Here is a 56,781-nt window from a genome sequence, read left to right on the forward strand (position 1 = left end):
GCACACGCCGATCTCGGTGCCTTTCTCGGCGGCCAGCTGCTTGAGCCGGATCGCCGCCGACAGCCCGGCGGGGCCGCCGCCGACGATCACGACGTCGTATTCCATCGATTCGCGCGGGCCGTATTGCTCGATGAGGCTTGCGGGGGTCATTGGCGTTCCTCTAACCGTTAGAATGCTTTTATTCGGGAGCGTATTGTCTGCGAAACGAAACGCTTGCCGCAACAACATGCGGCTAGATTAGCACGATCGTTCTATTTTTTGTGCTAGGGTAATGCCGTTCGGGCTGTGCCGCCCGGGCCGGCGAAACGACATCGAAAGGGGATGTGCAAATGGGTCGATCGATCAATCTGGAAGGCAAGGTTGCGCTGGTCACGGGCGCGTCGAGCGGCCTCGGGCAGCGCTTTGCACAGGTGCTGTCGCAGGCCGGCGCGAAGGTCGTGCTCGCGAGCCGCCGGGTCGAGCGCCTGAAGGAGCTGCGCGCGGAGATCGAGGCGGCGGGTGGCGCCGCGCACGTCGTGTCGCTCGACGTGACCGACGTCCAGAGCATCAAGGCCGCGATCGCGCATGCGGAGACGGAGGCCGGCACGATCGACATCCTCGTGAACAATTCGGGTGTCTCGACGATGCAGAAGCTCGTCGACGTCACGCCGGCCGATTTCGAGTTCGTGTTCGATACCAACACGCGCGGCGCATTTTTCGTCGCGCAGGAAGTCGCGAAGCGGATGATCATGCGCGCCAACGGCAGCGGCAATGGCAAGCCGCCGTGCCGGATCATCAACATCGCATCGGTGGCCGGGCTGCGCGTGTTCCCGCAGATCGGGCTCTACGCGATGAGCAAGGCCGCGGTCGTGCAGATGACGCGCGCGATGGCGCTCGAGTGGGGGCGCCACGGAATCAACGTCAACGCGATCTGTCCGGGCTATATCGATACCGAAATCAATCATTACCTGTGGGAAACCGAGCAGGGCCAGAAGCTGCAGTCGATGCTGCCGCGCCGGCGCGTCGGCAAGCCTCAGGATCTCGACGGGCTGTTGTTGCTGCTCGCGGCCGACGAGTCGCAGTTCATCAACGGCTCGATTATCTCCGCCGACGACGGCTTCGGCCTCGCCTGAGCGGATGACACCCGGCAACGAAGAAGACTGCAATGAGCGCAACAAGCGATTACTCCCCCGTATTTGAGATGTCGATGCCGATCCGCTGGGGCGACATGGACGCGTTCGGCCATGTGAACAACACGGTCTATTTCCGCTACATGGAGCAGGCGCGGATCTCGTGGTTCGAGGAACTCGGCATTGCCGGCGGCAACGGCGAAGGGCAGGGGCCCGTCATCGTCACGGCGTCGATGGAATTCCTCAAGCAGCTGCACTATCCGGGTGACGTGATCGCGAGGATGTCGGCCGCGAAACCCGGCCGGAGCAGCTTCGACACCGGCTTCGAGCTCACGCGCGCGGACGATCCGCAGCACGTCTATGCACGCGGCAAGGCGCGCTGCGTGTGGGTCGACTATGCGCTCGGCAAGTCGGTGGAACTGCCGCCACTGCTGCGCGACACGATCGAGCGCGCACTCGCGACGAAAATCGACTGAGCGGCGAGTCCGGCGCCGCGCGCCGGCGAGCCGCCATGCCCGTCGTTACCCGAATCGGCCGCCCTGCGCGGCCGATCGTCGTTCGGGCGCCGCCACGCGACAAGCGTTCACTGCCCGAGCAGGCGCTGCACCAGCTCCGGCGTGTTGTTCGTGCCGTATTTGCGCATCAGCCGTGCGCGGTAGATGTCGACCGTGCGCGAACTGATGTCGAGCACGCGCCCGATCTGCTTGCTGGTCTTGCCGGTCGCGAGCTGCGCGGCGATCTCGCGCTCGCGCGGGGTCAGCTCGACGGCGACGCGGCGCGTCGCGCTCAGATCCTCGAAGGTCCAGACGCCGGCCGCGAGCGGCGCGGTGCGGTCGAGCGCGCGGCCCGTCACGTGGCACCAGAACAGCTCGCCGTCCGCGCGCTTCATGATTCTGTCATCCGAGTAGATGCCGTTCGCGGCCATCACGCGCGCGATTCGCTCGCCGATGCGCTGGAATTCGTCCGTCGACGGATAGAGCACCTCGTACGATTTTCCGATGAGATCGGCCCGCGCGCAGCGGAAGATTGACGCAAGCGCATCGTTGCAATCCTCGATCACGCGGTCGCGCGACAGCACGAGGCCGAGCGGCGCGAGGTGGAAGGCAGTCTGGTAATCGAGAGCGGGCATGGCGCAGGCAAGCGGAGGCAAACGCTTATGTATTTTTGCGTATTGTGCCGCATCCGCGCCGCATCGTACCCTTTCAGGCATCTCGCGGCGGCTTGCCGCGACATAAAAACAGCGCGCTTCGACGCAGGCAGGGCCGCGCATGCATAGAATGATGCGGCGGGCTTGCGGCCCAGGTGGGCGCGTGAACCGGTTTTGCTGGTTTCCATAGAGGAAGGGACAACTGATGAACAAAGTCTATCCAAGCGCGGCTGCCGCGCTGGAAGGGATCGTCCGCGACGGACAGACCTTCGCGGTGGGCGGCTTCGGCCTGTGCGGGATTCCGGAGGCGCTGATCGCGGCGTTGCGCGATTCGGCGGTCAAGGGCATCACCTGCATCAGCAACAACGCGGGCGTCGACGGTTTCGGCCTCGGCCTGCTGCTGGAAACGCGCCAGATCAAGAAGATGATCTCGTCGTACGTCGGCGAGAACAAGGAGTTCGAGCGTCAGTACCTGGCCGGCGAACTCGAACTCGAATTCACGCCGCAAGGCACGCTCGCCGAGAAGCTGCGCGCGGGCGGCGCGGGCATTCCCGCCTTCTTCACGAATACCGGCTACGGCACCGTGATCGCGGAAGGCAAGGAAACGCGCCAGTTCGGCGATCGCCACTACGTGCTCGAGCCGTCGCTGACGGCCGACGTCGCGCTCGTGAAGGCGTGGAAGGCCGACAAGTCCGGCAACCTGATCTACCGCCGCACGGCGCGCAACTTCAATCCGATGTGCGCGATGGCCGGCAAGATCACCGTGGCGGAGGTCGAAGAGATCGTCGAAAACGGCGAACTCGATCCGGACCATATCCACACGCCCGGGATTTTCGTGCAGCGCATCGTGCTGAACGCGACGCCGGAAAAACGCATCGAACAACGCGTCGTACGCGCGAAAGGAGACTGACATGGCCTGGAATCGTGACCAGATGGCCGCGCGCGCGGCGAAGGAACTGCAGGACGGCTTCTACGTGAACCTCGGCATCGGCCTGCCGACGCTCGTCGCGAACCACGTGCCGGAAGGCGTCGAGGTGTGGCTGCAGTCGGAAAACGGCCTGCTCGGCATCGGCCCGTCGCCGACCGAGGACGAAGTCGACGCCGATCTCATCAACGCCGGCAAGCAGACCGTCACGACGCTGCCGGGCTCGTCGATCTTCTCGTCGGCCGACTCGTTCGCGATGATCCGCGGCGGCCACATCAATCTCGCGATCCTCGGCGCGATGCAGGTCAGCAAGCAGGGCGACCTCGCGAACTGGATGATCCCCGGCAAGATGATCAAGGGGATGGGCGGCGCGATGGACCTCGTCGCGGGGGTGGGGCGTGTCGTCGTGCTGATGGAGCATGTCGCGAAGGGCGACCAGCACAAGATTCTCGAAGAATGCAACCTGCCGCTGACGGGTGTCGGCGTGGTCGACCTGATCATCACCGATCTGGGCGTGATCGAGGTGACGCCGTCCGGCCTGAAGGTTCTCGAACTCGCCGACGGCGTGAGCGCGGACGAGATCCAGGCGAAGACGGGCGCACCGCTCGACGTCAGCGCGGTGGCCTGAGCGTCGCCTCGTTGCGTCGTCCCCGACGCCCCGCGTTCTCAACGGAACGCGGGGCGTTTTGTCGTGCGCGCTTGCGTCACGCGATGGTGCCGCCGCCGTCGATCAGCACCGTCGAGCCGGTCGCATAAGGCGTCGTCGCCAGATACAGGATGGCATTCGCGACATCCTCCGGCTGGCCGACCCGGCGGGCCGGAAGGCGCTGCGCGGCGCCGGCGTACAGGGCGTCGCGCGCATCGGATGCGAGCTTGTCCCACAGCGGCGTCGCGATCAGGCCGGGCGACACGGTATTCACGCGGACCGGCGCCAGCTCGAGGGCCAGGCCGCGCGCCAGCGCCTCCAGCGCCGCATTGATCGCCCCTTGCAGCACCGACGACGCGCTCGGCCGCGCACTGAGGAAACCCGACACGAACGTCAGCGAACCGCCGGGCGCGATATCGATCGCCCGCGCGACGCGATATGCGCCCCAGAACTTGCTGTCCATCGCAGCCTGCGCGTCGGCCAGCGGCAGTCCGCGAACCGGGCCCGTGGCCGTCCTTGCCGCTGAAATCACGACGTGGTCGAACTGGCCGGCGCGCGCGCAGAAGGCCTCCACGTCCGCGGTATCGGTGATGTCGAGCGTTTCGTATCGCACGTGTGCGCCGGGCCCGGCATCGATCGCGATCCTGCCCGGGTTGCGCGAGGCGATCGTCAGGATCGCGCCGTGTCGCGCGAATGCCGTCGCGGCAGCGGCGCCGATGCCGGAGCTTCCTCCGACGACGAGTACTTTCTTTCCGTGAAGCAGGTCAGTCATGACGATTTTTCCTGGTTGAAAGGGGGGGGGGCGTCCGCTCAGATCGTTTCGGTTTCGCGCAGCGTCGACGGGCCGTGCAGCGCGAAGCGCGCAATGTCGTCCTTGCGCATGAATGCGACACCGGGGTGAGATCGAGCGTAGTGCAGGAAGGCGTCCCATGCGCGGACCATTTGCGGCGTGCCGCTGATCCGGTCATGCGCGCTGATCGACATCAGTCTGCGCCGCTGTCCGGCCTCCGCGTACAACTGGTCGAAATCGAGCTTGATCTGCTCGAGGAACATCGTCGGCGAGTAGTTGCGGCCTTCGATCAGCAGGATGTCGTTGTTGCGCAGCGTGTACGGGACCACCACGAAATCGCGACCGTCGACGCTTTCGATGAAAGGCTCGTCCCGGCTGACGTCGTCGATGTGATACGTGTAGCCGAGTTCCTGCAGCAACGACAGCGTATGGGGGCCGCGCCGCAGCCAGTTGCAGTTGTAGCCGATCGGGCGCTGACCGGTCACCGCTTCGACCATGTCGCGGGCTTCGGTCAGGAAGCGGCGCTCGTCGTCGCGGCTCATCGCGAATTGCGCACGCCAGGTCGGCCCGTGGGCGGCGGCTTCGTGGCCGCGCGCCACGATTTCGCGCGCCAGTTCGGGGTGCCGACGCGCGGCTTCCCCGATCATGTGCGACGTGACTTTCACGCCATGCCGGTCCCACAGGTCGAGCAGGCGAGGAATGCCTTCCCGGTAGCCATAGGCGAACCAGGTGGCCGACGCGAGATCGACCGGCACGGACGGCGGAAACGCGACGGCGGGAAAGGGGCTGTCCGCCCCGCTGGGCGGCTGGCCGCCCGCCTCGAACTGCATCGAGATCGAGATGACCAGGCGCGCGCCGTCCGGCCAGAACGGCGCGGCGTCCGGCGTGGGGCGCGCCGGAATCGGGGCGGCCGTTGCCGGCCGGGACGCGCCGGCCATCACCGCGGCGCCGGCCGCGAGCCCGGCGCCGGTCTGGGCCAGAAATCTGCGGCGCGGCAGGTGCGTCGCATGAGGGTCGTGATCGTGAGTCATTGCGTTCCTCCGTCAAGCGACCAGTCCGAGCTGACGCATCAGCGTCAGGTTGTCCTCGATGTGCCAGTTTTCCGCGATCCGGCCGTGGTCGATCCGGTAGATATCGGTCGCGATGAAGTCGATTGCCTGTCCGCGCCCGGCCGTTCCGTTGAACGTGCCGGTGAAATGCCCGCGAAAGTGCAGGTGGACGACGACGCGGTCGCCCGCGACGATCATCTGTTCGATGTCGCAATGCAGATCCGGAATCGCGCCGCGCATCGTGCGCGAGGCCGCGAGCGGTCCCGGAATGCCCTGTTCCCGGCCGGGCGGCAGCGTCCGGTCGGTGAAGTCGGCGGCGAGCGCGGTGCGGGCGAGATCGGCGTCGCCGGTATCCCAGAAGGTGCCGTAGCGGCGCGCGGCCAGTATCTGCGCCCGGGCCTGCGCAGCCGGCACGCCCTCGGCCACGGTCAGGCTGCGCGGCGCGACGAGGTCTGCCGCACGGGACGCGGCGGGCAACAGTGCCACGACGCAAGCGGCCGCGGCGAGTACCGGCGCGACGGGGCGGGTGATCGAACGAAGGCGGATCGACATGGTTTCGGAGGTCCTGTGAATGGCGTCGTGCGACGACGCGGAACAGGTATGGTAGGTTTCCGTTTTGGATGCAAATACGGGCGAACGGCGAATGGATTATTCGAAAAAAGGAAAGACTGGGATGCGGCGGGCGACCGGATGCTGATCGACGATCTTCCTGCGCTCGATACTTTCGCGAGGATCGTGTCGGCCGGCAGCCTGTCGGCGGCCGCGCGCGAACTCGATTTGTCGTTGTCCGTCGTCAGCAAGCGGCTTGCGCAGCTCGAGTCGCAGCTTGGCGTGCGCTTGCTGCACCGGACGACCCGGCAGCAAACGCTGACCGACGAAGGCGCGCAGTTTCACGCCCAGGTCCTGCGCATCCTGGCCGAAGTCGATCGCGCCGAAACGCTGATGCGCGATCGTCGCGGCACGGTCAGCGGCGTGCTGCGCGTGACGGCGCCCGGCGAGCTCGGCCGTCTGCGGATCGCGCCCGTCGTGGCGGCGTTTCAGCAGCGGCATCCGCAACTGACCGTGCAGTTGCTGCTGACCGACACGGTCGTCGACCTGCTCGCCCATGACATCGACGTCGCCGTGCGGATCGGCAATCTCGCCGATTCGACGATGATCGCGCGCGAGCTGGCGCCGAATCATCGCGTGCTGTGCGCGTCGCCGGGCTATCTCGCGGCGCACGGGGCGCCGGCCCATCCGGCCGAGCTGCGCGAACATCGATGCATCGTGATGGGCGACCAGCCGCGTGCCGAATGGCGGTTCGACGGCGCCCAGGGCGGGGTCGCCGTCGAGGTGGCGGCCGCGCTGCTGACGAACGACGGCGGTGCGGCGCGTACGCTGGCGCTGGAAGGCGCGGGTATTGCGCTGAAGTCGATCTGGGACGTCGGCGCCGATCTCGATGCCGGCCGGCTCGTGCGCGTGCTGCCGGCTTTCGCGGCGTCCGCGGCGCCGCTGCATGCGGTCTATCCCGGCGGCCGCCACGTGCCGCTGCGCGTGCGCACCTTCGTCGAGTTCCTGCGCGAGCAGTTGCGCGCGGCGTGGCGCCGAGCCGATTGAGCCTCCGTCCCGTGCGGTGCGCCGCGGGCGCGGCGCCCGTTGTTCGGAAGCGGTTTACAATCGTTCGCATCGGGCGTCGCAAGCGTTGCCCCGCGCGTCGCCCCCGTTCGACAGGATGCCAACGATGCCAACGACCCCAGCGAATCCTCCGGTTCCCCGCCAGCGGCGCGTGCAGTGTGCGAGTGCCGCCGGCCTTCACCACGTCGCCTATACCGAGTGGGGCGATCCCGCCAATCCGCGCGTGCTCGTCTGCGTGCACGGCCTGACGCGTTCCGGGCGCGATTTCGACCGGCTCGCCGCCGCGCTGTCCGATACGTATCGCGTCGTCTGCCCCGACATCGTCGGGCGCGGCCGGTCGGACCGTCTGGCCGACCCGCGGCTCTATGCGATTCCGCAGTACGTGGCCGACATGGTGACGCTGATCGCGCGGCTCGACGTCGAATCGGTCGACTGGTTCGGCACGTCGATGGGCGGCCTGATCGGCATGGCGCTTGCGGGGCTGCCCGGTTCGCCGTTGCGCCGGATGATCGTCAACGACGTCGGGCCGCGCATCGAGCCCGATTCGCTGACACGCATCGGCGAATACCTCGGCGTGCAGCCGCGCTTCGACACCGAGCAGGAGGGGATCGACTACCTGACGTCGCTGTCGCTGCCGTTCGGCGCGCTGAGTGCCGACGAGTGGCGCGAGATCAACGGGCCGCTGCTGCGCGAGCTGCCCGAAGGCGGCTGGACGATGCGCTACGATCCGCGCATCGCCGAGCCGTTCAAGGCGACGACGCCCGAACTGGCCGCGCTCGGCGAGGCCGCGCTGTGGCGTGCGATCGAGACGACGGACGCATCGCTGCTCGTCGTGCGCGGCGAGACCTCCGACCTGCTGTCGCGCGAGACGGTGGCCGACATGGTGCGTCGCGGCCGACATGTGACGCACGTCGAGATTCCGGGGGCGGGCCACGCGCCGGCGTTCGTCAGTGCCGACCAGATTGCACTTACGCGGCGGTTTTTCGTCGAAGGCCGCGCATAAACGCGTCATAATATGCGGTTCGGCGGCACGTGGGCCGTGCCGCCGTCCGATTCTCCCTTCACTCACGACCGGAACATTCCATGGCAGTCATTCGTCACCACGTCGGGGCCCGTCTCTCCGAAACCGCGATCCACAACGGTACCGTGTATCTGGCCGGCCAGATCGCCGAAGACACCACGCAGGACATCAGGGGCCAGACGCGCGAAGTGCTCGGCCACATCGACCGTCTGCTCGCCGAAGCGAACAGCGACAAGGCGCATCTGCTGTCGGTGCAGATCTACATCTCGGATCTGGCGAACTTCGACGGCATGAATGCGGAGTGGGACGCGTGGGTCGCGCAGGGCAACACGCCGCCGCGCGCCACCGTCGAGGCGAAGCTCGCGGATCCCGCGCTGCTCGTCGAGATCGTGGTCGTTGCCGCGCAGCGGAGCTGAGCTGGGCTGGGCCACACCCGACGATGACCGCATTCCGCCAGGCCGTGCAATGACCGAATCCGTTTCCGCTTCCCCTGTCGCGGCACCGTCGTTCGACGACGTGCTGGCGTTCGTGCGCGAGCGGGCCGGCGACGCGCGCCTGTCGTCGGGCGAACTGCTCGCCGATCACTCGGCCGGCACGGCGGCGATCATGCGCACGCTGAACGTCGATCCGTCCGCGATGCAGGCCGCCGCGCTGTTCGTGCTGACGCCGCACTTGAGCGACCCCGAGCGCGAGCTCACCGAGCGTTTCGGCGAAGAGGTGGCGCGGCTCGTGTCCGACGTGCGCAAGCTGTTGCGGCTCGGCACCGTGAGCCTGCGCGCCGCGCAGAACGCGAAGCCCGACACGGGGCGCGACGCGGCGGAAGAGCGGCGCACGCAGATCGAGGCGCTGCGCAAGATGCTGCTCGCGTTCGCGCAGGACATCCGCGTCGTGCTGATCCGGCTCGCGTCGCGGTTGCAGTCGCTGCGCTATTACGCGGCCGCGAAGATCGAGCCGCCGCCCGACGTCGCGCGCGAGACGCTCGAGATCTATGCGCCGCTCGCGAACCGCCTCGGTATCTGGCAACTGAAGTGGGAGCTCGAGGATCTCGCGTTCCGCTTCGAGGATCCCGTCACCTACAAGCGGATCGCGAAGCTGCTCGACGAGAAGCGCATCGAACGCGAGGCATACGTCACGCAGGCGATCGGGCGGCTGCAGCATGAGCTCGCGGAAGCGAACATCCAGGCCGACGTGAGCGGCCGGCCGAAACATATCTACAGCATCTGGCGCAAGATGCGCGGCAAGGAACTCGATTTCTCCGAGCTGTACGACGTGCGCGCGTTTCGCGTGATCGTGCCGGACATCAAGGATTGCTACGCGGTGCTCGGCATCGTGCATCACCTGTGGCAGCCGGTGCCGAAGGAATTCGACGACTACATCTCGCGACCGAAGCCGAACGGCTACAAGTCGCTGCATACGGTCGTGATCGGCGACGACGGCCGCGCGTTCGAAGTGCAGATCCGCACGCAGGAGATGCACCGCTTCGCCGAGTACGGCGTGGCCGCGCACTGGCGCTACAAGGAGGCCGGCGCGCGCGGTTACGGCGGCCAGTTTTCGGCGAGCGACAAGTACGACGAGAAGATCGCATGGCTGCGCCAGTTGCTGGCGTGGAAGGACGACGTCGAGGACGGCGCCGAGGTGTCGGGCGACCAGGCGTGGGCGCAATTGCGCGAGACGTCGCTCGATGACGACCACATCTACGTGCTGACGCCGCAGGCGCGCGTGATCGCGTTGCCGCAGGGGGCGACGCCGGTCGATTTCGCGTACCACCTGCACAGCGAACTCGGCCATCGCTGCCGCGGCGCGCGCGTGGACGGCGTGATGGTCCCGCTGAACACGTCGCTCGCGAACGGCCAGACGGTCGAGATCGTCGCGGTGAAGGAGGGCGGGCCGTCGCGCGACTGGCTGAACGCGCAGCTCGGCTACCTGAAGAGCCCGCGTGCGCGGCAGAAGGTGCGTGCGTGGTTCAACTCGATCGAGCAGGAGGAAAACGTCGCGCATGGCCGGGCGCTCGTCGAAAAGACGCTGCAGCGCGAAGGCAAGACCTCGGTCAACCTGGACAACCTCGCGGCGAAGCTCGGCTTCAAGTCGCCCGAGGAGCTGTTCTCGGTCGTCGGTAAGGAAGAATTCAGCCTGCGCAATGTCGAGCACGCGCTGTCCGATGCGCCGCCGCCGGAGCCGGCGCCCGAGGCGCCCGCCGATTTCGAGAAGCGCAGCAGCGGCGCGAGCGTCGCGCACGGCGCGTCGACCGGCGTGCTGGTGGTGGGCGTCGATGCGCTGCTGACCCAGCTCGCGCGTTGCTGCCGTCCCGCGCCGCCCGATCCGATCAGCGGGTTCGTCACGCGCGGCAAGGGCATGTCGATCCATCGCACCGACTGCCCGACGTTCCGCCGGATGGTCGAACGCGCGCCGGAGCGCGTGCTGCAGACGACCTGGTCGGCTGACGTGCTCGGCGGGCGCGGCGCGTCCGTCTATCCGGTCGACCTGATGATCGAGGCGAGCGACCGGCAAGGGTTGCTGCGCGACATCTCCGAAGTGTTCGCACGCGAGAAGATCAACGTGGTGGGCGTGAAGACGCAGAGTCGCCGCAATGCGGCATTCATGCAGTTCACGGTCGAGGTGTCGAACTCGGCGCAGGTGCAGCGCGCGTGCACGCTGCTCGGCGAGGTGCAGGGCGTCGTGCGGGCGGGTCGCAAGGCGTGATGTGGGGTTGAAACACGGTTGTTTTGCTGCGACTGCATAAAACACTTGCCAAGCCGGTAGCCGCTCCATATAATCTTAGCTTCTCTAGGCTCGTAGCTCAGCTGGTTAGAGCACCACCTTGACATGGTGGGGGTCGTTGGTTCGAGTCCAATCGAGCCTACCAACGAATTGAGAATGCCTGGTCTCCGGGCGTTCGATGCAGTAAAGAACTCAACGCGAACAAGGCGAATACGGTTATGACACCGCGAACGTTGACCGAAACGACTTCGGAGCGACGCTAGTCGAGGAACGTTTTCGCCCTTTCAGTTTGAGTGAAGTATCGAATGCGGCCCCTCGAAAGCGGGGCCGCATTTTTTTTGTCGCGAAATTTTCACGCGTGATTTCTGATCTCGCGTTCCTGGTCTGCCGCCCACTGTCGGCATCACGGAGATTGCCATGGTTTCGATACGCTTGCCTGACGGCTCAGTTCGACAATACGAGCATCCGGTGACAGTTGCCGAGGTCGCGGCCTCGATCGGTCCCGGTCTTGCGAAGGCTGCGCTTGGCGGCAAGCTCGATGGCGAGCTCGTTGATACGTCCACGGTGATCGACCGCGACGCGTCGCTCGCGATCATCACGGACAAGGATGCCGACGGTCTCGACATCATCCGTCACTCGACCGCGCACTTGCTCGCGTATGCGGTGAAGGATCTGTATCCGGACGCGCAGGTGACGATCGGCCCGGTGATCGACAACGGCTTCTATTACGACTTCTCGTACAACCGGCCGTTCACGCCGGAAGATCTGGAAAAGATCGAAAAGCGCATGCAGGAGCTCGCGAAGAAGGACGAGCCGGTGACGCGCCGCGTCGTGTCGCGCGACGAGGCGGCCGGTTACTTCCGCAGCATCGGCGAGAAGTACAAGGCCGAGATCATCGAGTCGATTCCGCAAAGCGACGAAATCAAGCTGTACTCGCACGGCGGCTTCACCGATCTGTGCCGCGGCCCGCACGTGCCGTCCACCGGCAAGATGAAGGTCTTCAAGCTGATGAAGGTCGCGGGCGCGTACTGGCGCGGCGATTCGAAGAACGAACAGCTGCAGCGCATCTACGGTACGGCCTGGACGAAGAAGGAAGATCAGGACCAGTACCTGCACATGCTCGAGGAAGCGGAAAAGCGCGATCACCGCAAGCTGGGCAAGCAGCTCGACCTGTTCCACATGCAGGAAGAGTCGCCGGGCATGGTGTTCTGGCATCCGAAGGGCTGGGCGCTGTGGCAGCAGGTCGAGCAGTACATGCGCCGCCGCGTGAACGACGCCGGCTATCTCGAGATCAAGACGCCGATGATCATGGACCGCTCGCTGTGGGAGGCGTCGGGCCACTGGCAGAACTACCGCGAGAACATGTTCACGACGGAGTCGGAGAAGCGCGACTACGCTATCAAGCCGATGAACTGCCCGGGCCACGTCCAGGTGTTCAAGCACGGCCTGCGCTCGTACCGCGACCTGCCGCTGCGTTACGCGGAATTCGGTTCGTGCCACCGCAACGAGGCATCGGGCGCGCTGCACGGCCTGATGCGCGTGCGCGGCTTCGTGCAGGACGATGCGCACATCTTCTGTACGGAAGACCAGTTCATTTCGGAATCGATCGCCTTCAACACGCTGGCCATGAGCGTGTACAAGGACTTCGGTTTCGAACACATCGACATCAAGCTGTCGCTGCGTCCCGATCAGCGCGCGGGCACGGACGAGACGTGGGATCGCGCCGAGCAGGGCCTGCGCGACGCGCTGACGGCCTGCGGCCTCACGTGGGAAGAATTGCCGGGCGAAGGCGCGTTCTACGGCCCGAAGATCGAGTACCACATCAAGGACGCGCTTGGCCGTTCGTGGCAGTGCGGCACGCTGCAGCTCGACATGGTGCTGCCGGAGCGCCTCGGCGCCGAGTACGTGGCGGAAGACAACAGCCGCCGCCGGCCGGTGATGCTGCACCGCGCGATCGTCGGGTCGATGGAGCGTTTCCTGGGCATTTTGATCGAGCACCATGCTGGTGCAATGCCGGTTTGGCTCGCGCCGTTCCAGGCAATTGTGCTCAATATTGCCGAAAGTCAGGCCGAATATGCGCAGTCCCTGGCCCAAACGTTGCAAAAACAAGGGGTTAGAGTGGCGGCCGATTTGCGCAACGAGAAGATTAGCTATAAAATACGCGAGCACACGCTGGAAAAGGTGCCTTATCTCCTCGTCGTGGGCGATAAGGAGCGTGATGCGCAAACGGTAGCCGTGCGTGCCCGTGGCGGCGTCGATCTTGGCGTAATGCCGGTCGAAGCCTTCGTTGAGCGTCTGCAGGAAGACCTGCGCTCGTTCAAGTAACCGCCCTGGCAGCGCGGCTCGTTTTTTTAATTTTTAGAGGAAACGTAACATCGCTACTGATAAGTCGTCGCACCGCATCAACGGTGAAATCACTGCGCCGGAAGTGCGTCTGGTCGGGATCGAGAACGAACCGCTCGGTATCGTAAAACTCGCTGATGCTTTCCGTAAATCGGAAGAACTGGATGTTGACCTGGTGGAAATCGCGCCGCAAGCGGTTCCCCCGGTTTGCCGTCTGATGGATTACGGCAAGTTCAAGTACCAGGAATCGAAGAAGCAGCACGAGGCGAAGCTCAAGCAGAAGGTCATCCAGGTCAAGGAAGTCAAGTTCCGCCCGGGTACCGATGACGGTGACTACAACGTCAAGCTCCGCAATCTCGTGCGCTTCCTCGAAGAAGGCGACAAGACGAAGATCACGTTGCGTTTCCGCGGCCGTGAAATGGCTCACCAGGAAATCGGTATGCGGATGCTTGAGCGTCTGCGCACGGATCTCGAGGAAGTCGGTCAGGTCGAGCAGATGCCGAAGATGGAAGGGCGCCAGATGATCATGGTGCTCTCGCCGAAGAAAAAGAAGTAACGGGCCCGCGCGCGTTGCGCGCGAGTTCGGCAGTGGTTCGGCGCGTGGCCCGGTCAGGGCGGCGCGCCAACAATGACGGTGGCTGCGCAAGCGGTCCGCCGTACACAAGTGGACTGGGTTTCGAAGGGCGGGTCAAGGGCGCAAGCCAACCGCACACCCATCGCCATCTAATAAACTGGAGTTGTTCGTCATGCCTAAGATGAAGACCAAGAAGAGCGCTGCAAAGCGCTTCGTGGTGCGTCCGGGCGGTACCGTCAAGCGCGGTCAAGCCTTCAAGCGCCACATCCTGACCAAGAAAACCACGAAGAACAAGCGTCACCTGCGCGGCGCAACGGCAGTTCATGATTCCGATCTGAACTCCGTCCGCGCAATGCTGCCGTTCGCGTAACCCCTCAACTGATACTCTAAGGAGAGAAACATGCCTCGAGTCAAACGTGGGGTAACCGCACGGGCCCGCCACAAGAAGATCATCAACCTGGCCAAGGGTTATCGCGGCCGCCGCAATAACGTCTACCGCATCGCCAAGCAGGCGGTGATGCGCGCTGGTCAGTACGCGTACCGCGATCGCCGCAACAAGAAGCGTGTGTTCCGCGCACTGTGGATCACGCGTATCAACGCGGCAGTTCGTCAGCACGACATGACCTACAGCGTGTTCATCAACGGCCTGAAGAAGGCGTCGATCGAACTCGACCGTAAGGTGCTGGCTGACATGGCGGTGTTCGACAAGGCTGCTTTTGCTGCGATCGTCAAGCAGGTGAAAGCCGCCGTTGCAGCCTAATTGCGAAATTAGCACTGCGTGGTTAGTTGCAGCGATGTTCCGGTAGTTTCGGCCGCTGCAGCGAAAACGGGGCTCTTCCGAGCCCCTTTTTTGTTTGGTGGGGCAGTTTCGCTCGCCAAGACCGAATGACGTTGGAAATGATGGGATCTATGGATCTGGACCAGATTGTCGCCGACGCGCAGCAGTCCTTCGAACAGGCTGCCGACATCACCACGCTCGAAAACGAGAAAGCACGATTTCTCGGCAAGTCGGGTGCGCTGACCGAGTTGCTGAAGGGCCTCGGCAAGCTCGATCCCGAAGCACGCAAGACCGAAGGCGCACGCATCAACGTCGCGAAGCAGCAGGTTGAAGCCGCGCTGACCGCCCGTCGCCAGGCACTGGCCGACGCGCTGCTGAATCAGCGCCTCACTGCCGAAGCGATCGACGTGACGCTGCCCGGCCGCGGCGCCGGTGCCGGCAGCCTGCACCCCGTGATGCGCACGTGGGAGCGGGTCGAACGGATTTTCGGCTCGATCGGTTTCGATGTGGCCGACGGCCCCGAAATCGAGACCGACTGGTACAACTTCACGTCGCTGAACAGCCCGGAGAACCATCCGGCGCGTTCGATGCAGGACACCTTCTACGTCGAAGGCAAGGATGCCGACGGCCGCCAGTTGCTGCTGCGCACGCACACGAGCCCGATGCAGGTGCGTTATGCGCGCATGAACCGTCCGCCGATCAAGGTGATCGCGCCGGGCCGCACGTATCGCGTCGACAGCGATGCGACCCACTCGCCGATGTTCAATCAGGTCGAGGGGCTGTGGATCGACGAAAACATCAGCTTTGCCGACCTCAAGGGCGTCTATACCGACTTCCTGAAAAAATTCTTCGAGCGCGACGACATCCTCGTGCGCTTCCGTCCGTCGTATTTCCCGTTCACGGAACCGTCGGCCGAGATCGACATGATGTTCGAGCAAGGCAAGAACGCCGGCAAGTGGCTCGAGATTTCCGGTTCGGGGCAAGTGCATCCGACCGTGATTCGCAACATGGGCCTCGATCCCGAGCGCTACATCGGCTTCGCGTTCGGCAGCGGCCTCGAGCGCCTGACGATGCTGCGCTACGGCGTCCAGGATCTGCGGCTGTTCTTCGAGAACGACCTGCGTTTCCTGCGCCAGTTCGCATAACGCCGCCCGCCGCGCCGACCTGTGCCCGCGCACGCCCCGACGGACGATCCGACGGGGCCCGGGCGTCGATCTAACCTGTTTCGAACGTAGACATCCATGCAATTCCCTGAATCCTGGTTGAGAACCTTTGTCGACCCGCAGCTGACGACCGACGAACTGTCGCACGCGCTGACGATGGCGGGGCTCGAAGTCGAATCGCTGAGCAAGGCTGCGCCGCCGACGTCGAAGATCGTCGTCGGCCGCGTGCTCGAAGTCGTCAAGCATCCGGATGCGGACAAGCTCAATGTCTGCCAGGTCGACGCCGGCACCGGCGCGACGCTGAACATCGTCTGCGGCGCGCCGAACGTCGCGCCCGGCATCAAGGTGCCGGTTGCATTGGTCGGCGCCGAACTGCCGCCGGCGGAAGAGGGCGGCAAGCCGTTCGCGATCAAGCTGTCGAAGCTGCGCGGCGTGGAGAGTCAGGGGATGCTGTGCTCGGCACGCGAGCTGAAGCTGTCCGAGGACCACACCGGCCTGCTGGTCCTGCCGGAAGATACGCCGGTCGGCCAGGATATCCGCGAGACGCTCAATCTCGACGACACGATCTTCGAAATCAAGCTGACGCCGAACAAGGCCGACTGCCTGTCCGTGTTCGGTATCGCGCGCGAGACGGCCGCGATCACCGGCGCGCCGCTGACGCCGGTCGACATCCGTCCGGTGCGCGTCGAGCTCGACGAAACGCTGCCGGTGCGCATCGCCGCGCCCGATCTGTGCGGCCGCTTCTCGGGTCGCGTGATCCGCGGCGTGAACGCGCGCGCGAAGACGCCGCAATGGATGGTCGAGCGTCTCGAGCGCTCGGGCCAGCGCAGCGTGTCCGCGCTCGTCGACATCTCGAACTACGTGATGTTCGAACTCGGCCGCCCGTCGCACGTGTTCGATCTCGACAAGATCCACGGCGGCATCGAGGTGCGCTGGGGCAAGCGCGGCGAATCGCTGAAGCTGCTCAACGGCAATACCGTCGAACTCGACGAAACGGTCGGTGTGATTTCGGATGCCGCCCAGGTCGAAAGCCTGGCCGGCATCATGGGCGGCGACAGCACGGCCGTCACGCTCGACACGACCAACATCTATCTCGAAGCCGCGTTCTGGTGGCCGGACAGCATCCGCGGCCGTGCGCGCAAGTACAACTTCTCGACCGATGCGGCGCATCGCTTCGAGCGCGGCGTCGATTACGCGACGACCGTCGAGCACGTCGAGCGCATCACGCAGCTGATTCTCGAGATCTGCGGCGGCAAGGCGGGCCCGGTCGACGATCAGTCGGTGAACCTGCCGCAGCGCGCACCGGTGAAGATGCGCGTGTCGCGTGCGAACCGCATCATCGGCGTGAAGATCGGCGCCGACGAGATCGCCAGCATCTTCACGCGCCTCGGCCTGTCGTTCGAGCGTGAAGACGACGCGTTCCTCGTCACGCCGCCGTCGCACCGCTTCGACATCGAGATCGAGGAAGACCTGATCGAGGAAGTGGCGCGCATCTACGGTTTCGAAAAGATTCCGGCGCGCCCGCCGGTCGCGACGAGCGAAATGCGCGCGACCAACGAGACGCGGCGCTCGATCCACGACATCCGTCACGCGCTCGCTGCGCGCGACTACGCGGAAACCGTCAACTTCAGCTTCGTCGATGCGGAGTGGGAGCACGATTTCGCCGGCAACGACAACCCGATCAAGCTGCTGAACCCGATCGCGAGCCAGCTTTCGGTGATGCGCACGACGCTGTTCGGCAGCCTGGTCGCCGTGCTGCGCCACAACCTCAACCGTCGCGCCGATCGCGTGCGCGTGTTCGAGTCGGGCCGCGTGTTCCTCGCCGATCCGTCGGTGAAGGCCGGCGAACTGGCGGTCGAGGGCCATGCGCAGCCGAAGCGTGTCGGCGCGCTGGCATACGGTCCGGCTGTCGACGAGCAGTGGGGCGTCGCCACCCGCGCGGTCGATTTCTTCGACGTGAAGGGCGATCTCGAGGCGCTGCTGGCGCCGTCGGCCGGGCGCTTCGTGAAGGCCGAGCATCCGGCCCTCCACCCGGGCCGCAGCGCGCGCATCGAAGTCGATGGCCGTGCGGTCGGCTGGATCGGCGAGCTGCACCCGCGCCTGATGCAGAAGTACGAGTTGCCGCACGCGCCGGTGATGTTCGAGATCGACGCGGACGCGCTGATTGCGCGTGCGCTGCCGGCGCCGACCGAGGTGTCGAAATTCCCGCCGGTACGACGCGATATCGCCGTTGTCGTCGATCAGGCGGTCGAGGTTCAGGCACTTTTCGACGAAATGAAGAAGGCACTTGCCGAAGAGGCCTGCCGATTCGTTCAGAAGGTTGTACTCTTCGACGAATTTCGTGCAAAATCAAATACTTCCGGTGGCCTTGCCGCGCACGAGAAGAGCCTTGCCTTCCGCGTGACGCTGCAGGACGCGGCTGGCACGCTACAGGACGAGGTCGTCGACCAGGCGATCCAGACGCTGGTCGAGCGGATGGCTCGCGCCGGTGCGCGCCTGCGCGGCTAAGGAGAGGGCCCGCCCGTTCGCGGGCGGCTCTTTTCCATCGTAAGTTTTGATTCAACGCGCTGTATGGCAGATATGAACGACATGACCTCGAGTGAATTCGAAGCCCTCCTGACGGCGCAACGCAGCGCCATGAACCGCGACGCCTCGGCGCCGGCGTCCCCCGAGACGCCCACGCTGACGAAGGCGGAGCTGGCGGAGCTGCTGTTCGACAGCGTCGGGCTGAACAAGCGTGAAGCGAAGGACATGGTCGAGGCGTTTTTCGAGGTGATCCGCGACGCGCTCGAAAACGGCGAAAGCGTCAAGCTGTCGGGATTCGGCAATTTCCAGTTGCGCGACAAGCCGCAGCGTCCGGGCCGCAATCCGAAGACGGGCGAGGCGATTCCGATCGCGGCGCGCCGGGTGGTAACCTTCCACGCGAGCCAGAAGCTGAAGGCGCTGGTCGAAAACGGCGCGGAGTAAGCGCCGCACGCAGCAGTCTCCGCGCGGCCGCCGCGCACCCTTACCGACGGTTAACCGACGATGACCACCACGGTTGAGAAAGTCGTTTTGCCTCCAATTCCCGCGAAGCGCTACTTCACGATCGGTGAAGTCAGCGAACTGTGCGGGGTCAAGCCGCATGTGCTGCGTTATTGGGAACAGGAATTCACCCAGCTGCGGCCGGTGAAGCGGCGCGGCAATCGTCGGTATTACCAGCATCACGAAGTGCTGCTGATCCGGCGGATTCGCGAGTTGCTGTACGAGCAGGGATTCACGATCAACGGTGCGCGCAACCGGCTCGATTCGCCGGGTAGCCCGCGGGGCGCGGCGGAACCGGTCGAACCCGAGCTGCAGGCCGCCGATGCGCGCGCATCGGGCAAGCCGGGCGTAACGGTCGACGTCATCGCGCTGCGGCAGGCGCTGCTCGACGTGATCGACGGACTGAAGCACGACTGAGCGCGACGCGCGAACGAGATCGAGCGAAAAGCCCGGTTGGCGATACGCCAACCGGGCTTTTTTCATCGGTGCCGCATACGCGCATCAGCGCGACGCGAGCGGATTCTTCCGGCCCATGTCGACGACCAGCGTACCGTCCGGCAGCATCCGCACCGAGCCCTGCGCGACCTGGCTGCGATAACCGTACAGGTCGAAGCGCATCGGGCCAGCCTCGGCCGAATTGCGGATCAACGCGCGTACGTTCAGTTCGAGCACGTTGAACATCTTCATGTCGCCGCCTTCCATCCACATGTAGCTCGGCGCATCGATCTGCGGCCGCTTCGGCGCCGGAGCGCCGGCCGCGCGCCGGAACGTGAGCCGCAGCCCGTCGCGTTCGACCGTGGCTTGCCCGAGCTTGCCGTTCAGCACCGGCGGCGGGAACACGGTGTACTGGTCGAGCACGAGTGTGTCGCCGCGCAGCGCCGCGCCGCGCCGCTGCAGCGGCGTCAGCGACGCAAGCTCGATGCCGAGCGAGCGCAGGAGCTTCGCCTGCGGAATGCCGAGCACCGACACCTGCGTCGGCCTGAACGCGAGGTGCCGGTCGTCGAGCACCGTCAGCGAGCCTTTCATGTCGGTCGGCAGCCAGACGCCCGGCACGTGGTTCCACAGCTTGATGCCGCCCTGGACGCGCAGGTCCTGGCCGTCCGCGCTCAATTGCAGGTCGTTCAGCGAACGCGGCGAGTAGTCGAGCAGGTAGTTGTTGAACAGCGCCGACATCGCCTTCCACGACTCGACGACCGTGCCGCCGAGAATGCGGATGTCGTACTGGTTCGGATCGTCGAGATCGACGGGCTCGCCGGGGCGCTTCGACACGAGTTCGACGTCGAGATCCTCGACATGGAAGCCGATGTCGCCGGACAGGTTGAAGTCGACGTTGCGCAGATGGATCGTCGGGTTGCGGTTCGACACGTGCCGTTCGTTGAATGGCGTGGTCGACGTGCGCCGCATCGCGACCTTCTGCATGCCCGGGCGCGCCGCGTCCGCGGCGAGCGCATAGGCTTCCCAGTGCTGGCGCACGTCGCGCAGCGCAGTCTGCTGCGCGGCAAGGAAACTGTCGTTCAGGCGCGCGGTCGCGTTGCCGAGCAGCGCGCCGCTGGCCGGGCCCGTGTACGAAGGCATCCGGATCGCCATCGCACCGCTTTCGTCGAAATTGAAATAGCCGGCCGACACCTGGTCGCGATAGTGATACAGGTCGAACACGAACGTCTGGTCGCGCTTCGACGGATCGACCGGGCCGATCAGGATGTCCGCGTTCATCGGCATCGAGCGCATGAACTTCACGTCGCCGCCGCGGATGTACATCGCCTGTTGCGGCGCATTCGCGGGCATTGCGAAGCCGGCATGCGTGCCGTCGTCGAGCGTCAGGTCGAGGCCGGCCGGCGTCACGCGCAATGCGGTGAGGGTGATCTTCAGGCGCGGCGGCGGCATCAGCTTGTCGACCGCCATCACGAGATCGTCGCCGGCAAGCTGCGCGATCGGCGTCTGGACCTTCAGCAGGTCGGCCATTTTCACGTTGGCCGCGCGCATGACCGGTTGCGCGTTGATCCCCGACACGCGCACGCCGGTCGGGTGGAAGACGAGCTGGCTGCCGTCGCGGATCGCGAGCGTGCCGGTCAGCGAGAACGGCACCCAGCCGTCGCGCTGCATCTCGCCTTGCAGATGGATCACGCCGTCGCCGGCCGATACGGCCAGCTTGCGCAGCGGCGCGTTGCGGTAGCCGAAGATGTAGGTGTTGAAGAGGGCGGTCAGCTTGGCGTTGTCGAGCGTGACCGTGCCTTCGTGCACGTCGATCTCGAAGCTCGTCGGATCGTCGAACACGATCGGCGCGCCGGCCTGCGTCGGCACGAGCGTGGCTGACAACTGATGGATGAAGAAGCCGAGGTTGTTGACGATGCGGAAATCGACGTCGCGCAGGAACGTCATCGCGCCGTTCTGGCCCGAGTCGCGCAGCGTGAACGGGCGCGGCTGGGTGAGGCTGATCGATGCGAGCGACGGCACCGTGCGCGCGATCTGCTGCTCGTGCGCGAGGCGTTCGGCTTTGGTGCGTTCGATCTTCGTTGCCGCGATCGACGTGTTGCTGTCGCGCTGCGCGGCCGATTCCGCGCAGCCGGCGCACAGCAGGGCGAGCGCCAGCGCACCGCAGCCGAACACACGGGCGGGCGTGCGCGACGCCGGGCCGGCCGCGCGTGGCAGGCCGGAAAACCAGTCGAAAATTGCCAAAGGCGAGCGATGGCCGCGCCGGACCGGATTCCGCATCGTCTGTCTCCATGTCTTGTCGTGATCGACGGCGGCGCGCGCCACTGGACGGCGCGAGCGTCGATGCCGTGCAGTGTGTCATAGCGCGCTAGAGCGGCGTTACCAAACAACGGGCGCGCGGGCGCGGGGCGCCGGCGCGCTGCGGGACAATGGATTCGCGGTGGTCGGGCGGCCGGATCAAACGGTCGTTTGGTTTTTGCCGGGCGCCCGTCGGCGTCTTTTTCGCGACCGGGCAAATCCGTCGCGAGCCTTGGCTGGCGCGGGTTTGCCCGGATGGGCGGCACGGCCGCCGGTCAGACCGGCCACTGCTGCCGGATCGTGCTCTGCGCGGCCGGGTCGAGTTGCAGGCCGTGCTCGATATACGACGCCATCGAGTCGTACGAAGCCGTGACCTGATCGAATGCCGCCTCCTGTCTCGCGCAACGCCGCAAAGCCGGGCGGGCCGGGTCGACCGGCGTGCAGTCGGACGGCTCGCCGGGCGCGTCGATCTCGCGCCGGCCAGCCGCACGGTGGCGATGGGCGACGCATCGGCCATCGTCCCTTTCGATGAGGGCCGCATGCGGGAAGGGGCGGCCCGGGCCGTGCATCAACGGATACGCTCGGTGTTGACGGCGGGGTAAGATCGGCATCAGTGGCGGGTTCGATCACAACACGTTGGTCATCACGGGGAAGCGCCATGGACCTGAAGGAAGTCGACGTACTGGGTGCGGGGGCAGGCGATCACTGGTACTACGCGTCGAAGGCGAGCGCGATCCGACGGTTCCTCGGCGGGGCGGGCGCGCACCGGATCCTCGACGTCGGGGCAGGGTCCGGCTTTTTCTCGAAGCACCTGCTGGAACGCACGCAGGCATCGGAAGCGTGGTGTGTCGATACGAGCTACGCCGACGATACCGACGAGGAGACGGCCGGCAAGCCCATCCACTTTCGGCGGTCCGTCGAACGGTTCGATGCCGATCTCGTATTGCTGATGGACGTGCTCGAGCACGTCGACGACGATGTCGGCCTGCTGACGCAGTACGTGAGGGGCGCGCCTTCCGGCAGCCGGTTCCTGATCACGGTGCCTGCGTTCCAGTTCCTCTGGAGCGGCCATGACGATTTTCTCGAGCATAAGCGCCGGTATACGCTCGGCGGTCTCGAGGCCGTGGTGCGTCGCGCGGGGCTCGACGTCGAGCACGGCGCCTATTACTTCGGCCTCACGTTTCCGCTGGCGGCGGCGTTGCGGCTCGGCGAGCGGGTGCGTCGACAGCCGCGCGAGCCGGCATCGCAACTGCGCCGTCACCATCCGCTCGTCAACGGCCTGCTCAAGACGATCTGTCGTATCGAGTTGCCGATGTTCCGCTTCAACCGCGTCGCCGGATTGACGGTCATCTGTGTCGCGCGCAAGCGGTGAGTGCGATGCGAGGACCGCGTGGTCGGCGCGTGGCGCGCGCTGTCATGCGCGGGGGACGGACGCATGCATCAGGTGTCGTCAAGCTAGGAAATTTCACAAGAACATTCACAAAATGCATGCGACCCGATTCTAAATCGGAGAAGTGTCTGTTATACTTTTCTTCTTTCGGGGCGTAGCGCAGCCTGGTAGCGTACCTGCATGGGGTGCAGGTGGTCGGAGGTTCAAATCCTCTCGCCCCGACCAGACAAGAACCCGCGTCAGTTCAGGCTGACGCGGGTTTTTTCTTGCCGGTCGCTTTTTTGCACATCGCGGCGCGGCCCCGGTAAAATGCAAGGTTGATCCACGGAAAGCGCCGTGATTTAGCGGAAGAGGATTCCCCGAACATGACTGATCTTCGTCTTACCATGCGGTTCGCTGCAGTGCTTGCCACCGGCGCGCTCGTTGCCGGTTGCGGTACGTCGTCGCCCACGAAAGTGGACTACAAGAGCGATTCGAAATCGAAGGAAGCGTCGCTCGCAGTGCCGCCCAACATGCTCGACGAGACGGCCGATCAGCGTTCGCTGCCGCCCCAGGGCGGCGCGACTTCCCTGTCTGCGCTTCAGCAGGTCCAGCAGGCGGCGCCTGCGCTGGACACCGTCGCGCCGGCCGTGGCCGGCATGCATATCCAGCGCGACGGCACCGAGAGCTGGCTCGTGATCGACGGCAAGCAGCCGGCCGACATCTGGCCGCAGGTCCGCCGGTTCTGGCAGGAGCAGGGCTTCCTGCTCGTGGTCGACCAGCGCGACAAGGGCGTGATGGAAACCGACTGGAACGAAACCCATCCGCAGATCAACGACGGGCTGATCCGCAGCGTGATCTCGAAGGCGATGGGCAACTCGTACGTGACGGCCGAGCGCAACAAGTACCGTACGCGTCTCGACTCGGCGCCGAACGGCGGCACCTACGTGTTCATCAGCCAGAAGGGCATGCGTGAGGCGATCACCGGTGCGAACAACGATTCGAGCAAGTGGGAACCGAAGCCGAACGATCCGGCGCTCGAGACCGAATACCTGAAGCGGCTGATGGCCGTGCTCGCGCAGAATGCGCAGCGTGCGAAGAACGGCGAGCCGCCGATCGCGAACATCAAGGACAACACGGTACCGATCGAGAAGAAGGCCGACGCCGACGCATCATCGAAGGCCGCGGCAGCGATCGCCGCGCAGAACGTCTCGCGCACGTCGGCACAGGGCAATGACGCGGCCGATGCGGCCGTGCCGTCGGAAGTCACGCTCGGCGAACCGTACGACCGGTCGTGGCTGCACGTCGGCCTCGCGCTCGATCGCGCGAACTTCACCGTCGACGATCGCGATCGCACGAAGGGTCTGTATTTCGTGCGCTACGTCGATCCGAAGGATCTGACCTCGGCCGAGCAAGGCTTCTGGAGCCAGCTGTTCCACGGCAAGAAGGAAAAGCAGGCGAAGCAGTACCGCGTCAACGTGAAGGCGCTCACGGCCGACCAGACGCGCGTTGCAATCGTTGACGATACGGGCGCGATCGACACGTCGTCGCCGGCACGCCAGATCATGGGGCTGCTCGTGAATCAGCTTCGCTGATCCCGGCGCGTCCCTGCATCACTGAAAAGCCCGCCGTTCGGCGGGCTTTTTTTATAGCCGCTCGCGCTTGCGTATGCATGTGCGAGCGGTTCGGTCCCTCCCTCGTGACGTTACGTAACATCCGCGCGTTACGGCGGCAGAACACGTGTCACATTGTCGCCATCGTCAAAAAATGTTCTTTTAAATCAACGAAGTGATCGGTTTTCAATGGCTGGCATGCAACCTGCTTTATATGTTGGAATTGTTGAAACAGGGAGGATGACGTCAGATGCCGGGCGGGCGCCGCGAGCGCCGGATCAACGGTATCGGCGTCTTCGAATGTCGGCGCGGTATGCGCCGGTGCAACCGATGACGATCCGCGCACGCGTGCGGATCTCGATGGCCCCGTCGCCTATCCTCGTAGGGCGACGGTTTCGCCCGCGCTTCTCTGAGGCGCGGGCTATTTTTTTGGGGCCGTCGGGCCATGTCGCATCGGCGTGGCCGATGCGCGACGCGTGATTCGCGTATTCTCGGACTTTTGTCGATGAAGGAGTCGGGAATGGCGGAAATTGCAGTCGTGGCGCTGATCGTGGCGAAGCCGGGTGCCGAGGAAAAACTGCGCACCGTGCTCGAAGGGATCGTCGAGCCGACCCGTAACGAAGCCGGTGCCTTGCAGTACGACCTGCACCGGGATCTGAAGGAACCCTTGCGATTCGTATTCGTCGAGCGTTGGGAGAGCGAGGCGGCGCTGGCTGCGCATGCGCGCTCCGCGCACATTCTCGCTTATCGCGAAGCGGCCGCGGACTGGATCGAAAGTTCCGAAATCCGCGTGCTGTCGAAGCTCGTCTGAGCCGGGCGGGGCGACCGGACGTGTCCGGTCGCGGCGGCGCGTCAGTGCGACGCGCTGGGGACGTCGAGGATCAGGATGATCGTCCAGTCGGCGTCGCCGTCATGGTGATACTGGCGCTCGGCCACGATGAACGGCTGCTGCTTGCCTTGCGGGCCGAGGAACAGCACGTCGCCCTCCATCGGCAGGCACTCGATCGGCGGCAACGCGAGGAACGCGTCGGCCGAGCCGCGGGGCATCAGTTGCTTGATCTGGCGAGTGGCGGCTTCGGTCCACTCGATGTCGAGTTGAATGTTGCTCATGCTGTCCTCCGCACCGGGGTGCGCACGGGTGGAAAATTTCGGTGCGCGACTTTAGCACAGCGCGCAGGCGCCGCAACCAAAAAAGCCGAACCCGGTTGCCCGGATTCGGCTTTTTACTTGTGCGATGCCGCCGAACTTACTGGCTGGCAGCGTCTGCAGCCTTGGCTGCCTTCTTGCCGGCCTTCTTCGCTGCTGCCTTGTGATGAGCAGCCTTCTTGCCGTGGTGATGCTCTTCCTGCATCGCCGGCTGAGCGGCTTCGGCCGCCTGCTGCTGTTGCAGCGCCTGTGCGCGTTGCTCGATCTCGGAGATCTTGGCCGGATCGGTAATCGTCTTGATTTCCGTGCTCTCTTGCGCATACGCTGCGCCAGTCAGCGCCGACATCGCTACCAGGATAGCCAGGGACGTCTTCTTCATTGCTTTACCTCCGCTAAGTGGTGATGAACCCGAGTGTTGCCGTTTTGTCTGGCGACTGCAATCGAGTGCGTGTCGAGTGTAACAAAAGTGACGGATCAATGTGCACCGGATCGCGGCGCGACGCAAGGCCCCGTTGAAGTCGCGCAACACTTCGTGTACTTCGTCATGCGCATGCCATTCTGGGCGGATTCACTCCGTCCGTGCCCGTTTCCCCGCAGACTTTCAAAACCAGCCGAGCCACCGGTACACGTGGAATTGCGCAATGCCGACCAGTTCGTGCAGCGCCTGCTCGGCATTGGCCAGGTTGCGCCAGCGCGGCAGCCAGCCTGTTTGCGCAAGCCGGCGGTTCGCATAGACGGGCTGCGGATCGATGCCGAACCGGCGGAAATCGAGCAATGCACGGCGCATCTGGTACGACGACGTGACGAGAATGCGTGCGTCGTCATACTGTGAGCGTAGTATAGATGCAGTGAATTTCGCGTTTTCGTAGGTCGTGCGGCTGTCCGGTTCGAGAACGAGGTCGGTGGGAGCAACGCCTTCCGCGACGAGCTGGCGCCCGTATACGGCTGCTTCGGCTTCGCCGTGATGCTGCGGGTCGCCACCCGACATCACGACGGTGCAACGCTCGGCCTGCTGTCGACACGTGCGATAGAGCGCCGCAACCTTGTGGATGCGCGCGGCGCCGTCGGGCGGTGCGCGCAGCCCGTTGTCGGTGCGGCGCGTGCCGGAGCCGAGGAGAATCAGTGTGGTCCGCCCGTGCATGACCGGGTGCTCGACCGGTGTGACGCCGGCCTCGGTCCACGCGATCAGCGGCGCGGCGAGCCAACCCGTTGCGAGCAGCCAGAGCAGCGCAATCGCGGCGATCGAGATGATTCTCCGCCGCTTGCGGCAGAGCATGAAACCGATGAAGAGAAGTACAAATGAATCGAACAGAATCAATTTGATTGGGGTATGGTGTCTTTTTATGGACGGCTGACGATCCGGCCCTGAAGCGACGCCGAACGTCGGCCTCCAGAATCGGTGGCGGTGTCGGCGGGCGGAGACCCCGCCCGGCGCGCCGCTTCGCATTGTCGCTGCACTTTAAGAAAGAATCGAGATGGCCACGTATTCCAACGAAGCGGTGCTCGACGCATTGAGACGAGTGCAGTACCGCCAGGTACCGTGGGCACGCCGCCCGGGCGTGTTCGAGTATCTCCGTTCGCTCGGGCTGATGGACACGGTCAGGCAGAAGACCGTCGCGCCCGCGCCGGGCTTTCATGCCCCGGTCGACATCGCCGTACTGACCGAAACCGGTCGAGCCGAATTCTCGCGCCTCGAGCGCGACGAGAAATTACTTTCCTGGACCGATCGCCGCATGGACGACTACGCATTGAGCGAAGCGAGCGCCGTGGCGATTCTCGAAAGCCGCTTGTAGCGGCGGAGCCTCCCGGCGCGTGCGTCGCCGCGCGAGCGGTCATGTCAAAAAAAAGCCCGTATCGCGAGGATACGGGCGTACCGGATACTTTTGCTGTTGCCACGCTGTGCTCATGGCAACGATGTGACTCGTCGCTTGCGGCGCAGTTCCCGAAAGCGGGTACTTTCTTTGGCGAATGCCTGAAATCGGCAGGACTACGGATGACGCGGCACGTCGGACGGCTGCGAGCCGATGCGCGCCCGCGCGTTGCTGGCGATATCGCCGCGCAGGTCGCCGCGCGGCACGGTCTGCCGGCCGGGCGCGTTGGCGGACGGCGGTTGGCGCGGCGTATTCCGGTGATCCTGCTGGCGGTGAGGCGGCTTCGTGCGATCGTCGGCATGGGCTGGAGCGGTCAGCGCCATGGACATGACAATGCCGCATGCAACGAGCAGTGACATTGGTCTCATGGCGGGGGCTCCCTTCAAGCCGTCGATGCGGCCTGTTGATATGTCGCTAAGGTAAGCGCGGGAGTGCAGGCTTGCTGTAAATATTGGTAAATAGTTGTATCGCGGCACGACAACGGTAATCGACGGCAAGGCAGGCGTCGCGAAAAGATCGCGCCGCAGAAAGAAACCGGGCGGCCGAAGCCGCCCGATCGAGCATGCGTTACGCCATCTTGACGGGCGCGCGCCAGGATTCCGGGTTGGTCCAGAAGGCGCCGCGCAGCCGGTCGCGGCTCGGCGGTGCAGGCGGCTTCGCGGCGCTCGCGCCGATGCGCCCGCGCAGCGAGATCTGCCGGCCGCTCGTGCCGAGTCGCTTCACGATTTCGGCGAGCGTACCGTCCGCCTGCCATTCGTCGAAGCGACGACGGCAGGTCGGCGGCGACGGGTAGCGGCCCGGCAGCTTCGACCAGCCTTCACCCGTCGACAGCACCCACAGCACGGCGTTGACCACCGAGCGGGCTTCCACGCGGGGACGGCCGCGCCGTTCACTCCGTGCGGGTTCCGAGCAAAACAGACCCTCGACCAGCGCCCACTCGTTATCTCTCAAATCGTCGAACAGCATCATGTCCTCACCTCAGCGAAGCTAACTCCGGTGCGCTGCCCTGCGCCGCGCACTCTTCAAGCACTCGATCGTCGAGTGCCGGGTGGGGGCGTCCGGTTGGCCGGCAGCGGCGTTTCTACTCTTCCGTCCGACGAAACCTGCGCCCTGTGCGCAAGGTAATGCACGAAGCGTGCCATGTCAGAGGTGATTCCCTTGAGAGCCGCTTGGCAGCGAGCTAACGGCTAAGTCAGCTAGGGGCGTATAAGACGCCAAAATAACCCGCCAGCAAATCGGGACAATCACCAATCTTGTGCAGTTCGCCCGTACCACGTGCGTTTGCGAATGTATTGCACCGCAGCGAAACATGCGCGATGAGGGTCGGATTCGCCCATCGAGCCCGGATTCGTGCATTAAAATCGTGCATCGATATCGACGATTGATGAGGGCGGGAAATGAACGTCACGCTGCGCCAGCTTCGCGTATTCATCGAGGTCGCGCGGCTCAAGAGCTTCAGCCGTGCGGGCGACGAGATCGGGCTCACGCAATCCGCGGTCAGCCGCTGCGTGCGCGAGCTCGAGGCCGAACTCGGGCTGAAGCTGATCGACCGCACGACGCGCGACGTGCAATTGACCGATGTCGGTGCGAACCTGATCGCCAGCGTGTCGCGCCTGCTCGACGATCTCGACGACACGCTGCGCGAGATTCGCGAGATCGGCGAGCAGCGTCGCGGGCGCGTGATCGTCGCGGCGAGCCCGACGATCGCCTGCCGTCTGATGCCGCGGGTGGTCGCATCGTGCGAGCGCCAGTTCCCGTTCGTGACGCTGGGCCTGCGCGACGACGTGCAAAGCGACGTCCTGCGCAAGGTGAAGTCGAGCGAAGTCGACTTCGGCGTCGTGATCGGTCCGCTGACGGTCGCCGATCTCGTGTGCGAACCGTTGATGACCGATTCGTTCTGCCTCGTCGCGCGGGCCGATCATCCGCTCGCGGCACGGGCCGAGGTGCCGTGGACGGCGCTGGACGGCGAGCGCCTCGTGCTGCTCGACCATGCGTCGGGCAGCCGGCCGCTGATCGACGCCGCGCTGGCCGCCCATCACGTCAATGCGACGGTCATGCAGGAACTCGGGCATTCGGCGACGGTGTTCGGGCTGGTCGAGGCGGGCGTCGGCGTGAGCGTGCAGCCGTGGCTGTCGCTGCCGCTGCCGGCCGGCTCCACACTGGTCGCGCGGCCGCTCACGCCGCGCACCGAGCGGACGGTCGAGCTGGTGCGCCGCCGCGACCGGTCGCTGTCGCCCGCGGCCCAGGCGATCTGGGAACTCGTGCGGCAGATGCCGGCGCGGGCAGAGGATCTCGACTGACGCGCGCCGACTTGCACCGGCCGGGTGTGCGGGCCGGTACACTACGCGGATCGTGTTCCTCGGCGGTGGTTCTCGATGGTGCATTCCGATGATTTCCTTGCGGTGACCGGCGAGCCGGCGGCACGCGCCGCGGTGCAGGCGCTGCGTCCGTCGCTGATCCGGGAAGTGGCGAACGCCGGCTTCGGCGTGCCGGACATGCTGCCGTTCTGGTTCGGCGAATCCGATCGCGTGACGCCGGATTTCATCCGCGACGCCGCGGCGGCCGCGTTGCGCGACGGTGCGACCTTCTACACGCACAACCTCGGTACCGCGCCGTTGCGCGCGGCGATCGCGGCCTACGTCGGCGCGCGCCACGGCGCGACGGCGGCCGACACGGTGGCCGTGACGAGTTCCGGCGTGAGCGCGCTGATGCTGGCCGCGCAGATGCTGGTCGGTCCCGGGGACCGTGTCGTCGCGGTCACGCCGCTATGGCCGAACCTCGTCGAAATTCCGAAGATTCTCGGCGCGCAGGTCGAATGCGTGCCGCTCGGGTATGGCGACGCGGGCTGGCGGCTGGATGTCGGGCGGCTGCTGGCCGCGCTGACGCCCGAGACGCGAATGTTGCTGATCAATTCGCCGAACAACCCGACCGGCTGGACGATGTCGCGTGACGACCAGCAGGCCGTGCTCGCCCATTGTCGCCGGCACGGCATCTGGCTGGTCGCCGATGAAGTGTACGAACGGCTCGCGTTCGATGCGGGCGGCGCGCCGTCGTTTCTCGATATCGCCACGCGCAACGAACGGGTCGTCGTCGTGAATTCGTTCTCGAAGGCGTGGGCGATGACGGGCTGGCGGCTCGGATGGCTTGTCGCGCCGGCGTCGGTGATGGGCGACCTGTCGAAGCTCGTCGAATACAACACGTCGTGCGCGCCGGGCTTCGTCCAGGCCGCGGGCGAGGTTGCGCTGCGCGACGGCGAGCCGTTCGTGCGGTCGTTCGTCGCGTCACTGCGCGACGCGCGCGATCACCTGGTCGCCGCGCTGCGGACGTTGCCGGACGTCGAGGTGCCGCCCCCGCCGGGTGCGATGTACCTGTTCCTGCGGCTGCCCGGCGCGGCCGACAGTCTCGCGTTCTGCGAGACGCTGGTGCGCGAGGCGGGCATCGGCCTGGCGCCCGGGCGGGCGTTCGGCCCGGAAGGCGAGGGCTTCGTACGGTGGTGCTATGCATGCGATCCGGCCCGGCTCGACGCGGGCGTCGAGCGGCTGCGCCGGTTCCTCGCGCACGGTTCGGCGGCCCGCTGAAGCAGGGCCGGAGCGCGCGCGCCGTACTGGCGGCGGCCCGCTCGGCTCATCTTTACGCACCGGGCAATTTTGCGTAATATGGCGCTCAGTCACGCGGTTCCGTCGTTGAGCCGTGCTGTTCCGTCCGGTTTGGGCCTGGCCTGAAGTTGGTTCGCCGCCCCCGGTTCGTGCTCCCATCAATATGACCGATCAGAATCGGGCGAGCGCGTCTTCCGTTCCTTTCGTCTGTTTGTTGATCCGGTTCGTTTGACCACAGGGTCTGGCCTAGCTGCATGAATACCCAAGAGGCGAAGATCGTCCTCGAGACTGCTTTGATCTGCGCGCAGGAACCGCTGAAGCTCGGCGATTTGCGCAAGCTCTTTGCCGACGGCGTGTCGGCTGACACGGTCCGCACGTTGCTCGAAGATCTGAAACAGGATTGGTCCGGCCGCGGCGTCGAGCTGGTGGCGCTGGCGACCGGATGGCGCTTTCAGAGCAAGCCGGCGATGCGTCATTATCTGGATCGCCTGCATCCCGAGAAGCCGCCGAAGTATTCGCGCGCGGTGCTCGAAACGCTCGCGATCATCGCGTACCGGCAACCCGTCACGCGCGGCGACATCGAAGAGATCCGCGGCGTGACGGTCAACACGCAGGTGGTCAAGCAACTCGAGGATCGCGGCTGGATCGAGGTGATCGGCCATCGTGACGTGCCGGGACGCCCGGCGCTGTACGCGACGACCAAGCAGTTTCTCGACGATCTCGGCCTGAAGGCGCTCGATGATCTGCCTGCGCTCGAAGAGCCGGCCGCGAACATCGAGGCCGCGCTGCTCGCGCAGCAGGCGATGGATTTCGACGGGGACGTGCCGGTCGCCGACGACGCGGCGGGCGATCCGTCGCAGGCGCTGGCGGATGAAACATCGGTCGAATTGCCGGACGATGCCGCGACTGCGGCCGACGGCGCGTCGACGCAGGAAATTCCGGGTCGCGATACGCTCGAGGCTGATCGCGGGCACACGGAACAAACGGAACAGGTGGGCGCCCAAGCAGTGCCGACCGGTGTGCAGTCCGAGCCGCCGCGTGCGGATCGGGGTGAGGAAGATCGCAAGCCGGCCGCCGAAGCGGCTGCCGGAGACGGAGCGGAAGCGGCCGGCGTCACGCCCGGCGAGGCTGACCAGGCCAACGCGTCCCGTTCCCGTTCCGCGGACGACGAGATGCTGGACGACACGTCCGACAGTCTCGCGGATGCCGTACGAAGCGCCAGCGCGCCCATCGGCGCCGACGCGTTGCCGGACGACGAAGCAGAACCCGAACAGCGTCGCGCCTGATCGCGGCCAACATCTTGCCGCGCCCGCGCCGGGCGCGAGACCTGACATTTTGAGGTTGTTTTGACTGATATCCACGATATTGAATCGTCCGCGCCTGCCGTGCAGGCGGCGCGCGCCGACGATGCGCCGGAGCAGGATGCTTCGGCCGGTGGCGACGAGCGTCCCCGCCGCGGTTTGCGGCGCGGCCCGCGCAGCCTGATCGCGCGGCGTCGCGCGGCAGCCAAGTCGAAGGGCGCCGAAGGCGAGCAGCCGGGCGGCGAAGGCGCGGATGCGCAGCCGGCCGAGACGGCCGAAGCGCAGCCGGCGCGTGCGCCGCGCAACAAGGATGGTGCGGCCAAGGGGGGGCGCAAGCCGGCCGGCAAACGCGAAGGCGCGGCCAAGGCTGGCCAGGGCGGTCAGGGCCGGCGCGGTGCGCCGAAGGCTGAGGGCGGCCCGGTGAAGGCGGAGGGCGATGCGTCCCAGGACGAGCTGTTCGCCTACGTGACGTCGCCTGCATTCGACGCGGACAACTCCGCGGGCGGCAGCGGCGTGCGTGCGCCGATGCTGCGCCGCGGCCGGAACCAGCCGGCGAACAAGCGCGTGCTGTCGCCGGACGACGACGCGCCGAAGCTTCACAAGGTGCTGGCGGAGGCGGGCATGGGCTCGCGCCGCGAAATGGAAGAATTGATCGTCGCCGGCCGCGTGTCGGTGAACGGCGAGCCCGCGCACATCGGGCAGCGCATCATGCCGACCGACCAGGTGCGGATCAACGGCAAGCCGGTCAAGCGCAAGCTGCCGAACAAGCCGCCGCGCGTGCTGCTGTACCACAAGCCGACGGGCGAGATCGTCAGCCACGCGGATCCGGAAGGCCGTCCGTCGGTGTTCGATCGCCTGCCGCCGATGAAGACGGCGAAATGGCTTGCGGTGGGTCGCCTCGACTTCAATACCGAAGGTCTGCTGATGCTGACGACTTCGGGCGATCTCGCGAACCGCTTCATGCACCCGCGCTACAGCGTCGAGCGCGAGTATGCGGTGCGCGTCGTCGGCGAGCTGGCCGAAGGGATGCGGCAGAAGCTGCTGCACGGCGTCGAGCTCGATGACGGTCCGGCGAATTTCCTGCGTATCCGCGACGGCGGCGGCGAAGGGACGAACCACTGGTATCACGTCGCGCTGGCCGAAGGCCGCAACCGCGAAGTGCGCCGGATGTTCGAGGCCGTCGGCCTGATGGTGAGCCGCCTGATCCGTACGCGTCACGGCCCGATCCCGCTGCCGCGCGGCCTGAAGCGCGGTCGTTGGGAAGAGCTCGACGACGCGCAGGTGCGCAAGCTGATGGCGACGGTCGGCCTGAAGGCGCCGACCGAGGAGAAGGGCAAGCGCGGCGGGGCTGGCCAGGCCGAACGCCGTCAGCCCGATCCGATGGAGACGTCGATGGGTTTCATCAGCCGTGAGCCGGTGCTGACGACGCATGGGCAACTCGACCAGCCGCGCCGCGGTGGCGGCAGGCGCGGCGTGCCGGGGCTGCCCGGCCTGAGCGGCTACGGCAGTCTGCCGGTTTCGCCGTCGGGCTACGGTAATCGTACCGGCGGTGGCCGTGACGGCAACCGTGGTGGCATGGGCGGTCGCGATGGCAACCGTGCCGGCGGCCGCGATGTCGACGGCAATCGCGCGTCGTACGGCGCGGGCCCCAAGCGCGAAGGCGCGGGCGGCAAGCGCGGCGGCGGCAAGGGCGGCGGTAATCGCAATCCGAACGGCAATCGGGCGGATGGCGCCGGCAACGGCGGCGGTCAGCGCGGCGGCCAGCGTCCGCAGCGCAGCCGTACGCGCAGCCGCTGAACGCATGTCGGCGCGCGGCGGCGCACAGCCGCCGGCGTGCCGGCCCGATCGGCATTCCGCCGATTTTGCCGGCACCGCGCATTGCGCCGATCGCTTTCGACCATAGATATGTCGCGTGCCGCTGCCTCGCAGTCGGCAACCGGTCGCCGGTCTGACAGGATCGTGCCGGCGGATCGGGTAACCCGATTTCGCATTTTTGGTCCGTAAAAGCGCGCGACGCGCTGCTTTTACCGGCTGGCTTGGCGTTTGCGCCAAAAATCGCTATAATCGCGGAGTCGCTGGGCGTACGGATTCAATGTGCGGCTCAGGTGCGACCACCAGTAAGAAAGATGGGCGTTCCGCCCATTTTTTTTTGCTGAAACGGTTAGGCATCTCGGGTAGCGCTTCCTGCGCCGGCTAAGGCGCGCGCCCGCGGGTGAATCGCGAGCGGCGGGCGCGAACACCTGAGAGGACACTGTGCAACTGACGGAACTGATAGAAACCACGGTCACCGGGCTCGGCTACGAGCTGGTGGATCTCGAGCGCACCGGGCGCGGCATGCTTTGCATCTATATCGATCAGCCTGCCGGCATCTCGCTCGAAGATTGCGAAAAGGTCACGCGTCAGCTCCAGCACGTCTTGACGGTCGAAAACATCGATTACGAACGGCTCGAAGTCTCGTCCCCGGGGCTCGACCGCCCGTTGAGGAAGCTGGCCGACTTCGAGCGCTTCGCCGGCAGCGAAGTTTCCGTGACCTTGAAAAAGCCGCTGGACGGGCGCAAGACGTACCGGGGCATTCTGCACGCGCCGAATGGCGAAACGATCGGTTTGGAATTTGAGGGGAAGAAGGGCGAGGCAGCCATGCTGGATTTCACGCTGGCCGATATCGACAAAGCCCGCCTGATTCCGCAAGTTGACTTTAGGAGCCGCAAATAATGAGTCGCGAAGTGTTGATGCTGGTGGATGCGCTGGCGCGCGAGAAAAACGTCGACAAGGATGTGGTGCTGGGCGCCCTCGAGGCCGCGCTCGCTTCCGCTTCCAAGAAGCTGTTCGACGAAGGCGCCGAAATCCGCGTCCATATCGATCGCGAAAGCGGCGAGCACGAAACCTTCCGTCGCTGGCTCGTCGTGCCCGACGAGGCAGGCTTGCAGGAGCCGGATCGCGAGATCCTGCTGTTCGAGGCACGTGAGCAGAATCCCGACGTCGAAGTCGGCGAATATGTCGAGGAACCCGTTCCGTCGATCGAGTTCGGTCGTATCGGCGCGCAGGCCGCGAAGCAGGTGATCCTGCAGAAGGTGCGCGACGCGGAGCGCGAGCAGATCCTGAACGACTACCTCGAGCGGGGCGAAAAGATCATGACGGGTACGGTGAAGCGCCTCGACAAGGGCAACTTCATCGTCGAATCGGGCCGTGTCGAGGCGCTGCTGCGCCGCGATCAGCTGATCCCGAAGGAAAACCTGCGCGTGGGCGACCGCGTGCGTGCGTACATCGCGAAGGTCGACCGCACCGCGCGCGGCCCGCAGATCGAACTGTCGCGTACGGCGCCCGAGTTCCTGATGAAGCTGTTCGAGATGGAAGTGCCGGAAATCGAGCAGGGCCTGCTCGAGATCAAGGCGGCTGCCCGCGACCCGGGCGTGCGCGCGAAGATCGGCGTGATCGCCTACGACAAGCGGATCGATCCGATCGGCACCTGCGTCGGCATCCGCGGCTCGCGCGTGCAGGCCGTGCGCAACGAGCTCGGTGGCGAAAACATCGACATCGTGCTATGGTCGGAGGATCCCGCCCAGTTCGTGATCGGCGCGCTCGCGCCGGCAGCTGTCCAGTCGATCGTCGTCGATGAAGAAAAGCATTCGATGGACGTCGTCGTCGACGAGAACGAACTGGCTGTCGCGATCGGCCGCAGCGGTCAGAACGTTCGCCTCGCCGGTGAACTGACCGGCTGGCAGATCAACATCATGACGCCGGACGAATCCGCCCTGAAGCAGGGTGAAGAGCGCGACCGGCTGCGTGCACTGTTCATGGCGCGTCTCGATGTCGACGAGGAAGTTGCCGACATCCTGATCGACGAAGGCTTCACCAGCCTCGAAGAGATCGCCTACGTGCCGCTCAACGAAATGCTCGAGATCGAAGCGTTCGACGAGGACACCGTGCACGAGCTGCGCAACCGCGCACGCGATGCGCTGCTGACGATGGCCATCGCGAACGAAGAAAAGGTCGAGAACGCAGCGCTGGATCTCAAGAGCCTCGACGGCATCACGCCGGAGTTGCTCGCGAAGCTGGCCGAACACGGTGTGCAGACGCGGGACGATCTCGCCGAGCTTGCAGTGGATGAACTGGTCGACCTGACCGGAATGGAAGAGGATGCCGCTAAGGCGTTGATCATGAAAGCACGTGAACATTGGTTCCAGTGAGAAATGACCATGGCGCACTGATTTGATGGCGGCCGTATGGCCTGACCCGATGCTAACCGCAAGGAATCGGTCCTTGCACTAAGAGGAATGAATGGCGAGTAACAACGTAGCCCAATTTGCCGCGGAACTGAAAATGCCTGCTGGTGTGCTGCTCGAACAGCTGCAGGCAGCGGGCGTCCAGAAAGCGAGTGAAGACGATGCGCTGTCCGAAGCGGACAAGGCGCGTCTGCTCGATCATTTGCGCAAGTCGCACGGCGCAACCGACGGCGACAAGCGCAAGATCACGCTGACCCGCAAGCATACGTCGGAGATCAAGCAATCTGACGCGACGGGCAAGGCTCGCACCATTCAGGTCGAGGTCCGCAAGAAGCGCACGTTCGTCAAGCGCGACGACGTGAACGAGGGTGCGGAACAGGGTCAGGCGCAGGTCGCCGAAGCGGACGACGATGCGGAACTGAAGCGTCGCGAGGAAGAAGCGCGCCGCGAGGCCGAGCTGCTCGAGAAGCAGGCGCAGGAACTGCGCGAGCGCCAGGAACGCCTGGAGCGTGAAGAGGCGGAACGCCGCGCCCGCGAGGAAGCGGCTGAAGCCGAGCGCCGTCGCGCCGAGGAAGAAGCTGCGGCGAAGCGTGCCGCGGCCGAAGCCGCTGCGGCGCAGCAGCAGGTGGCAGCGCAGCAGGCCGCCGCGGCCGAGCAGAAAACGGCCAGCGTGGAGTCCGCGCAATCCGAGCAGTCCGCGCAGGACGAAGCGCGCGCGGCCGCCGAACGTGCGGCCCAGCGCGAAGCGGCCAAGAAGGCCGAGGACGCAGCCCGCGAGGCGGCGGACAAGGCGCGCGCCGAGCAGGAAGAGATCAGCAAGCGTCGCGCGGCGGCAGAAGCCGAGGCACGCGCGATTCGCGAAATGATGAACACGCCGCGCAAGGCCGTGGTCAAGGCAGTCGAGCCGCCGAAGCCGGTCGAGCCGCCGAAGCCGGCCGAAGCGAAGGGCACGCTGCACAAGCCGGCGAAGCCGGAAGGTGCGCAGGCACGTCCGGCCGTGAAGAAGCCGGCCGGTGCCGCGGCCCCGGCCACGACGCAGGCGCCGGCAGGCGCGGGCGACCGCAACAAGAAGCCGGGCGCAGGCAAGGGCGGCTGGCAGGACGACGCGGCGAAGCGTCGCGGCATCAAGACGCGCGGCGATTCGAGCGGCGGCGTCGACCGCGGCTGGCGCGGCGGCCCGAAGGGGCGCGGCCGTCACCAGGACAGCGCATCGTCGTTCCAAGCGCCGACCGAACCGATCGTTCGTGAAGTGCACGTGCCGGAGACCGTGTCGGTTGCCGATCTCGCGCACAAGATGTCGATCAAGGCCTCCGAAGTCATCAAGGTGATGATGAAGATGGGCCAGATGGTCACGATCAACCAGGTGCTGGACCAGGAAACGGCGATGATCATCGTCGAGGAACTGGGCCACCGCGCGGTTGCCGCGAAGCTGGACGATCCGGAAGCGCTGCTGGTCGAAGGTGAAACCGGTACCGATGCGGAGCAACTGCCGCGTCCGCCGGTCGTCACGGTCATGGGTCACGTCGACCACGGCAAGACCTCGCTGCTCGACCACATTCGCCGCGCGAAGGTTGCCGCTGGCGAAGCGGGCGGCATTACGCAGCACATCGGCGCGTATCACGTCGATACGCCGCGCGGCGTCATCACGTTCCTCGATACGCCGGGTCACGAAGCGTTCACGGCAATGCGTGCACGCGGCGCGAAGGCGACCGACATCGTGGTGCTGGTGGTGGCGGCCGACGACGGCGTGATGCCGCAGACGAAGGAAGCAATCGCCCACGCGAAGGCGGGTGGCGTGCCGATCGTCGTCGCGATCAACAAGATCGACAAGCCGGAAGCGAACCCCGATCGCGTCAAGCAGGAACTGGTCGCGGAAGGCGTCGTGCCGGAAGAGTACGGTGGCGATTCGCCGTTCGTGCCGGTGTCGGCCAAGACGGGCGCGGGCATCGACGATCTGCTCGAGAACGTGCTGCTGCAGGCCGAAGTGCTGGAACTGAAGGCACCGGTCGAAGCACCGGCCAAGGGCATCGTGATCGAAGCGAAGCTCGACAAGGGTAAAGGCCCGGTCGCGACGATCCTGGTGCAGTCCGGTACGCTGAACCGCGGCGACATCGTGCTGGCCGGTACGGCTTACGGCCGGGTTCGCGCGATGCTCGACGAGAACGGCAAGCCGACGAAGGAAGCCGGTCCGTCGATCCCGGTCGAAATCCAGGGTCTGTCGGAAGTGCCGGGCGCGGGCGAGGAAGTGATCGTGCTGCCGGACGAGCGCAAGGCGCGTGAAATCGCGCTGTTCCGTCAGGGCAAGTTCCGCGACGTGAAGCTTGCGAAGCAGCAGGCCGCGAAGCTGGAAAGCATGCTCGAGCAGATGGGCGAAGGCGAAGTGCAGAACCTGCCGCTCATCATCAAGGCAGACGTGCAGGGTTCGCAGGAAGCGCTCGTGCAGTCGCTGCTCAAGCTGTCGACCGACGAAGTGCGCGTGCAGATCGTGCACAGCGCGGTGGGCGGCATCAGCGAAAACGACGTCAACCTCGCGACGGCATCGAAGGCGGTCATCATCGGCTTCAACACGCGTGCGGATGCACAAGCGCGCAAGCTGGCCGAGGCGAACGGCATCGACATCCGCTACTACAACATCATCTACGACGCAGTGGATGAGGTGAAGGCGGCGATGTCGGGCATGCTGGCACCGGAGAAGCGCGAAGTCATCACCGGCATGGTCGAGGTCCGTCAGGTCTTCAAGGTGCCGAAGGTCGGTACGGTTGCCGGCTGTATGGTCACGGACGGTATCGTCAAGCGCTCGTCGTCGGTACGCGTGCTGCGCAACAACGTCGTGATCTTCACGGGCGAACTCGAATCGCTGAAGCGCTTCAAGGACGACGTGAAGGAAGTGAAGCAAGGCTTCGAGTGCGGTATGTCGGTGAAGAACTTCAACGACGTCATCGAAGGCGACCAGTTCGAAGTCTTCGAAGTGACCGAAGTCGCGCGTACGCTGTAATCGTCGCGCATCGGCTCATGGGCGGGGCAGGCTTGGGCCTGTCCCGCCCATTTTCATGGTGGCGTGCCGACAAGGGCCGCCACTTCATCCTGAAAAACGGATCACGGATCGATCATGTCCAGGAAACGCACTTCCCCCAATCGCAACGTTCAGATCGCCGACCAGATTCAGCGCGACCTGTCCGAACTCATCATGCGCGAGGTCAAAGACCCGCGTATCGGCATCGTGACCATCCAGAGCGTGGAGCTCACGCCGGACTACGCGCACGCGAAGGTCTACTTCACCGCGCTTACCGGTGACCCGGAAAAGACGCAGGAGGCGCTGAATCACGCGTCGGGTCACCTGCACAACCTGCTGTTCAAGCGCCTGCACATTCATACGGTGCCGACGCTGCATTTCCATTACGACCAGACGATCGAGAAGGCCGTCGAAATGTCGCGCCTGATCAAGGAAGCGAACTCGACGCGCGCGAAGGACGACGACGAGGCCGACGCACCCGCGAAGGACGACTGAGTTCGACCGGCCTATGACGAATGCAGCACCCCAACGTCCGCGCGTGCCCCGGCGCGTGCTGGATGGCGTCCTCCTGCTTGACAAGCCGGTCGGCCTGTCGAGCAACGATGCGCTGATTCGCGCGAAGCGCCTGCTCCTCGCGAAGAAAGCCGGCCACACCGGCACGCTCGATCCGCTGGCTTCGGGCCTGCTGCCGCTGTGTTTCGGCGAGGCGACCAAGTTTTCGCAGGACTTGCTCGAGGCCGACAAGACCTACGAAGCGACGATGCGTCTTGGCCAGCGCACGGCTACCGGCGATGCGGAAGGCGACGTGATCGACACGCGGCCGGTCGAATGCGACCGGGCGGCGGTGGAAGCCGCGCTCGTGCGCTTCACCGGCGAGATCGTGCAGGTGCCGCCGATGTATTCGGCGCTCAAGCGCGACGGCAAGCCGCTGTACGAATACGCGCGTGCGGGCCAGACCGTCGAGCGGGAAGGCCGTAACGTGACGATTCATGCGCTCGAACTGCTCGCTTGCGAGCTGCCCGACGTGACGTTTCGCGTGACCTGCAGCAAGGGCACGTATGTGCGTACGCTCGCGGAAGACATCGGCGAGGCGCTCGGTTGCGGGGCGCATCTGACGATGCTGCGTCGTACGGGCGTCGGTGCGTTGACGCTCGAACATGCGGTGACGCTCGATGCGCTGTCGGATGCAGCCGAAGCGGCACGCGATGCCTGGCTCCAGCCGGTCGATGCGTTGCTGTCGACGTTTCCGGCGGTTCGTCTCGACGATGCGTCCGCGAAGCGGTTCCTGCACGGCCAGCGTCTGCCGTTGTCGGCGCTCGGGCCGATCGAGGCGGCCGACGGCGAGCGCGTGCGTGTATACGACGCCACGCGGCTGCTCGGCGTGGCGCGCAAGGCGAATGGTGTACTGGCACCGGAACGGCTCGTCGTGACGGCTGCATGACGCTACGGCGCGCGTGCGCCGCAGTCGGCGTCCGAACAAGAAAAAGCCCGGTCGAAACGACCGGGCTTTTTGGTTTGGTGCGTCGGTATTCCGGCTTGGGCGTTCAGTGCGCCGCCGATGCGGCCGCCCCGGCATCGCCGCCGCCCGCGCGTTCGGGCTTCGTGATCCAGATCAGTCCGATCAGCAGCACGAAGATCGCCGCCGAAATGTAGAACAGATCGTTCACGCCGAGCTGCGCAGCCTGCTGCGTGGCCATGTTGTTGATCAGGCCGTGTGCCTGCTCGGGCGTGAGCCCGAGATTGCCCATCTGAGTGACGGCCTGGTTGAACGTCGGGTTGTACGGGTTCGCCTGCTCGACCAGTTGCGCGTGGTGAAAGTTGTTCCGATGATCCCACGCGGTCTGGAAGATCGACGTACCGATGCCGCCGCACATGATCCGCACGAAGTTCGACAGGCCGGACGCCGCGGGAATGCGGTGGCCCGGCAGGCCGGACAGCGTGATCGACACGAGCGGGATGAAGAAGCCGGCCATCGCGATCCCCTGCACGAGCGTCGGCAGCGTCAGCGACCACTCGTCGACGCCCGTCGTGTAGCGCGAACGCATCCAGAAGCACAGCGCGAACGTGAGGAATGACGCCGTCGAGATGAAGCGCGGATCGGTGCGCGGCAGATACTTCCCGGTGAGTGGCGACAACAGGATGGCGAACAACCCGACCGGCGCCATCACGAGGCCGGCGTCGGTCGCGGTGTAGCCGATTTGCGTCTGCAGCCACAGCGGCAGCAGCACGAGATTGCCGAAGTACAGGCCGTACCCGATCGACAGCGCGACCGTGCCGCCGGTGAAGTTTCTTATACGGAACAGCGACAGGTCGACGACCGGGTGCTCGGCGGTCAGCTCCCAGATCACGAAGAACGCGAAAGCAATGACAGCCGTCAGCGCGAGCACGACGATCGTCGTCGACGCGAACCAGTCCAGATCCTTGCCCTTGTCGAGCATGATCTGCAGCGAGCCGACCCACACGACCAGCAGCGCCAGGCCCACGCCGTCGATCGGCGCACGGCGCACGGCCGACTCCCGACTCCGGTAGATCACCCACGTCGCGGCGGCGGCGGCGATGCCAACCGGGATGTTGACGTAGAAAATCCACGGCCACGAATAGTTGTCCGAGATCCAGCCGCCGAGAATGGGGCCCGCGACGGGCGCGATCAGCGTCGTCATCGCCCATAGTGCGAGCGCCATTGGCGCCTTCGCGCGCGGATAGCTCGATAGCAGGAGCGCTTGCGACAGCGGAATCATCGGGCCCGCGACGGCACCCTGGAGCACGCGCGACGCGAGCAGGAATGGCAGGCTCGGCGCCAGCCCGCACATCCACGACGAGATGACGAACAGGATGATCGACACGAGGAACAGGCGGACTTGCCCGAAACGGTCGGTCAGCCAGCCGGTCAGCGGCACCGAGATTGCGTTCGCGACCGCGAACGACGTGATGACCCACGTGCCCTGGTCGGACGACACGCCGAGGTCGCCCGAGATGGTCGGGATCGCGACGTTCGCGATGGACGTGTCGAGCACGTTCATGAACACCGCGAGCGATACCGCGATCGTCCCGAGCAGGAGTTGTCCGCCTTGCAGGGGCGGATGGGAGACAGGAGCCTGTGCCATGTGGGTTGTCTTTCCGGAGTCGGAACGGTTACATCATTTTCGCGGCGCTGCCTGACTTCGCCGCGACGGGCGCCGACGCGCTGCCGCCTGCGTTCTCGGCGATGATGCGTGCGATTTCGGCATCGGCTTCGTCGCCGTACTTCGCGAACACGTTGGTCTCGTAGACGGTGTTCGGCGCGTTGACGAGCTGGTCGCCGCGTTCGTCCTTGATGTCCACGTCGACCTGCATCGACAGGCCGATGCGCAGCGGATGCTTGTCGAGATCCTTCGGGTCGAGTTCGATCCGCACCGGCAGGCGCTGGACGACCTTGATCCAGTTGCCGGTCGCGTTCTGCGCCGGCAGCAGCGAGAACGCCGAGCCCGTACCGGCCGAGAAGCCGACGACCTTGCCGTGGTAGGTGACCGACGAGCCGTAGATGTCGGCCGTCATCTCGACCGGCTGGCCGATCCGCATGTGCTTCAGCTGGACTTCCTTGAAGTTCGCGTCGACCCACACGGCGTTCAGCGGCACCACCGACATCAGCGGCGTGCCCGGCGACACGCGCTGGCCGACCTGCACCGAGCGCTTCGCGACGTAGCCGGTGACCGGCGCCGGCAGCACGTTACGCGCGTTCGCGAGGTAGGCGTCGCGAACCTTCGCGGCGGCGGCCATCACGTTCGGGTGCGAGGCGATCGTCGTGTTCGCGGTCAGCGCGCGATTCGATGCGAGCTGCTGCTGCGCGGCGTCGACCGACGCCTGCGCGGCCTTCACCGCGTCGCGTGCGTGCGAGATTTCTTCCTGCGACACGGCGCCCGTCTGTGCGACAGCCAGGCGGCGACGCAGGTCGTCCTGGGCCTTCGACAGGTCGGACTGGCGCAGCGCGACTTGCGCGCGGTACTGGTCGTCGTTGACGAACAGGCCGCGCACCTGGCGCACCGTCTGCGCAAGGTTTGCTTCCGCCTGCTGCAGCGCGACCTGCGAATCGGCCGGGTCGAGCACGACCAGCGGGTCGCCGGACTTGACCGTCTGCGTATCGTCCGCCTTCACGGCGATCACGGTGCCGGTGACCTGCGGCGTGATCTGCACGACGTTGCCGTTCACGTACGCATCGTCGGTGCCTTCATGGAAGCGGGCGACGAGGAAGTAGTACAGGCCGTATGCGATGGCCGCGATCACGATGACCGCGACGAGCAGCGTCATCATTCGTTTGCGCTTGCCGTTGTTCTGCGGCTGCGCGCTGGCGGCGTTTTGTTGGTCGCTCATGGCGATTTTCTCCGTCCGTTATTTCGAGTGTCTGCGTAGTGGTGGCGCCGGCTCAGTTGGCGGCCTGTTTGTTCGGCGTGGCGGCGTCGGGCGCGGCGAGCGGTGTGCCGGTTGCGTCGAACCCGCCGCCCAGTGCCTTGATCAGCGCGAGCTGCATGTCGCGGCGACGCATCTTCAGGTTGGTCACCGTCTGCTCCGATGCGAGGCGGTTGCTGTCCGCCGTCAGCACCTGCAGTTGCGGCGACAGGCCGGCCTTGTAGCGGATGACCGCGAGATCGTACGCGCGCGTCGATGCGTCGAGCGCGCGTTGGGCGTCGCCCATCTGGCGATCGACCGCGCGGATCGACGCGACCTGCGTCGCGACGTCGTTCAGCGCGCTGATCAGCGTCTGGTTGTAGTTCGCGACCGACAGGTCGAAGTCGGCGTAGCGGCCCTTGAGCTGGGCGCGCAGCGCGCCGGCATCGAAGATCGGCAGGTGGATCGCCGGGCCGAACTGCGCCTGGCGGCTCGCGAAGTTCAGGAATTTGCCCCAGCCGAACGCATCGAAGCCGAAACCGGCCGCGAGGTTCACGTCGGGATAGAACTCGGCCTTCGCTTCCTTCACGTCGTGCATCGCGGCTTCGACCTGCCAGCGCGCGGCGACGATGTCGGGGCGGCGCGACACGAGATCGGCCGGCAGGTTGCCGGGCAGCGTGACGTCGCCGGTCGGGTTCATCACCGGCGCGGCGATCTGCAGCCCGCGATCCGGACCCTTGCCGAGCAGCGCGGCGAGCTGGTAGCGCACCGTCGTGATCTGGCCGTCGAGGTCCGACAGCGAAGCCTGCGTGGTCGCGATGTTGCCGCGCGCCGTCTGGCGTTCGACGTTGGTGTCGAGGCCGGCCGAGACGCGGCCGTCGGTGATCTTGCCCACCGTCTCACGGTTGGTGATCTCGCGCTGCGCGATGTCGCGCAGCGCATAGAGCTGCGCGAGCGAGTTGTAGGTGCGCGCGACTGACGACGCGAGCGTGATGCGCGCCTGCTGCATGTCGGCTTCGGCGGCCTTTTCCTGCGACACGGCCGTGTGCAGGCGTTCGCGGTTCTTGCCCCACAGGTCGAGTTCCCAGGACGCGCTCGCGAGCGCATTGTTCTCGCTGTACCACTGGCCGCCGTACGGGGGCGGGAACAGCGCGTTCGACGAGTACAGCTCGCGCGTCCACGAATAGCTGGCTTCGGCCTTCGGCATCAGGTTCGATCGCGACGATTCGATGTACGACGATGCCTTCGCGATGCGCGCTTGCGCCTGGGCGATCGACGGATTGCCTTGCAGCGCTTCGTCGATCAGCTTCGGCAGTTGCGGATCGCCGAACTGGCTGGCCCAGTCGAGCGCCGGCCACTGGCCGCCCTGGGCCGGGAGGCTCTGCGCGGACTCGAATTGCGATGCGGGGGCGATCTGCTTGTCGCTCTTGATGCCGATGTAGTTTGCGCAGCCCGCCAGTGCGAATGCGGCGACCGCGGCGGCGACGGCGGCGCGGCACGACCCGCCGCGCACGGACAACGGGGAGGACTTCATCGCGCTGACCCCTGACTCGGAATGAATGATGGACACTGCAAGGATTTCCTTACAATAAACTGTCAAAAGTAATTGTTATGGCAACTATTACGTGATGCCGCCGCCGGCCGTCTCGCAATAGTTGCTGAGAATGCGGCGCAGCATGCTCTTCAGGAACCCGACTTCTTCCGGTGTAAATCCGTCCAGCACCTGATCGAGCACGCTGCGGAAAATGGGCGGCAGCTGTTCGGCAAGTGCGCGGCCTTCATCGGTCAGTTCGAGGCGGACGACGCGCCGGTCCTCGATGCTGCGCACGCGGGACAGCAGGCCGCGTTTCTCGACCCGGTCGAGCAGGCGCGTGACCGCGCTCGCATCGATCCCGTATTCGCGCGCGAGCTCGGCGGCCGTCGAACACCTGCCGACCGCGATCATGAACAGCATGCTCGCCTGCGTGCCCGTGATGCCGAGCTCTTCCTGCGTGCGTTGCGTGACGAGGTTGGTCATCACCGACTTCACGCGCGACATCAGATAACCGACGCTGTCGTTCATCTGATACGAGGACAGCGACGAGACGGGTGGTTGGGTAGAGGAATCCGGCATAAAACCCTGAAGCTGCAATAGTTGACTAGGCAGCAGTATAGGCACAATTGCTTGCCGCGGCAAATGTTAATCGAACGGCAAAGCGCGCGCTGCGCGGTGCGAAAATCCCTCTCGGGGACAAGGTTTTGCGGTGTGCCAGGCGATGGCGCATTCGATCGCTTCGCCGGTTCACGAGCAGGGCTGGCGGGCCCGGTTTTGTCGCGTCGCGACGTGTCCGTCAGCTCTCGACATTCTCGCGTGCTATAATGTTAGGCTTTCCAAGCTGCAACAGCGCGCGCCCGTGAAAACGAGCGGGCGCGTTTGCGCGTTCAAACGATTTCCAGGTTTCTATGACCCGCGCCCTTCGCAATATCGCCATCATCGCTCACGTCGACCACGGCAAGACGACGCTCGTCGACCAACTGCTTCGCCAGTCCGGCACCTTCCGCGACAACCAGCAAGTCGCCGAGCGTGTGATGGACTCGAACGACATCGAAAAGGAGCGCGGGATCACGATTCTCGCGAAGAACTGCGCGGTCGAATACGAAGGCACGCACGTCAACATCGTCGACACCCCGGGCCACGCGGACTTCGGCGGTGAAGTCGAGCGCGTGCTGTCGATGGTCGACTCGGTGCTGCTGCTGGTCGACGCGGTCGAAGGCCCGATGCCGCAGACCCGCTTCGTCACGAAGAAGGCGCTTGCGCTCGGCCTGAAGCCGATCGTCGTCGTCAACAAGATCGACCGCCCGGGCGCGCGCATCGACTGGGTGATCAACCAGACCTTCGACCTGTTCGACAAGCTCGGCGCGACCGAGGAGCAGCTCGACTTCCCGATCGTCTACGCGTCGGGCCTGAACGGCTACGCGTCGCTCGACCCGGCCGCGCGCGAAGGCGACATGCGCCCGCTGTTCGAGGCGATCCTCGAGCACGTGCCGGTTCGCCCGGCCGATCCGGAAGCGCCGCTGCAGCTCCAGATCACGTCGCTCGACTATTCGACGTACGTCGGCCGGATCGGCGTCGGCCGCATCACGCGCGGCCGCATCAAGCCGGGTCAGCCGGTCGTGATGCGCTTCGGCCCGGAAGGCGACGTGCTGAACCGCAAGATCAACCAGGTGCTGTCGTTCAAGGGCCTTGAGCGCGTGCAGGTCGAATCGGCCGAAGCGGGCGACATCGTGCTGATCAACGGTATTGAAGACGTCGGCATCGGCGCGACGATCTGCGCGGTCGACACGCCGGAAGCGTTGCCGATGATCACCGTCGACGAACCGACGCTGACGATGAACTTCCTCGTCAACTCGTCGCCGCTCGCGGGCCGCGAAGGCAAGTTCGTGACGAGCCGCCAGATCCGCGACCGCCTGATGAAGGAACTGAACCACAACGTCGCGCTGCGCGTGAAGGACACGGGCGACGAAACGGTGTTCGAAGTGTCGGGCCGCGGCGAGCTGCACCTGACCATTCTCGTCGAGAACATGCGCCGCGAAGGCTACGAGCTGGCCGTGTCGCGTCCGCGCGTCGTGATGCAGGAAATCGACGGCGTGCGTCACGAGCCGTACGAGCTGCTGACGGTCGACGTCGAGGACGAACACCAGGGCGGCGTGATGGAAGAACTCGGCCGCCGCAAGGGCGAAATGCTCGACATGGCGTCGGACGGCCGCGGCCGCACGCGTCTGGAATACAAGATCTCGGCACGTGGCCTGATCGGCTTCCAGAGCGAATTCCTGACGCTCACGCGCGGCACGGGCCTGATGAGCCACATCTTCGATTCGTACGCACCGGTCAAGGACGGCTCGGTCTTCGAGCGCCGCAACGGCGTGCTGATCTCGCAGGACGACGGCGCGGCCGTGGCCTACGCACTGTGGAAGCTGCAGGATCGCGGCCGCATGTTCGTGAAGCCGGGCGACGCGCTGTATGAGGGCATGATCATCGGCATCCACAGCCGCGACAACGACCTCGTCGTGAACCCGATCAAGGGCAAGCAGCTGACCAACGTGCGTGCGTCGGGTACCGACGAAGCCGTGCGTCTCGTGCCGCCGGTCCAGATGTCGCTCGAGTACGCGGTCGAATTCATTGACGACGACGAACTCGTGGAAGTGACGCCGCAGTCGATCCGCCTGCGCAAGCGCTTCCTGAAGGAGCACGAGCGTCGCCGCGCGAGCCGCGAAGGCGCGGTCGACTAAGCGTTCGACCGTTCGCTGCATCACGAAAAAGGCTGCCCGCGGGCAGCCTTTTTCGCATCTGCGCGACGCGCAACCGGATTGCCTGCAAAACACTGTTCCCGCGGGTCGTGGCAATCCGGCAAAACCCCGTCGCGCGGTGCTTTCGGGCACATTTCGCCGTGAACTCCGGTATCGGTTCTGTGATATGCTGCGCGCACGCAAGTTTTAGGTCCTTCCAAGCAAGACTTGATTCGCAATCCGCTAAACGGTCAGGCCGTGTCGCGGAAGGTTGAGTAACCCGCTATTTCTCGAGAAGCTCGAAGAAAGGTGAGCGTAAAATGTCAGATGTAATGAAGCAGTTTCAGCTGAACTCCTATCTGTTCGGCGGCAATGCTTCGTACGTTGAAGAACTGTACGATGCATATCTCAACAATCCGGCGTCGGTGCCGGAGAACTGGCGAGAGTATTTCGACGCGCTGCAGAATGTGCCTGCAACGGACGGCTCGAATGCCAATGACGTCGCTCACTTCCCGATCGTCGAATCGTTCGCCGAGCGCGCGAAGGCCAATGCCTTCATCCCGCGCGAAAGCAGCACCAACCTGGCTGCCGCACGCAAGCAGGTTCACGTCCAGTCCCTCATCAGCGCGTATCGCTTCCTTGGCTCGCAATGGGCCAATCTGGATCCCCTGAAGCGCCGCGAACGTCCCGCCATTCCCGAGCTCGAACCCGCGTTCTACGACTTCTCCGAAGGCGATCTCGACCAGACGTACAGCGCAAGCAACCTGTATTTCGGTTTCGACCAGGCTTCGCTGCGCGATATCGTCAAGGGCCTGCGCGACACGTACTGCGGCACGATCGGCGCCGAATACATGTACATCAGCGATCCGGAACAGAAGCGCTGGTGGCAGGAGCGCCTGGAGTCGACCCGCGCGACGCCGAACTTCTCGATCGACGAGAAGAAGCACATCCTGAATCGCCTGACGGCCGCCGAAGGCCTCGAGCGTTACCTGCACACCAAGTACGTCGGCCAGAAGCGCTTCTCGCTCGAAGGCGGCGAAAGCTTCATCGCGGCGATGGACGAAGTCGTCCAGCACGCGGGCAAGCGCGGCGTGCAGGAAATCATCATCGGCATGGCCCACCGCGGCCGCCTGAACGTGCTGGTCAACACGCTGGGCAAGATGCCGGCCGACCTGTTCGCCGAATTCGAAGGCAAGCACGTCGACGACCTGCCGGCCGGTGACGTGAAGTACCACAAGGGCTTCTCGTCGGACGTGTCGACGGAAGGCGGCCCGGTCCACCTGTCGCTCGCGTTCAACCCGTCGCACCTCGAAATCGTGAACCCGGTGGTCGAAGGTTCCGCGAAGGCGCGGATGGACCGCCGCGGCGACGAAGACGGCCTGCAGGTGCTGCCGGTGCAGATCCACGGCGACGCGGCCTTCGCGGGCCAGGGCGTCGTGATGGAAACGCTGAACCTCGCGCAGACGCGCGGCTACGGCACGCACGGCACGCTGCACATCGTCATCAACAACCAGATCGGCTTCACGACGTCCGACCCGCGCGATGCGCGCTCGACGCTGTACTGTACCGACGTCGTCAAGATGATCGAGGCGCCGGTGCTGCACGTGAATGGCGACGATCCGGAAGCCGTGATCCTCGCGACGCAGATCGCGATCGACTACCGGATGCAGTTCCACAAGGATGTCGTGATCGACATCGTCTGCTTCCGCAAGCTGGGTCACAACGAGCAGGACACGCCGGCGGTCACGCAGCCGCTGATGTACAAGAAGATCGCGCAGCACCCGGGCACCCGTGCGCTGTACGCCGAGAAGCTCGTGCAGCAGGGCGTGATCACCGCGGAAGACGCCGACAACTACGTGAAGGCGTACCGCAAGGCGATGGACGACGGTCACCACACGGTCGACCCGGTCCTGTCGAACTACAAGAGCAAGTACGCGGTCGACTGGGTGCCGTTCCTGAACCGCAAGTGGACCGATGCTGCCGATACGGCCGTGCCGCTCGCCGAACTGAAGCGCCTCGGCGAACGCATCACGACGGTCCCGGAAAACTTCAAGGTCCACCCGCTCGTCGAGCGCGTGATCAACGACCGCCGCAACATGGCGCGTGGCGACCAGCCGCTCGACTGGGGCATGGGCGAACACCTCGCATTCGCGTCGCTCGTCGCATCGGGCTACTCGGTGCGCCTGACGGGCCAGGACTCGGGCCGCGGTACGTTCACGCACCGTCACGCGGTGCTGCACGACCAGAATCGCGAGCGCTGGAACGACGGTACGTACGTGCCGCTGCAGAACATCGCCGAAGGTCAGGCGAAGTTCACGGTGATCGACTCGGTGCTGTCGGAAGAAGCGGTGCTGGGCTTCGAATACGGTTACTCGACCGCCGAGCCGAACACGCTCGTGCTGTGGGAAGCGCAGTTCGGCGACTTCGTCAACGGCGCGCAGGTCGTGATCGACCAGTTCATCTCGTCGGGCGAAGTGAAGTGGGGCCGCGTGTCGGGCCTCACGATGCTGCTGCCGCACGGCTATGAAGGGCAAGGTCCGGAACACTCGTCGACGCGTATTGAGCGTTTCCTGCAGCTGTGTGCCGATCACAACATGCAGGTCGTTCAGCCGACGACGCCGGCGCAGATTTTCCACCTGCTGCGCCGCCAGATGATCCGCTTGTTCCGCAAGCCGCTGATCGTCGCAACGCCGAAGTCGCTGCTGCGTCACAAGGAAGCCGTGTCGGACCTGTCGGAACTGGCGAAGGGTTCGTTCCAGCCGGTGCTGGGCGAAACCGACGGCGGCATCGACGCGAAGAAGGTCAAGCGCGTGCTGGTGTGCTCGGGCCGCGTGTATTACGACCTCGTCGCACATCGCCGCGAAGCGAAGGCGAACGACGTCGCGATCATCCGTATCGAGCAGCTGTATCCGTTCGCGCACAAGCAGTTCGAAGCCGAAATGAAGAAGTACGAGAACGCGACTGAAGTGGTCTGGGTGCAGGACGAGCCGCAGAACCAGGGCCCCTGGTTCTACGTCGAGCACCATCTGAAGGAAGGCATGAAGGAAGGGCAGAAGCTGGCATACAGCGGCCGTCCGGCTTCGGCCTCGCCGGCGGTTGGCTACTACGCGAAGCACTACGAGCAGCAGAAGGCCCTGATTGAAGGTGCTTTCGGCCGCCTGAAGAGCGCATCGATCGCGAAATAACCGACGGAAGCGAAACGGGAAGGCGCGCGGCGCTTTCCCGTCTCTTCCGGCCTGCCGGGCGCGTGGCGCGCCGCATCGGCCGAAGGAATCGCACGAACCTCGTCATACCCCAGATTAAGCATCCAGGAAAATCACATGGCTATCGTAGAAGTCAAAGTCCCCCAGCTTTCGGAGTCGGTTTCGGAAGCGACCATGCTGCAGTGGAAGAAGAAGCCGGGCGAAGCAGTCGCACAGGACGAAATCCTGATCGAACTCGAGACCGACAAGGTCGTGCTCGAAGTGCCGGCACCGGCAGCGGGCGTGCTCGCGCAAGTGCTGCAGAACGACGGTGACACGGTGGTTGCCGATCAAGTGATCGCGACGATCGACACCGAAGCGAAGGCAGGTGCCGCCGAAGCAGCGGCGGGCGCCGCCGAAGTCAAGCCGGCCGCCGCGCCTGCTGCGGCTGCACCGGCAGCCCAGCCGGCCGCCGCGACGGCATCGAGCTCGGCCGCCGCATCGCCGGCTGCATCGAAGCTGCTGGCCGAGAAGGGCCTGTCGGCGGGCGACGTCGCAGGTTCGGGCCGCGACGGCCGCGTCACGAAGGGCGACGCGCTGGCCGCAGGCAGCGCACCGAAGGCCGCTCCGGCCGCCGCACCGGCCAAGGCCGCTGCCGCGAAGCCGTCGCTGCCGGAAGTGAAGGTGCCGGCGTCGGCAACGACCTGGCTGAACGACCGTCCGGAGCAACGCGTGCCGATGTCGCGCCTGCGTGCGCGTATCGCCGAGCGCCTGCTCGAATCGCAGCAGACCAACGCGATCCTGACGACGTTCAACGAAGTCAACATGGCTCCGGTCATGGAGCTGCGCAACAAGTACAAGGACAAGTTCGAGAAGGAACATGGCGTGAAGCTCGGCTTCATGTCGTTCTTCGTGAAGGCGGCTGTTCACGCGCTGAAGAAGTTCCCGCTCGTGAACGCGTCGATCGACGGTAACGACATCGTCTACCACGGCTACTTCGACATCGGTATCGCCGTCGGCTCGCCGCGTGGCCTCGTGGTGCCGATCCTGCGCAACGCGGACCAGATGAGCCTCGCCGACATCGAAAAGAAGATCGCCGAATTCGGCCAGAAGGCGAAGGACGGCAAGCTGTCGATCGAGGAGATGACGGGCGGTACGTTCTCGATCTCGAACGGCGGCGTGTTCGGCTCGATGCTGTCGACGCCGATCATCAACCCGCCGCAGTCGGCCATCCTCGGCGTGCACGCGACGAAGGAGCGTCCGGTCGTCGAGAACGGCCAGATCGTGATCCGTCCGATCAACTACCTCGCGCTGTCGTACGACCACCGCATCATCGACGGTCGCGAAGCCGTGCTGTCGCTCGTCGCGATGAAGGATGCGCTGGAAGATCCGGCACGCCTGCTGCTCGACCTGTAAGCCGAGTCTCACTGCATCGACCCGCTCCGCGGGTTCGCGCACACGCGTGAACCCGCGGGCGTACAAGTAGAAAGGATTGTCATGTCCAAGGAATTTGACGTCGTCGTGATCGGCGCCGGCCCCGGCGGCTACATCGCCGCGATTCGCGCCGCGCAGCTCGGCAAGACCGTTGCCTGTATCGAGAAGTGGAAGAACCCGGCCGGCGCGCTGAAGCTCGGCGGCACCTGCCTGAACGTCGGCTGCATTCCGTCGAAGGCGCTGCTCGCCTCGTCGGAAGAGTTCGAGAACGCGTCGCATCACCTGGTCGACCACGGCATCACGGTCGACGGCGTGAAGATCGACGTCGCGAAGATGCTCGGCCGCAAGGATGCGATCGTCGAGAAAATGACGAGCGGGATCGAGTTCCTGTTCAAGAAGAACAAGATCACCTGGCTGAAGGGCCATGGCAAGTTCACCGGCAAGACCGACGCCGGCGTGCAGATCGAAGTGAGCGGCGAGGGTGAAACCGAAGTCGTCACCGCGAAGAACGTGATCATCGCGACGGGCTCGAAGGCGCGTCACCTGCCGGGCATCCCGGTCGACAACAAGATCGTGTCGGACAACGAAGGTGCGCTGACGTTCGACTCGGTGCCGAAGAAGCTCGCCGTGATCGGCGCAGGCGTGATCGGCCTCGAGCTCGGCTCGGTGTGGCGTCGCCTCGGTGCCGAAGTGACGGTGCTCGAAGCGCTGCCGGCATTCCTCGGCGCGGCCGACGAAGCGCTCGCGAAGGAAGCGGCCAAGCTGTTCAAGAAGCAAGGTCTCGACATCCATCTCGGCGTGAAGATCGGCGAAGTGAAGACGACCGCGAACGGCGTGTCGATCGCCTACACCGACAAGGACGGCAACGCGCAGACGCTCGACGCCGACCGCCTGATCGTGTCGGTCGGCCGTGTGCCGAACACCGACAACCTCGGCCTCGAGGCGATCGGCCTGAAGGCGAACGAGCGCGGCTTCATCGACGTGGACGACCACTGCCGTACGGCGGTGCCGAACGTGTACGCGATCGGCGACGTGGTGCGCGGCCCGATGCTCGCGCACAAGGCGGAAGACGAAGGCGTGCTGGTCGCGGAAGTGATCGACGGCCAGAAGCCGCACATCGACTACAACTGCATTCCGTGGGTGATCTACACGTACCCGGAAATCGCGTGGGTCGGCAAGACGGAGCAGCAGCTGAAGGCGGAAGGCCGCGAGATCAAGTCGGGCAAGTTCCCGTTCTCGATCAACGGCCGCGCACTCGGCATGAACGCGCCGGACGGTTTCGTGAAGATGATCGCGGATGCGAAGACCGACGAGCTGCTCGGCGTGCACGTGATCGGCGCGAACGCGTCGGACCTGATCGCGGAAGCCGTGGTGGCGATGGAATTCAAGGCGGCGTCGGAAGACATCGCCCGCATCTGCCATCCGCACCCGTCGATGTCGGAAGTGATGCGCGAAGCGGCGCTCGCCGTCGACAAGCGCTCGCTGAACAGCTGAGCATGGTGTAGCGCCTGTCGGCCATCGGCCGGCGCAGCCGTCTCTTGACGAAGGCGGGCGGGGTTTCCCGCTCGCCTTCGTTCTTTCCGGTTTGCCCGATGAACGTCACCGAATACTACACGCGCGAACTGACCACGCGCGGCTATCAGTCCGATCCCGCCCAGCGCGCGGCCGTCGATCGCCTGCAGCGTTGCTTCGACGAGTGGGTCGAATACAAGGCGCGCCGCTCGAACGCGTTCAAGAAGCTGATCAATCACCCGGATCTCCCGCGCGGCGTCTACATGTGGGGCGGGGTGGGCCGCGGCAAGAGCTTCCTGATGGACAGCTTCTACGCCGTCGTGCCCGTGCAGCGCAAGACGCGCCTGCATTTCCACGAGTTCATGCGCGAAGTGCACCGCGAGCTCGAGGAACTGAAAGGGCAGGCCGATCCGCTCGACGAACTCGCGCGGCGCATCGCGAAGCGCTACCGGCTGATCTGCTTCGACGAATTCCACGTGTCGGACATCGCGGACGCGATGATCCTGTACCGTCTGCTCGACCGCCTGTTCAACAACGGCGTGCAGTTCGTGATGACGTCCAACTACGATCCCGACGACCTGTATCCGGACGGCCTGCATCGCGACCGCATGCTGCCGGCGATCGCGCTGATCAAGGACAAGCTCGACGTGCTGAACGTCGACGCGGGCGTCGACTACCGTCAGCGCACGCTCGCACAGGTGAAGATGTATCACACGCCGCTCGGTGCGGACGCCGATCGCGAACTGCGTCATGCGTTCGGCAAGCTCGCGGCGGTACCCGACGAAAGCCCGATCCTGCATATCGAGAAGCGCGAGCTGAAGGCGCTGCGCAAGGCGGACGGCGTCGTCTGGTTCGACTTCGCGACGCTGTGCGGCGGCCCGCGATCGCAGAACGACTATCTCGAGCTGGCGAGCCGCTTCCATGCGATCGTGTTGTCCGAGGTGCCGCAGATGTCGCCGCGGATGGCGTCCGAGGCGCGACGCTTCACGTGGCTCATCGACGTGCTGTACGACCACAAGGTCAAGCTGCTGATGTCGGCGGCGGTGCCGGCGGAGGCGTTGTACGTCGAAGGCCCGATGGCCAACGAATTCGCGCGCACGGTGTCGCGAATCGTCGAGATGCAGTCGAAGGAGTATCTCGAAACGCCGCGTCGCATCGTCGATACGTCGCTGACCTGATTGCGTCGTCCGGGTAATCGACGGGATTCAAACGTCAATTCCGGTCAAATTCGCGCAATCTCGGGGTATTTTCGGATTTGTCTTATATTCATCGTTGAGGTGAGCCGATATCGTTGTGTCATGGTTACCAAGGCTGGAGATGTCCATGACACCGTATCGCGATCTGACCGACCACGAGTGGCGCTGCGTTGCGCCGCTTCTGCCCGAAATGCAGCCGCGCACCGAGTTGCGCGGTCGTCCGTTAGCCAATACGCGCGCCGTCCTGAACGGCGTGCTTTGGGTGATCTACAGCGGCGCAACGTGGTCTGCCATACCGCGCCGTTACCCGTCGTATCAAACTTGCCATCGCCGCTTCAAGGTCTGGCACGAGACGGGCACGCTGTTGAACGTGATGCGTGAACTCTACGGCGATTCGGGCGTGAATCTGTGCAATGAATTGTCCGCACGGATGCGCAAGCACACGCAATCGAAGGCGGCGGAGGCGCGTAGCAATGCGGTACCCGCGTATCGCACACCGGGCGCCTACGCGCCCGACTCGCTGAAGCACGCGGCGTGATGCGGATCGGTTTCCGTCACGCCCGCACCCAAAGAAAATCGGCCTGACGACTTCGTCGCAGGCCGATTTTTCATTGCGCCGCGCGAGTCGGCAGCGTGCTGCGTTATTGCTGGCGAACCCAGGTCTGCGACCGGCCGAGCAGCGATACGCCGATGTAACCGCGCACCACGAGTTTCTGGCCGCCGTCTTCAAGTGTCATCTTGCACTTGTAGACCTTGCCGTTTTCCGGGTCGAGGATGTTGCCGCCGTCCCAGTGGTCGCCTTCCTTCTTCATCGCCTTGATGATCGTCATGCCCTTGATGAGCTGATCCTTGCGCTCGTCCGTGCAGGCGGTGCAGCGGCGATCGGGCGTATCGTTCGCGCCGAGGCCCTTGACGACCTTGCCCGTCAGCGCACCGTCGCCGTCTTCGGCGATCTGCACGAGTGCCTTCGGCTGATGGGTGTTGTCGTCGATCGTCTGCCACATGCCGATGGGGCTGTCGGCCTGTGCGAACGTGGGGGCTGCGCAGGCGAGCAGTGCACCGGCAA

The 56,781-nt window shown here is 65.2% G+C and carries 52 protein-coding genes, 2 tRNA genes and 1 pseudogene (1 of these 55 only partly in view); 37 read left to right on the forward strand and 18 right to left on the reverse strand.

From position 1 onward, the window contains the following. On the reverse strand, nt 1–222 hold a 222-nt coding region (locus tag G3N62_RS08705), incomplete at its 3' end, for an FAD-binding protein (RefSeq protein ID WP_226111393.1). Nucleotides 223–329: 107 nt separating this feature from the next. On the opposite strand from G3N62_RS08705, the gene G3N62_RS08710 reads away from it, so the two are divergent. Then, nucleotides 330–1,112, forward strand: coding sequence for an SDR family oxidoreductase (locus G3N62_RS08710; RefSeq protein ID WP_034190169.1), 783 nt, complete (start codon nt 330–332; stop codon nt 1,110–1,112). Between the two features lie 32 nt (nt 1,113–1,144). Beyond that, nucleotides 1,145–1,585, forward strand: a complete 441-nt coding sequence (locus tag G3N62_RS08715; RefSeq protein WP_034190168.1) for a thioesterase family protein — start codon at nt 1,145–1,147, stop codon at nt 1,583–1,585. A 107-nt stretch (nt 1,586–1,692) separates the two neighbouring features. On the opposite strand, the gene G3N62_RS08720 is transcribed toward G3N62_RS08715, so the two are convergent. Next, nucleotides 1,693–2,238, reverse strand: a complete 546-nt coding sequence (locus G3N62_RS08720; protein WP_034190167.1) for a LuxR C-terminal-related transcriptional regulator — start codon at nt 2,236–2,238, stop codon at nt 1,693–1,695. 223 nt (nt 2,239–2,461) lie between these two features. On the opposite strand from G3N62_RS08720, the gene G3N62_RS08725 reads away from it, so the two are divergent. Further along, a complete protein-coding gene (locus G3N62_RS08725; RefSeq protein WP_021162428.1) occupies nt 2,462–3,166 on the forward strand; it encodes a CoA transferase subunit A in 705 nt (234 codons plus the stop codon). 1 nt (nt 3,167) lies between these two features. Next, nucleotides 3,168–3,809, forward strand: a complete 642-nt coding sequence (locus G3N62_RS08730; RefSeq protein WP_034190166.1) for a CoA transferase subunit B — start codon at nt 3,168–3,170, stop codon at nt 3,807–3,809. A 76-nt stretch (nt 3,810–3,885) separates the two neighbouring features. On the opposite strand, the gene G3N62_RS08735 is transcribed toward G3N62_RS08730, so the two are convergent. Genes G3N62_RS08735 through G3N62_RS08745 form a run of 3 tightly spaced genes read right to left on the reverse strand, consistent with a single transcriptional unit; the run spans nt 3,886 to nt 6,218 of the window. Next, a complete protein-coding gene (locus G3N62_RS08735) occupies nt 3,886–4,599 on the reverse strand; it encodes an SDR family oxidoreductase (RefSeq protein ID WP_124669177.1) in 714 nt (237 codons plus the stop codon). A 38-nt stretch (nt 4,600–4,637) separates the two neighbouring features. Continuing rightward, nucleotides 4,638–5,648 (reverse strand): polysaccharide deacetylase family protein, encoded by a 1,011-nt coding sequence (locus tag G3N62_RS08740; protein ID WP_124669176.1) that lies wholly within the window; start codon nt 5,646–5,648, stop codon nt 4,638–4,640. A gap of 12 nt (nt 5,649–5,660) precedes the next feature. Beyond that, the gene (locus G3N62_RS08745; RefSeq protein ID WP_049029773.1) at nt 5,661–6,218 is read right to left on the reverse strand and encodes an ester cyclase; all 558 of its coding nucleotides are present in this window, start codon (nt 6,216–6,218) and stop codon (nt 5,661–5,663) included. Between the two features lie 138 nt (nt 6,219–6,356). On the opposite strand from G3N62_RS08745, the gene G3N62_RS08750 reads away from it, so the two are divergent. The 13 genes from G3N62_RS08750 (at nt 6,357) to G3N62_RS08810 (ending at nt 19,318) form a co-directional block, all read left to right on the forward strand. Further along, complete coding sequence (locus G3N62_RS08750; protein WP_034190177.1) at nt 6,357–7,262, forward strand: LysR family transcriptional regulator; 906 nt, start codon at nt 6,357–6,359, stop codon at nt 7,260–7,262. A gap of 124 nt (nt 7,263–7,386) precedes the next feature. Beyond that, nucleotides 7,387–8,283 carry an alpha/beta hydrolase gene (locus tag G3N62_RS08755; RefSeq protein WP_124669175.1) on the forward strand — a complete coding sequence of 299 codons (897 nt, stop codon included), beginning with the start codon at nt 7,387–7,389 and terminating at the stop codon, nt 8,281–8,283. An 80-nt stretch (nt 8,284–8,363) separates the two neighbouring features. Next, complete coding sequence (locus G3N62_RS08760) at nt 8,364–8,717, forward strand: RidA family protein (protein ID WP_034190161.1); 354 nt, start codon at nt 8,364–8,366, stop codon at nt 8,715–8,717. A gap of 49 nt (nt 8,718–8,766) precedes the next feature. Then, the gene (locus G3N62_RS08765) at nt 8,767–11,001 is read left to right on the forward strand and encodes a bifunctional (p)ppGpp synthetase/guanosine-3',5'-bis(diphosphate) 3'-pyrophosphohydrolase (RefSeq protein ID WP_034190160.1); all 2,235 of its coding nucleotides are present in this window, start codon (nt 8,767–8,769) and stop codon (nt 10,999–11,001) included. Between the two features lie 86 nt (nt 11,002–11,087). Next, a tRNA-Val gene (locus G3N62_RS08770) sits at nt 11,088–11,164 on the forward strand. 272 nt (nt 11,165–11,436) lie between these two features. Then, complete coding sequence (gene thrS / locus G3N62_RS08775; protein WP_059557842.1) at nt 11,437–13,344, forward strand: threonine--tRNA ligase; 1,908 nt, start codon at nt 11,437–11,439, stop codon at nt 13,342–13,344. Between the two features lie 49 nt (nt 13,345–13,393). Further along, nucleotides 13,394–13,918 (forward strand): translation initiation factor IF-3, encoded by a 525-nt coding sequence (gene infC, locus G3N62_RS08780; protein WP_071734130.1) that lies wholly within the window; start codon nt 13,394–13,396, stop codon nt 13,916–13,918. 190 nt (nt 13,919–14,108) lie between these two features. Then, nucleotides 14,109–14,306 carry a 50S ribosomal protein L35 gene (gene rpmI, locus G3N62_RS08785; RefSeq protein ID WP_004191477.1) on the forward strand — a complete coding sequence of 66 codons (198 nt, stop codon included), beginning with the start codon at nt 14,109–14,111 and terminating at the stop codon, nt 14,304–14,306. Nucleotides 14,307–14,336: 30 nt separating this feature from the next. Continuing rightward, a complete protein-coding gene (gene rplT, locus G3N62_RS08790; protein WP_004192938.1) occupies nt 14,337–14,696 on the forward strand; it encodes a 50S ribosomal protein L20 in 360 nt (119 codons plus the stop codon). 149 nt (nt 14,697–14,845) lie between these two features. Continuing rightward, nucleotides 14,846–15,859 (forward strand): phenylalanine--tRNA ligase subunit alpha, encoded by a 1,014-nt coding sequence (gene pheS / locus G3N62_RS08795; RefSeq protein ID WP_034190158.1) that lies wholly within the window; start codon nt 14,846–14,848, stop codon nt 15,857–15,859. Between the two features lie 96 nt (nt 15,860–15,955). After that, nucleotides 15,956–18,385: a phenylalanine--tRNA ligase subunit beta gene (gene pheT, locus G3N62_RS08800; protein ID WP_124669174.1), complete on the forward strand. Its 2,430-nt coding sequence runs from the start codon at nt 15,956–15,958 to the stop codon at nt 18,383–18,385. A gap of 72 nt (nt 18,386–18,457) precedes the next feature. Beyond that, the gene (locus G3N62_RS08805; protein ID WP_034190156.1) at nt 18,458–18,844 is read left to right on the forward strand and encodes an integration host factor subunit alpha; all 387 of its coding nucleotides are present in this window, start codon (nt 18,458–18,460) and stop codon (nt 18,842–18,844) included. 60 nt (nt 18,845–18,904) lie between these two features. Beyond that, a complete protein-coding gene (locus G3N62_RS08810; RefSeq protein WP_049033775.1) occupies nt 18,905–19,318 on the forward strand; it encodes a MerR family transcriptional regulator in 414 nt (137 codons plus the stop codon). A gap of 84 nt (nt 19,319–19,402) precedes the next feature. Here G3N62_RS08810 and G3N62_RS08815 read toward each other — a convergent pair whose 3' ends face one another. Together G3N62_RS08815 and G3N62_RS08820 are read right to left on the reverse strand one after the other, a co-directional pair. After that, nucleotides 19,403–21,613, reverse strand: coding sequence for a lipoprotein (locus tag G3N62_RS08815; protein ID WP_034190176.1), 2,211 nt, complete (start codon nt 21,611–21,613; stop codon nt 19,403–19,405). Nucleotides 21,614–21,906: 293 nt separating this feature from the next. Next, nucleotides 21,907–22,203: a hypothetical protein gene (locus G3N62_RS08820; RefSeq protein WP_124669173.1), complete on the reverse strand. Its 297-nt coding sequence runs from the start codon at nt 22,201–22,203 to the stop codon at nt 21,907–21,909. Between the two features lie 86 nt (nt 22,204–22,289). Here G3N62_RS08820 and G3N62_RS08825 point away from each other — a divergent pair, with 86 nt between their 5' ends. The 3 genes from G3N62_RS08825 to bamC all read left to right on the forward strand — a co-directional run bounded on the left by G3N62_RS08825 (nt 22,290) and on the right by bamC (nt 24,595). Continuing rightward, nucleotides 22,290–23,003: a methyltransferase domain-containing protein gene (locus G3N62_RS08825; protein ID WP_124608019.1), complete on the forward strand. Its 714-nt coding sequence runs from the start codon at nt 22,290–22,292 to the stop codon at nt 23,001–23,003. A gap of 166 nt (nt 23,004–23,169) precedes the next feature. Beyond that, nucleotides 23,170–23,246: transfer RNA gene (locus tag G3N62_RS08830), tRNA-Pro, on the forward strand. A 140-nt stretch (nt 23,247–23,386) separates the two neighbouring features. Then, a complete protein-coding gene (bamC, locus tag G3N62_RS08835; protein WP_034190153.1) occupies nt 23,387–24,595 on the forward strand; it encodes an outer membrane protein assembly factor BamC in 1,209 nt (402 codons plus the stop codon). A 148-nt stretch (nt 24,596–24,743) separates the two neighbouring features. On the opposite strand, the gene G3N62_RS08840 is transcribed toward bamC, so the two are convergent. Next, the gene (locus G3N62_RS08840) at nt 24,744–24,959 is read right to left on the reverse strand and encodes a hypothetical protein (RefSeq protein WP_124669127.1); all 216 of its coding nucleotides are present in this window, start codon (nt 24,957–24,959) and stop codon (nt 24,744–24,746) included. Nucleotides 24,960–25,133: 174 nt separating this feature from the next. Between G3N62_RS08840 and G3N62_RS08845 the strand changes: the two genes are divergently transcribed. After that, a complete protein-coding gene (locus G3N62_RS08845) occupies nt 25,134–25,424 on the forward strand; it encodes a putative quinol monooxygenase (protein ID WP_034190152.1) in 291 nt (96 codons plus the stop codon). Nucleotides 25,425–25,465: 41 nt separating this feature from the next. On the opposite strand, the gene G3N62_RS08850 is transcribed toward G3N62_RS08845, so the two are convergent. The 3 genes from G3N62_RS08850 to G3N62_RS08860 form a co-directional block, all read right to left on the reverse strand. Next, nucleotides 25,466–25,723, reverse strand: a complete 258-nt coding sequence (locus tag G3N62_RS08850; protein ID WP_011884572.1) for a hypothetical protein — start codon at nt 25,721–25,723, stop codon at nt 25,466–25,468. Between the two features lie 136 nt (nt 25,724–25,859). Then, a complete protein-coding gene (locus G3N62_RS08855) occupies nt 25,860–26,138 on the reverse strand; it encodes a hypothetical protein (RefSeq protein WP_011351789.1) in 279 nt (92 codons plus the stop codon). A gap of 222 nt (nt 26,139–26,360) precedes the next feature. Then, a complete protein-coding gene (locus tag G3N62_RS08860) occupies nt 26,361–27,077 on the reverse strand; it encodes a YdcF family protein (RefSeq protein WP_049028421.1) in 717 nt (238 codons plus the stop codon). A 157-nt stretch (nt 27,078–27,234) separates the two neighbouring features. On the opposite strand from G3N62_RS08860, the gene G3N62_RS08865 reads away from it, so the two are divergent. Continuing rightward, nucleotides 27,235–27,552 (forward strand): hypothetical protein, encoded by a 318-nt coding sequence (locus G3N62_RS08865; protein WP_034190150.1) that lies wholly within the window; start codon nt 27,235–27,237, stop codon nt 27,550–27,552. A gap of 194 nt (nt 27,553–27,746) precedes the next feature. Here G3N62_RS08865 and G3N62_RS35915 read toward each other — a convergent pair whose 3' ends face one another. Continuing rightward, nucleotides 27,747–27,998, reverse strand: a complete 252-nt coding sequence (locus G3N62_RS35915) for a hypothetical protein (RefSeq protein WP_034190149.1) — start codon at nt 27,996–27,998, stop codon at nt 27,747–27,749. 211 nt (nt 27,999–28,209) lie between these two features. After that, nucleotides 28,210–28,596 (reverse strand): annotated as a pseudogene (locus G3N62_RS08875) (transposase); the annotation flags it as partial. Between the two features lie 431 nt (nt 28,597–29,027). Here G3N62_RS08875 and G3N62_RS08880 point away from each other — a divergent pair. From G3N62_RS08880 to truB, 9 genes are all read left to right on the forward strand, one after another. Continuing rightward, the gene (locus G3N62_RS08880) at nt 29,028–29,930 is read left to right on the forward strand and encodes a LysR family transcriptional regulator (RefSeq protein WP_034190148.1); all 903 of its coding nucleotides are present in this window, start codon (nt 29,028–29,030) and stop codon (nt 29,928–29,930) included. A gap of 75 nt (nt 29,931–30,005) precedes the next feature. After that, nucleotides 30,006–31,208: a pyridoxal phosphate-dependent aminotransferase gene (locus G3N62_RS08885; RefSeq protein ID WP_049028422.1), complete on the forward strand. Its 1,203-nt coding sequence runs from the start codon at nt 30,006–30,008 to the stop codon at nt 31,206–31,208. Between the two features lie 272 nt (nt 31,209–31,480). After that, a complete protein-coding gene (gene scpB, locus G3N62_RS08890; RefSeq protein WP_049028423.1) occupies nt 31,481–32,512 on the forward strand; it encodes an SMC-Scp complex subunit ScpB in 1,032 nt (343 codons plus the stop codon). Nucleotides 32,513–32,572: 60 nt separating this feature from the next. After that, on the forward strand, nt 32,573–34,324 hold the full coding sequence (rluB, locus tag G3N62_RS08895; protein WP_034190145.1) for a 23S rRNA pseudouridine(2605) synthase RluB: 1,752 nt from the start codon (nt 32,573–32,575) through the stop codon (nt 34,322–34,324). Nucleotides 34,325–34,780: 456 nt separating this feature from the next. After that, a complete protein-coding gene (gene rimP / locus G3N62_RS08900) occupies nt 34,781–35,239 on the forward strand; it encodes a ribosome maturation factor RimP (RefSeq protein WP_124669126.1) in 459 nt (152 codons plus the stop codon). After that, a complete protein-coding gene (gene nusA, locus G3N62_RS08905; RefSeq protein ID WP_034190144.1) occupies nt 35,239–36,714 on the forward strand; it encodes a transcription termination factor NusA in 1,476 nt (491 codons plus the stop codon). The genes rimP and nusA overlap by 1 nt, the downstream gene beginning before the upstream one ends. Before the next feature lie 91 nt (nt 36,715–36,805). Continuing rightward, entirely contained in the window at nt 36,806–39,745 is a 2,940-nt protein-coding gene (gene infB / locus G3N62_RS08910; RefSeq protein WP_034190143.1) for a translation initiation factor IF-2, read from the forward strand. 114 nt (nt 39,746–39,859) lie between these two features. After that, nucleotides 39,860–40,258: a 30S ribosome-binding factor RbfA gene (gene rbfA, locus G3N62_RS08915; protein WP_034190142.1), complete on the forward strand. Its 399-nt coding sequence runs from the start codon at nt 39,860–39,862 to the stop codon at nt 40,256–40,258. A gap of 13 nt (nt 40,259–40,271) precedes the next feature. Further along, the gene (gene truB, locus G3N62_RS08920) at nt 40,272–41,204 is read left to right on the forward strand and encodes a tRNA pseudouridine(55) synthase TruB (RefSeq protein WP_049032357.1); all 933 of its coding nucleotides are present in this window, start codon (nt 40,272–40,274) and stop codon (nt 41,202–41,204) included. A gap of 103 nt (nt 41,205–41,307) precedes the next feature. Here the strand turns inward: truB and G3N62_RS08925 are convergent, their stop codons facing one another. From G3N62_RS08925 to G3N62_RS08940, 4 genes are all read right to left on the reverse strand, one after another. Beyond that, entirely contained in the window at nt 41,308–42,867 is a 1,560-nt protein-coding gene (locus G3N62_RS08925) for a DHA2 family efflux MFS transporter permease subunit (protein WP_034190140.1), read from the reverse strand. A gap of 28 nt (nt 42,868–42,895) precedes the next feature. Then, on the reverse strand, nt 42,896–44,110 hold the full coding sequence (locus G3N62_RS08930) for an HlyD family secretion protein (RefSeq protein WP_059557830.1): 1,215 nt from the start codon (nt 44,108–44,110) through the stop codon (nt 42,896–42,898). 52 nt (nt 44,111–44,162) lie between these two features. After that, entirely contained in the window at nt 44,163–45,659 is a 1,497-nt protein-coding gene (locus G3N62_RS08935; RefSeq protein WP_049028401.1) for an efflux transporter outer membrane subunit, read from the reverse strand. A gap of 87 nt (nt 45,660–45,746) precedes the next feature. Beyond that, nucleotides 45,747–46,238 (reverse strand): MarR family transcriptional regulator, encoded by a 492-nt coding sequence (locus G3N62_RS08940; protein WP_124669125.1) that lies wholly within the window; start codon nt 46,236–46,238, stop codon nt 45,747–45,749. Nucleotides 46,239–46,567: 329 nt separating this feature from the next. Here G3N62_RS08940 and typA point away from each other — a divergent pair, with 329 nt between their 5' ends. The 6 genes from typA to G3N62_RS08970 all read left to right on the forward strand — a co-directional run bounded on the left by typA (nt 46,568) and on the right by G3N62_RS08970 (nt 56,253). Continuing rightward, nucleotides 46,568–48,394, forward strand: a complete 1,827-nt coding sequence (gene typA, locus G3N62_RS08945; protein WP_006490690.1) for a translational GTPase TypA — start codon at nt 46,568–46,570, stop codon at nt 48,392–48,394. A gap of 317 nt (nt 48,395–48,711) precedes the next feature. After that, nucleotides 48,712–51,576, forward strand: a complete 2,865-nt coding sequence (locus tag G3N62_RS08950; protein WP_034190136.1) for a 2-oxoglutarate dehydrogenase E1 component — start codon at nt 48,712–48,714, stop codon at nt 51,574–51,576. A 135-nt stretch (nt 51,577–51,711) separates the two neighbouring features. After that, entirely contained in the window at nt 51,712–52,989 is a 1,278-nt protein-coding gene (odhB, locus tag G3N62_RS08955) for a 2-oxoglutarate dehydrogenase complex dihydrolipoyllysine-residue succinyltransferase (RefSeq protein WP_034190135.1), read from the forward strand. A gap of 81 nt (nt 52,990–53,070) precedes the next feature. Further along, the gene (gene lpdA, locus G3N62_RS08960; RefSeq protein ID WP_124608014.1) at nt 53,071–54,501 is read left to right on the forward strand and encodes a dihydrolipoyl dehydrogenase; all 1,431 of its coding nucleotides are present in this window, start codon (nt 53,071–53,073) and stop codon (nt 54,499–54,501) included. A gap of 98 nt (nt 54,502–54,599) precedes the next feature. Continuing rightward, nucleotides 54,600–55,697: a cell division protein ZapE gene (gene zapE / locus G3N62_RS08965; RefSeq protein WP_034190133.1), complete on the forward strand. Its 1,098-nt coding sequence runs from the start codon at nt 54,600–54,602 to the stop codon at nt 55,695–55,697. A gap of 145 nt (nt 55,698–55,842) precedes the next feature. Further along, nucleotides 55,843–56,253 carry a transposase gene (locus G3N62_RS08970; protein WP_034190132.1) on the forward strand — a complete coding sequence of 137 codons (411 nt, stop codon included), beginning with the start codon at nt 55,843–55,845 and terminating at the stop codon, nt 56,251–56,253. A 103-nt stretch (nt 56,254–56,356) separates the two neighbouring features. On the opposite strand, the gene G3N62_RS08975 is transcribed toward G3N62_RS08970, so the two are convergent. After that, nucleotides 56,357–56,781: the 3' portion of a DUF2147 domain-containing protein gene (locus tag G3N62_RS08975; protein WP_034190131.1), read on the reverse strand. The gene runs 37 nt beyond the window's last position; 425 of the gene's 462 nt are visible here — the last part of the coding sequence; its start codon lies beyond the right edge, outside the window; it ends in the stop codon at nt 56,357–56,359.

Source organism: Burkholderia sp. Tr-20355 (genome assembly GCF_017104685.1).
In the GTDB taxonomy this organism is placed as follows: Bacteria; Pseudomonadota; Gammaproteobacteria; order Burkholderiales; family Burkholderiaceae; genus Burkholderia; species Burkholderia seminalis.

Coding starts and splice junctions, on each gene's coding strand:
- G3N62_RS08710 (WP_034190169.1), top strand. CDS start 330: ATGGGTCGATCGATCAATCTGGAAGGCAAGGTTGCGCTGGTCACGGGC.
- G3N62_RS08715 (WP_034190168.1), top strand. CDS start 1,145: ATGAGCGCAACAAGCGATTACTCCCCCGTATTTGAGATGTCGATGCCG.
- G3N62_RS08720 (WP_034190167.1), bottom strand. CDS start 2,238: ATGCCCGCTCTCGATTACCAGACTGCCTTCCACCTCGCGCCGCTCGGC.
- G3N62_RS08725 (WP_021162428.1), top strand. CDS start 2,462: ATGAACAAAGTCTATCCAAGCGCGGCTGCCGCGCTGGAAGGGATCGTC.
- G3N62_RS08730 (WP_034190166.1), top strand. CDS start 3,168: ATGGCCTGGAATCGTGACCAGATGGCCGCGCGCGCGGCGAAGGAACTG.
- G3N62_RS08735 (WP_124669177.1), bottom strand. CDS start 4,599: ATGACTGACCTGCTTCACGGAAAGAAAGTACTCGTCGTCGGAGGAAGC.
- G3N62_RS08740 (WP_124669176.1), bottom strand. CDS start 5,648: ATGACTCACGATCACGACCCTCATGCGACGCACCTGCCGCGCCGCAGA.
- G3N62_RS08745 (WP_049029773.1), bottom strand. CDS start 6,218: ATGTCGATCCGCCTTCGTTCGATCACCCGCCCCGTCGCGCCGGTACTC.
- G3N62_RS08750 (WP_034190177.1), top strand. CDS start 6,357: ATGCTGATCGACGATCTTCCTGCGCTCGATACTTTCGCGAGGATCGTG.
- G3N62_RS08755 (WP_124669175.1), top strand. CDS start 7,387: ATGCCAACGACCCCAGCGAATCCTCCGGTTCCCCGCCAGCGGCGCGTG.
- G3N62_RS08760 (WP_034190161.1), top strand. CDS start 8,364: ATGGCAGTCATTCGTCACCACGTCGGGGCCCGTCTCTCCGAAACCGCG.
- G3N62_RS08765 (WP_034190160.1), top strand. CDS start 8,767: ATGACCGAATCCGTTTCCGCTTCCCCTGTCGCGGCACCGTCGTTCGAC.
- thrS (WP_059557842.1), top strand. CDS start 11,437: ATGGTTTCGATACGCTTGCCTGACGGCTCAGTTCGACAATACGAGCAT.
- rpmI (WP_004191477.1), top strand. CDS start 14,109: ATGCCTAAGATGAAGACCAAGAAGAGCGCTGCAAAGCGCTTCGTGGTG.
- rplT (WP_004192938.1), top strand. CDS start 14,337: ATGCCTCGAGTCAAACGTGGGGTAACCGCACGGGCCCGCCACAAGAAG.
- pheS (WP_034190158.1), top strand. CDS start 14,846: ATGGATCTGGACCAGATTGTCGCCGACGCGCAGCAGTCCTTCGAACAG.
- pheT (WP_124669174.1), top strand. CDS start 15,956: ATGCAATTCCCTGAATCCTGGTTGAGAACCTTTGTCGACCCGCAGCTG.
- G3N62_RS08805 (WP_034190156.1), top strand. CDS start 18,458: ATGAACGACATGACCTCGAGTGAATTCGAAGCCCTCCTGACGGCGCAA.
- G3N62_RS08810 (WP_049033775.1), top strand. CDS start 18,905: ATGACCACCACGGTTGAGAAAGTCGTTTTGCCTCCAATTCCCGCGAAG.
- G3N62_RS08815 (WP_034190176.1), bottom strand. CDS start 21,613: ATGCGGAATCCGGTCCGGCGCGGCCATCGCTCGCCTTTGGCAATTTTC.
- G3N62_RS08825 (WP_124608019.1), top strand. CDS start 22,290: ATGGACCTGAAGGAAGTCGACGTACTGGGTGCGGGGGCAGGCGATCAC.
- bamC (WP_034190153.1), top strand. CDS start 23,387: ATGACTGATCTTCGTCTTACCATGCGGTTCGCTGCAGTGCTTGCCACC.
- G3N62_RS08845 (WP_034190152.1), top strand. CDS start 25,134: ATGGCGGAAATTGCAGTCGTGGCGCTGATCGTGGCGAAGCCGGGTGCC.
- G3N62_RS08850 (WP_011884572.1), bottom strand. CDS start 25,723: ATGAGCAACATTCAACTCGACATCGAGTGGACCGAAGCCGCCACTCGC.
- G3N62_RS08855 (WP_011351789.1), bottom strand. CDS start 26,138: ATGAAGAAGACGTCCCTGGCTATCCTGGTAGCGATGTCGGCGCTGACT.
- G3N62_RS08865 (WP_034190150.1), top strand. CDS start 27,235: ATGGCCACGTATTCCAACGAAGCGGTGCTCGACGCATTGAGACGAGTG.
- G3N62_RS35915 (WP_034190149.1), bottom strand. CDS start 27,998: ATGAGACCAATGTCACTGCTCGTTGCATGCGGCATTGTCATGTCCATG.
- G3N62_RS08880 (WP_034190148.1), top strand. CDS start 29,028: ATGAACGTCACGCTGCGCCAGCTTCGCGTATTCATCGAGGTCGCGCGG.
- G3N62_RS08885 (WP_049028422.1), top strand. CDS start 30,006: ATGGTGCATTCCGATGATTTCCTTGCGGTGACCGGCGAGCCGGCGGCA.
- scpB (WP_049028423.1), top strand. CDS start 31,481: ATGAATACCCAAGAGGCGAAGATCGTCCTCGAGACTGCTTTGATCTGC.
- nusA (WP_034190144.1), top strand. CDS start 35,239: ATGAGTCGCGAAGTGTTGATGCTGGTGGATGCGCTGGCGCGCGAGAAA.
- infB (WP_034190143.1), top strand. CDS start 36,806: ATGGCGAGTAACAACGTAGCCCAATTTGCCGCGGAACTGAAAATGCCT.
- rbfA (WP_034190142.1), top strand. CDS start 39,860: ATGTCCAGGAAACGCACTTCCCCCAATCGCAACGTTCAGATCGCCGAC.
- truB (WP_049032357.1), top strand. CDS start 40,272: ATGACGAATGCAGCACCCCAACGTCCGCGCGTGCCCCGGCGCGTGCTG.
- G3N62_RS08925 (WP_034190140.1), bottom strand. CDS start 42,867: ATGGCACAGGCTCCTGTCTCCCATCCGCCCCTGCAAGGCGGACAACTC.
- G3N62_RS08930 (WP_059557830.1), bottom strand. CDS start 44,110: ATGAGCGACCAACAAAACGCCGCCAGCGCGCAGCCGCAGAACAACGGC.
- G3N62_RS08935 (WP_049028401.1), bottom strand. CDS start 45,659: ATGAAGTCCTCCCCGTTGTCCGTGCGCGGCGGGTCGTGCCGCGCCGCC.
- G3N62_RS08940 (WP_124669125.1), bottom strand. CDS start 46,238: ATGCCGGATTCCTCTACCCAACCACCCGTCTCGTCGCTGTCCTCGTAT.
- typA (WP_006490690.1), top strand. CDS start 46,568: ATGACCCGCGCCCTTCGCAATATCGCCATCATCGCTCACGTCGACCAC.
- G3N62_RS08950 (WP_034190136.1), top strand. CDS start 48,712: ATGTCAGATGTAATGAAGCAGTTTCAGCTGAACTCCTATCTGTTCGGC.
- odhB (WP_034190135.1), top strand. CDS start 51,712: ATGGCTATCGTAGAAGTCAAAGTCCCCCAGCTTTCGGAGTCGGTTTCG.
- lpdA (WP_124608014.1), top strand. CDS start 53,071: ATGTCCAAGGAATTTGACGTCGTCGTGATCGGCGCCGGCCCCGGCGGC.
- zapE (WP_034190133.1), top strand. CDS start 54,600: ATGAACGTCACCGAATACTACACGCGCGAACTGACCACGCGCGGCTAT.
- G3N62_RS08970 (WP_034190132.1), top strand. CDS start 55,843: ATGACACCGTATCGCGATCTGACCGACCACGAGTGGCGCTGCGTTGCG.